46 protein-coding genes and 1 tRNA gene are annotated in these 49,406 nt (G+C 38.7%); 21 read left to right on the top strand and 26 right to left on the bottom strand.

All coding sequences use genetic code 11. From position 1 onward, the window contains the following. Window positions 1–99: 99 nt before the first annotated feature. From secF to IQ247_RS13970, 6 genes are all read right to left on the bottom strand, one after another. Window positions 100–1,053, bottom strand: coding sequence for a protein translocase subunit SecF (gene secF, locus IQ247_RS13995; RefSeq protein ID WP_193920917.1), 954 nt, complete (start codon window positions 1,051–1,053; stop codon window positions 100–102). Continuing rightward, complete coding sequence (secD, locus tag IQ247_RS13990; protein ID WP_193920915.1) at window positions 1,050–2,471, bottom strand: protein translocase subunit SecD; 1,422 nt, start codon at window positions 2,469–2,471, stop codon at window positions 1,050–1,052. The genes secF and secD overlap by 4 nt, the downstream gene beginning before the upstream one ends. A gap of 180 nt (window positions 2,472–2,651) precedes the next feature. Further along, window positions 2,652–3,635 (bottom strand): alpha-ketoacid dehydrogenase subunit beta, encoded by a 984-nt coding sequence (locus tag IQ247_RS13985; protein WP_193920913.1) that lies wholly within the window; start codon window positions 3,633–3,635, stop codon window positions 2,652–2,654. A gap of 383 nt (window positions 3,636–4,018) precedes the next feature. Next, the gene (locus tag IQ247_RS13980; RefSeq protein WP_193920911.1) at window positions 4,019–4,363 is read right to left on the bottom strand and encodes a helix-turn-helix domain-containing protein; all 345 of its coding nucleotides are present in this window, start codon (window positions 4,361–4,363) and stop codon (window positions 4,019–4,021) included. Window positions 4,364–4,784: 421 nt separating this feature from the next. Beyond that, complete coding sequence (gene hemB / locus IQ247_RS13975; RefSeq protein ID WP_193920909.1) at window positions 4,785–5,765, bottom strand: porphobilinogen synthase; 981 nt, start codon at window positions 5,763–5,765, stop codon at window positions 4,785–4,787. Between the two features lie 800 nt (window positions 5,766–6,565). Beyond that, a complete protein-coding gene (locus tag IQ247_RS13970; protein ID WP_193920907.1) occupies window positions 6,566–6,919 on the bottom strand; it encodes a DUF4870 domain-containing protein in 354 nt (117 codons plus the stop codon). A gap of 135 nt (window positions 6,920–7,054) precedes the next feature. Here IQ247_RS13970 and prfC point away from each other — a divergent pair, with 135 nt between their 5' ends. From prfC to IQ247_RS13935, 7 genes are all read left to right on the top strand, one after another. Further along, complete coding sequence (prfC, locus tag IQ247_RS13965) at window positions 7,055–8,677, top strand: peptide chain release factor 3 (RefSeq protein ID WP_193920905.1); 1,623 nt, start codon at window positions 7,055–7,057, stop codon at window positions 8,675–8,677. 268 nt (window positions 8,678–8,945) lie between these two features. Then, window positions 8,946–11,150, top strand: coding sequence for a M48 family metalloprotease (locus tag IQ247_RS13960; protein ID WP_193920903.1), 2,205 nt, complete (start codon window positions 8,946–8,948; stop codon window positions 11,148–11,150). 613 nt (window positions 11,151–11,763) lie between these two features. Further along, entirely contained in the window at window positions 11,764–12,273 is a 510-nt protein-coding gene (locus IQ247_RS13955; protein ID WP_193920901.1) for an RNA recognition motif domain-containing protein, read from the top strand. A 1,400-nt stretch (window positions 12,274–13,673) separates the two neighbouring features. Further along, window positions 13,674–14,942 carry a glycosyltransferase family 4 protein gene (locus IQ247_RS13950; RefSeq protein ID WP_193920899.1) on the top strand — a complete coding sequence of 423 codons (1,269 nt, stop codon included), beginning with the start codon at window positions 13,674–13,676 and terminating at the stop codon, window positions 14,940–14,942. 582 nt (window positions 14,943–15,524) lie between these two features. Next, complete coding sequence (locus IQ247_RS13945; RefSeq protein ID WP_193920897.1) at window positions 15,525–16,265, top strand: choice-of-anchor W domain-containing protein; 741 nt, start codon at window positions 15,525–15,527, stop codon at window positions 16,263–16,265. A 296-nt stretch (window positions 16,266–16,561) separates the two neighbouring features. Next, a complete protein-coding gene (locus tag IQ247_RS13940; RefSeq protein ID WP_193920895.1) occupies window positions 16,562–18,286 on the top strand; it encodes an Rqc2 family fibronectin-binding protein in 1,725 nt (574 codons plus the stop codon). 639 nt (window positions 18,287–18,925) lie between these two features. Then, window positions 18,926–18,998, top strand: a tRNA-Phe gene (locus IQ247_RS13935). Between the two features lie 75 nt (window positions 18,999–19,073). Here the strand turns inward: IQ247_RS13935 and IQ247_RS13930 are convergent. From IQ247_RS13930 to IQ247_RS13905, 6 genes are all read right to left on the bottom strand, one after another. Continuing rightward, window positions 19,074–20,222, bottom strand: a complete 1,149-nt coding sequence (locus tag IQ247_RS13930) for a site-specific integrase (protein WP_193920893.1) — start codon at window positions 20,220–20,222, stop codon at window positions 19,074–19,076. Continuing rightward, window positions 20,209–20,454, bottom strand: a complete 246-nt coding sequence (locus IQ247_RS13925; protein WP_193920891.1) for a hypothetical protein — start codon at window positions 20,452–20,454, stop codon at window positions 20,209–20,211. Before IQ247_RS13925 ends, IQ247_RS13930 begins: the two co-directional genes overlap by 14 nt. Window positions 20,455–20,540: 86 nt before the next feature. Continuing rightward, entirely contained in the window at window positions 20,541–20,831 is a 291-nt protein-coding gene (locus IQ247_RS13920; protein WP_193920888.1) for a hypothetical protein, read from the bottom strand. A gap of 104 nt (window positions 20,832–20,935) precedes the next feature. Continuing rightward, the gene (locus tag IQ247_RS13915; protein ID WP_193920886.1) at window positions 20,936–23,668 is read right to left on the bottom strand and encodes a virulence-associated E family protein; all 2,733 of its coding nucleotides are present in this window, start codon (window positions 23,666–23,668) and stop codon (window positions 20,936–20,938) included. Window positions 23,669–23,724: 56 nt separating this feature from the next. Continuing rightward, the gene (locus IQ247_RS13910) at window positions 23,725–23,961 is read right to left on the bottom strand and encodes a hypothetical protein (RefSeq protein WP_193920884.1); all 237 of its coding nucleotides are present in this window, start codon (window positions 23,959–23,961) and stop codon (window positions 23,725–23,727) included. Between the two features lie 367 nt (window positions 23,962–24,328). After that, complete coding sequence (locus tag IQ247_RS13905; RefSeq protein ID WP_193920882.1) at window positions 24,329–24,688, bottom strand: hypothetical protein; 360 nt, start codon at window positions 24,686–24,688, stop codon at window positions 24,329–24,331. A 194-nt stretch (window positions 24,689–24,882) separates the two neighbouring features. Between IQ247_RS13905 and IQ247_RS13900 the strand changes: the two genes are divergently transcribed. The 6 genes from IQ247_RS13900 (at window position 24,883) to IQ247_RS13875 (ending at window position 28,788) form a co-directional block, all read left to right on the top strand. Then, on the top strand, window positions 24,883–25,137 hold the full coding sequence (locus IQ247_RS13900; protein ID WP_193920881.1) for a helix-turn-helix domain-containing protein: 255 nt from the start codon (window positions 24,883–24,885) through the stop codon (window positions 25,135–25,137). A 252-nt stretch (window positions 25,138–25,389) separates the two neighbouring features. Continuing rightward, on the top strand, window positions 25,390–25,665 hold the full coding sequence (locus IQ247_RS13895) for a hypothetical protein (RefSeq protein ID WP_193920880.1): 276 nt from the start codon (window positions 25,390–25,392) through the stop codon (window positions 25,663–25,665). Next, on the top strand, window positions 25,665–25,940 hold the full coding sequence (locus IQ247_RS13890) for a hypothetical protein (RefSeq protein WP_193920879.1): 276 nt from the start codon (window positions 25,665–25,667) through the stop codon (window positions 25,938–25,940). Before IQ247_RS13895 ends, IQ247_RS13890 begins: the two co-directional genes overlap by 1 nt. Before the next feature lie 50 nt (window positions 25,941–25,990). After that, window positions 25,991–26,506: a hypothetical protein gene (locus tag IQ247_RS13885; RefSeq protein WP_193920878.1), complete on the top strand. Its 516-nt coding sequence runs from the start codon at window positions 25,991–25,993 to the stop codon at window positions 26,504–26,506. Then, on the top strand, window positions 26,499–27,197 hold the full coding sequence (locus IQ247_RS13880) for a hypothetical protein (RefSeq protein ID WP_193920877.1): 699 nt from the start codon (window positions 26,499–26,501) through the stop codon (window positions 27,195–27,197). The genes IQ247_RS13885 and IQ247_RS13880 overlap by 8 nt, the downstream gene beginning before the upstream one ends. A 58-nt stretch (window positions 27,198–27,255) precedes the next feature. Further along, the gene (locus IQ247_RS13875) at window positions 27,256–28,788 is read left to right on the top strand and encodes a hypothetical protein (RefSeq protein ID WP_193920876.1); all 1,533 of its coding nucleotides are present in this window, start codon (window positions 27,256–27,258) and stop codon (window positions 28,786–28,788) included. 483 nt (window positions 28,789–29,271) lie between these two features. Here the strand turns inward: IQ247_RS13875 and IQ247_RS13870 are convergent, their stop codons facing one another. The 12 genes from IQ247_RS13870 to IQ247_RS13815 form a co-directional block, all read right to left on the bottom strand. Continuing rightward, window positions 29,272–29,775, bottom strand: a complete 504-nt coding sequence (locus IQ247_RS13870) for an N-acetylmuramoyl-L-alanine amidase (protein WP_193920875.1) — start codon at window positions 29,773–29,775, stop codon at window positions 29,272–29,274. A 221-nt stretch (window positions 29,776–29,996) separates the two neighbouring features. After that, window positions 29,997–30,164 carry a hypothetical protein gene (locus IQ247_RS13865; protein WP_193920874.1) on the bottom strand — a complete coding sequence of 56 codons (168 nt, stop codon included), beginning with the start codon at window positions 30,162–30,164 and terminating at the stop codon, window positions 29,997–29,999. 4 nt (window positions 30,165–30,168) lie between these two features. Further along, window positions 30,169–30,444 carry a hypothetical protein gene (locus IQ247_RS13860; protein ID WP_193920873.1) on the bottom strand — a complete coding sequence of 92 codons (276 nt, stop codon included), beginning with the start codon at window positions 30,442–30,444 and terminating at the stop codon, window positions 30,169–30,171. A 30-nt stretch (window positions 30,445–30,474) separates the two neighbouring features. Continuing rightward, entirely contained in the window at window positions 30,475–31,182 is a 708-nt protein-coding gene (locus IQ247_RS13855) for a hypothetical protein (protein WP_193920872.1), read from the bottom strand. A 2-nt stretch (window positions 31,183–31,184) separates the two neighbouring features. Beyond that, window positions 31,185–31,664: a hypothetical protein gene (locus tag IQ247_RS13850; RefSeq protein WP_193920871.1), complete on the bottom strand. Its 480-nt coding sequence runs from the start codon at window positions 31,662–31,664 to the stop codon at window positions 31,185–31,187. Further along, complete coding sequence (locus IQ247_RS13845) at window positions 31,665–32,033, bottom strand: hypothetical protein (protein ID WP_193920870.1); 369 nt, start codon at window positions 32,031–32,033, stop codon at window positions 31,665–31,667. It lies immediately after the preceding gene. 12 nt (window positions 32,034–32,045) lie between these two features. Next, window positions 32,046–32,291 (bottom strand): hypothetical protein, encoded by a 246-nt coding sequence (locus tag IQ247_RS13840; RefSeq protein ID WP_193920869.1) that lies wholly within the window; start codon window positions 32,289–32,291, stop codon window positions 32,046–32,048. Between the two features lie 153 nt (window positions 32,292–32,444). Next, window positions 32,445–33,077, bottom strand: a complete 633-nt coding sequence (locus IQ247_RS13835) for a hypothetical protein (RefSeq protein WP_193920868.1) — start codon at window positions 33,075–33,077, stop codon at window positions 32,445–32,447. Between the two features lies 1 nt (window position 33,078). After that, a complete protein-coding gene (locus IQ247_RS13830; protein WP_228059733.1) occupies window positions 33,079–35,169 on the bottom strand; it encodes a collagen-like protein in 2,091 nt (696 codons plus the stop codon). Window positions 35,170–35,171: 2 nt separating this feature from the next. After that, window positions 35,172–35,564, bottom strand: a complete 393-nt coding sequence (locus tag IQ247_RS13825) for a hypothetical protein (RefSeq protein ID WP_193920867.1) — start codon at window positions 35,562–35,564, stop codon at window positions 35,172–35,174. A gap of 17 nt (window positions 35,565–35,581) precedes the next feature. Next, complete coding sequence (locus tag IQ247_RS13820; protein WP_193920866.1) at window positions 35,582–36,022, bottom strand: hypothetical protein; 441 nt, start codon at window positions 36,020–36,022, stop codon at window positions 35,582–35,584. Continuing rightward, window positions 36,022–36,351, bottom strand: a complete 330-nt coding sequence (locus tag IQ247_RS13815) for a hypothetical protein (RefSeq protein WP_193920865.1) — start codon at window positions 36,349–36,351, stop codon at window positions 36,022–36,024. The genes IQ247_RS13820 and IQ247_RS13815 overlap by 1 nt, the downstream gene beginning before the upstream one ends. A 397-nt stretch (window positions 36,352–36,748) precedes the next feature. On the opposite strand from IQ247_RS13815, the gene IQ247_RS33400 reads away from it, so the two are divergent. Next, window positions 36,749–37,918, top strand: a complete 1,170-nt coding sequence (locus IQ247_RS33400; protein ID WP_193920864.1) for an Arm DNA-binding domain-containing protein — start codon at window positions 36,749–36,751, stop codon at window positions 37,916–37,918. A gap of 75 nt (window positions 37,919–37,993) precedes the next feature. On the opposite strand, the gene IQ247_RS13805 is transcribed toward IQ247_RS33400, so the two are convergent. Together IQ247_RS13805 and IQ247_RS13800 are read right to left on the bottom strand one after the other, a co-directional pair. Further along, window positions 37,994–38,221, bottom strand: coding sequence for a hypothetical protein (locus tag IQ247_RS13805; protein WP_193920863.1), 228 nt, complete (start codon window positions 38,219–38,221; stop codon window positions 37,994–37,996). 223 nt (window positions 38,222–38,444) lie between these two features. Then, window positions 38,445–38,708 (bottom strand): hypothetical protein, encoded by a 264-nt coding sequence (locus IQ247_RS13800; protein ID WP_193920862.1) that lies wholly within the window; start codon window positions 38,706–38,708, stop codon window positions 38,445–38,447. Between the two features lie 1,229 nt (window positions 38,709–39,937). Between IQ247_RS13800 and IQ247_RS13795 the strand changes: the two genes are divergently transcribed. The 7 genes from IQ247_RS13795 to IQ247_RS13765 all read left to right on the top strand — a co-directional run bounded on the left by IQ247_RS13795 (window position 39,938) and on the right by IQ247_RS13765 (window position 49,299). After that, window positions 39,938–40,099 (top strand): hypothetical protein, encoded by a 162-nt coding sequence (locus IQ247_RS13795; protein WP_193920861.1) that lies wholly within the window; start codon window positions 39,938–39,940, stop codon window positions 40,097–40,099. Window positions 40,100–40,121: 22 nt separating this feature from the next. Beyond that, window positions 40,122–40,691: a hypothetical protein gene (locus tag IQ247_RS13790; protein WP_193920860.1), complete on the top strand. Its 570-nt coding sequence runs from the start codon at window positions 40,122–40,124 to the stop codon at window positions 40,689–40,691. Between the two features lie 142 nt (window positions 40,692–40,833). Then, window positions 40,834–43,893 carry a hypothetical protein gene (locus IQ247_RS13785; RefSeq protein WP_193920859.1) on the top strand — a complete coding sequence of 1,020 codons (3,060 nt, stop codon included), beginning with the start codon at window positions 40,834–40,836 and terminating at the stop codon, window positions 43,891–43,893. A 1,222-nt stretch (window positions 43,894–45,115) separates the two neighbouring features. After that, a complete protein-coding gene (locus tag IQ247_RS13780; RefSeq protein WP_228059732.1) occupies window positions 45,116–45,595 on the top strand; it encodes a hypothetical protein in 480 nt (159 codons plus the stop codon). A 58-nt stretch (window positions 45,596–45,653) separates the two neighbouring features. Continuing rightward, complete coding sequence (locus tag IQ247_RS13775; protein WP_193920857.1) at window positions 45,654–45,986, top strand: hypothetical protein; 333 nt, start codon at window positions 45,654–45,656, stop codon at window positions 45,984–45,986. Then, window positions 45,983–48,700: a putative type IV secretion/conjugal transfer ATPase gene (locus tag IQ247_RS13770; protein WP_193920856.1), complete on the top strand. Its 2,718-nt coding sequence runs from the start codon at window positions 45,983–45,985 to the stop codon at window positions 48,698–48,700. The genes IQ247_RS13775 and IQ247_RS13770 overlap by 4 nt, the downstream gene beginning before the upstream one ends. Before the next feature lie 23 nt (window positions 48,701–48,723). After that, a complete protein-coding gene (locus IQ247_RS13765) occupies window positions 48,724–49,299 on the top strand; it encodes a hypothetical protein (protein WP_193920855.1) in 576 nt (191 codons plus the stop codon). The last annotated feature ends 107 nt before the right edge of the window (window positions 49,300–49,406 follow it).

Raw genomic sequence — 49,406 nt, 5'->3', positions numbered from 1 at the left:
GGAGATGGGGGGATAACCACCGGAGTTCTTTAACCTTTAACCTTTAACCTCTAACCTCTAACCTTTAACCTTTAACCTTTGACCTTTAACCTTTGACCTTTAACCTTTAACCTCTAACCTTTGACCTTCTTGACGTTCGCGCCACCAAGTTAGAAGTGTACTAGCAATAAAAATACTAGAATATGCTCCGGTGATAAAACCAATAATTAGGGCTAAAGCAAAGTTTTTTAAGGTTTCTCCACCGAATAGAAAGATTGCAACTAATGATAGTAAAGTTGTCAAAGTGGTATTTAGTGACCGTCCTAAAGTTTGATTTACTGCATCGTCTACAACTTCGGTTATGGAACGATCGGGATTTGCTTCGAGAGTTTCGCGGATGCGATCGTAAATTACTACAGTATCGTTAACAGAGAACCCAGTGATGGTAAGTAAAGCAACAATAAATAAACTATCTACTTCCGTACCAAATAGCAATCCAAATATTGAAAAAAGCCCCGCAGTCATTAACAGGTCGTGAAAAGTAGCCACAATGGCAAACACTGCGTAATCCAACTTAAATCGAAAAGACAGGTAAATTACAATACCCAAAAAAGACACTATTAAAGCAGTGACTCCAGTATTAAATAATTGTCTTCCTAAAGTGGGTCCAACAGTATCAATTTGAGTTTTTTGCGGATCAAAAGTACCAATTTTTTCGCTTAAGGCAGTTTGCAACTGAGTGCGTTTTTCGACATCCAGAGTTTTGGTGCGAATTAATACCCCATTTCTTTCACCAGTTTCGCTGTCGGCGATAATTTGAATGCTGCTGTCAGCTAATTCTTGGGATACTACAACTTCTCGGACTTCATTGATATCAACTGGTCGATCGCAGTTATTGGGTAAACTACAATCTCGTTCAAATTGTAACCGTGTACCTCCGATAAAATCCAAACTAGGACGTAAAGGAGCGCCAATCTGTTGCCAAGAAATCACCATCGAGATGATGCCAGCTAAAATGATCGCAACAGAAATACCCCACCACAGAGTTCGCGATTTATTAATACTAAGTTTCATTTCGCTACCTCTGCTTTATTTGAACTTGGTAGATTAGGGCAGAAAAGTTCAGGGTTGCGTCGGATTGAATCATTTCTGATTGCTAAAAACATGAACGTGCGGCTACAAGTTACTGCTGTAAACATACTAACTGCTACACCTACAGCCAAAGTTACGGCAAAGCCTTTGACTAAACCAAATCCCAGCCAAAACAAGGCTGCACAGGCAATCAATGTAGTAACATTGCTATCTAAAATACTAGAAAATGCTCGGTAAAAACCAGATTCGACAGAACGATAAAGGGATTTACCAGCTCGCAATTCTTCCCGCGTGCGCTCAAAAATGAGAACGTTGGCATCAACAGCCATACCAATACTCAGGATAAAACCAGCAATCCCAGGTAAAGTTAAAGTTACGCCTAACAAAGCGAAACAAGCCCAAGTCAGAAGCGCATAAATTACCAGAGACAAATCGGCAATTACTCCTGGTAGTCTGTAATAAACCACCATAAATATTAATACTAAAATCAAACCACCAACACCAGCGTAAATACTGCGTTGGATGCTATCTCTACCCAATGTGGCACCGACTGTACGGTTTTCGACAATTTCTATGGGTACTGGTAGGGAACCACCGCGCAACTGTACTGCTAAGTCTTGAGCTTCCTGAGCTGTAAAATTACCTTCAATGACAGCATTTCCACCAGTAATTCCGGTGTTTGCAAATTGCGGTCCTACAGAAGCAGCACTAATTAATTCATTATCAAGAAAAATACCAATAACCCGCCCGGTACCTGCGAGATTTTTAGTTAAATCGGCAAATAATTTACCACCTTCTTGATTAAACTGAAGTGCTGCACTCCAGCCACTACCACCTTGTTGGGGGTCTAAAGGGTTAGCATTAGTTAGATATTTACCCGTTAGGGGTGGATCTAAACTTTCAAATAATTCAACAATCGCCTTTTGATTTGTTTTTAGTTCTTGTTGATTTTTTTCAATTGCAGCGCTATCGTTACCGGAACGTAATTCTTCCTGTTTGGCTTTGAGTTGTTCATTATTAGCTCGTAAAGCAAAAAGTTGAGTTTCTGTTCCTGGCTTTTGTGTCATAAATTCTAATTGTGCCGTACCACCCAACACCCGTTCGGCTTGTTCTGGGTTGCTAACTCCAGGTAACTGAACCAAAATTTTATCGTTGCCTGCGGTTTGAATTACGGGTTCGGAAACTCCCAATCCATTGACTCGATTTCCGAGAACTGTTTGTACCGCTTCGAGTTCCCGTTCACCTATTTGCTTAATTTCTGGAGTAGTCTTAACCTGAATAGTCAGTTGCGAACCTCCCCGTAAATCTAGCCCCAAAGGCACAGGAATTGTAGCAATCACCGTGACTGCGGCAATTACCAGAAATATAATCAAGGCTAATAGCGATCGCTCTTTTTGCATACCATCCCCGCTTCATCGCGACAAACGCTATAATAGCGCTTCTTTATCATTTATGAGTAAAGAGTTATAAATTTTACTAAAGGTCAAAGGTCTGTATGTCAAAGGTCAAAAAAGAAAGGTTAAAGGTTTAAAATAACTGTCAACTCTCAACTAACTCCTAACTCCTAACTCCTCACTCCTTTAGACTCTTGCCGCAACCATTTTTTCGACTGCTTCGACGATTTGCTCTGGTTGAACAATTGTCAATTTTTCCAAGTTACCGTTATAAGGTGTAGGAATATCTTGAGAAGAAAGTCGCAGTACGGGTGCATCTAATTCATCAAACAAGCGTTCGTTAATTGAAGCAATAATTTCTGCGGCTACTCCCCCGGTTCTCATGCATTCTTCGACAATAATTACTCGGTGGGTTTTGCGTATAGATTCACTAATGGTATCAAAATCTAATGGTTTTAAAGATATTAAATCAATCACTTCTGGGTCAAAGCCCGATTTTTCTAGAGTTTTCACGGCTTGCATTACATGATGACGCATCCGTGAATAAGTCAAGATTGTGACATCTTTCCCGCTACGGACGATTTCTGCTTTATTTAATGGCAGCAGATATTCTTCTTCGGGTAAATTTTCTTTTAAGTTATAAAGTAGTACGTGTTCAAAGAACAATACCGGATTATTATCGCGTATGGCTGATTTTAATAAACCTTTGGCATTATAAGGGGTGGAACAAGCAACAATTTTTAATCCCGGAACAGCTTGAAAATAAGCTTCCAAACGCTGGGAATGTTCTGCACCTAATTGTCTTCCGACACCACCGGGACCGCGAATTACTAGAGGAATTTTAAAATTACCCCCGGAAGTGTAGCGCAACATTCCGGCATTGTTAGATATTTGGTTGAAGGCTAATAGCAAAAAGCCCATATTCATGCCTTCGATAATCGGTCTTAACCCTGTCATTGCGGCACCGATCGCCATTCCTGTAAAACTATTTTCGGCTATCGGTGTATCTAATACTCTCAATTCGCCATATTTTTCGTGTAGGTCTTTGGTAACTTTGTAGGAACCACCATAGTGTCCTACATCTTCACCAAGTATCATCACGGTTTTATCTCGTGCCATTTCTTCATCAATGGCTTGTTGTAAAGCGTTAAAAAATAGTGTTTCTGCCATTAGACCAAAAAGATAGGAATATTGCTTTAGAATATTATCGCGTCTCTGTGAAAAATACGGTAAAAATAATACGAGTTATGCAAAATTCCTAAATTGTTCTGGGATTACCAAGTAAATTTATCTTAAATAAATAATTCATTGGTAGTGTCGGAGTCTCGCTCTTTAGCGACAACCTCGCATAACTAATGAAGCGCAATACTAGTACTGCACCACATAAGTTTTGAGGGGTTGGGGTAGTGCGAGCTTCTAGCTCGCTGGTGGCTTCGAGCGAGCGGGACGTATCCCCCTTCGGGGCAGGCTACGCCAACGCACTACGAACGCGTTACCCCTCAAAATTAATGTGGTGGACTACTAGTTAATCGCCCAAGCCCAAGCTATGAGATTTAACGATTAAAAGAAACTGTTGAATCTTCTACAGAATTTACTTGAGCTATGCTCGTACCAGACTCATTTGTTCCGGAAGCTGCCGGAAACTGATTTTCTGGAAATCTTCTTGGTCTTCCCGGTTTGCGTTTGTGTCTTTGATTAATTGATTTTTCGCTTGCTTGTGCCAGTTCTTCTGGTGTACATTTTAACAAACGCAACGCATCCCAGTATTTTTTCGGTGTCATGGTTGGTTCGGTTCGTCCCGCTTCCCAGTTGCGAACGCTTGTTTCACTGATTGCAAGCCTGAAGGCTACTTCTGCACGGCTGAGTCCAGCACGTTCTCTCAGGACTTGCATATCCATATCTTAATGCTCCCTTTTTAAAACTCATTAATTGTATTTATTAAATCAATTGACGTAAAAATGCCAACTGAAAATTGTTTGTTAACTATAATTATTTTATAGGATATTGCATACCCGTATGACAATCTAACCATACTGCAATGTTCTACTGTCTTTTAACCACTTTTTTCGATTTTTCTCTACTAAATCTATACATAAAGATAGATGTTTTCAATCCAATTGTATAGATATGAGCAAATTTCTCCGGTTCACGTCTATTTATCTTGCGATCGCGATCGGATTTATTTCCCCTAATAGTTCACAAATACTATTGATAATTGATAACTTACTTATTATTTATTAAAGTCTCGACGCAAAATTTTACATCGAGAGAGAGTGATGGTTTGATTGTTCTAAGATGGGTGCCTTTGTTTTTGTCGATTTATTTCAACCATCGGGCTGCATCTTTGGCATGGTAGGTTAAAATCAAATCGGCACCAGCACGTTTAAAGCTGGTTAAAGTTTCAAGTACTACCCGCTCTTCGTCAATCCAGCCATTGAGGGCTGCGGCTTTAATCATGGAGTATTCGCCGGAAACATTGTAAGCTGCAACTGGTAGATTGCAAGCTTGTTTGACCTGCCAAATTACATCCATATAGGACAAAGCAGGCTTGACCATTAACATATCAGCCCCTTCGGCAATATCCAATTCTATTTCCTTGATGGCTTCGCGAGAATTTCCTGGGTCCATTTGATAAGTTCGGCGATCGCCAAATTGCGGTGATGAATCAGCTGCATCGCGGAATGGTCCATAGTAGGAAGAAGCGTATTTGGCAGCGTAGGACATAATTGGTGTATCTTGGAAGCCTGCTTCATCCAAACCTAAACGAATAGCCTGGACAAAACCGTCCATCATTCCGGAAGGAGCAATAATATCGGCACCGGCTTTAGCTTGGGATACAGCTGTTTTTTTGAGCAATTCTAAAGTCGGGTCATTCAAAACTCTACCGCTTAAATCGCCTACTTGTAAATAACCGCAATGACCGTGACTGGTATACTCGCACAAGCAAGTGTCAGCAATCACAATCAAATCTGGAACTGCTTCCTTGATGGCAGTAGCGGCTTTTTGAACGATACCGCAATCATGCCAAGCACCAGTCGCTTCTATATCTTTATCTTCAGGAATCCCAAATAAAATCACAGCTGGAATTCCTAACCCATAAACTTCCTTGGCTTCTTCAACAATTTTGTCAGGAGAAAGTTGAAAAACTCCCGGCATCGATTTGACTTCGTTGGCTATACCTTCACCTGGTACAGCAAACAAGGGATAAATTAAATCGCTTGTATTTAATACGGTTTCGCGTACCATACGGCGCAATTGAGGATGGGTACGCAGACGACGGGGACGATGGGTAGGAAACATAAATTTTATCAGCACTAAGGAAAACTTTTATCAATGGACAATTGATAATTGACAATTGATTAATTTGGTTTAAGACTTCTCCTTTTAAGGAGAAAAAAAGAAAAAGGTTGCCGTCTTCGGTTCAATCCTATTGCTTTTAGAGAGAATTGATTTTTCATTAACCATTGTCAATTGTCAATTTTTTATGGACGCAATTGAAAGCGTCACAAACTGAGAACAAAATTATACTTATCAAGGGCAAACTACAAAGAGCGCTTAACTGTCAAATGCCCTACTGTCTGAGAAGATGTGGGGCAATTTTGTGTTTTACAGCTAGATGTATATATATCTCAAAAAAGGTTACAAAAGCTATTTTGGAAATATTATTTAAAGATTAATTTTTACCATAGACATCTCCGAAAAAGAATTTAGAGAGGTGAAATTTTGCCTCTCTACAAGAATTTCGATTGACGCATATTTAATTTCCGGGTTTAATGGAAAGTAATCATTTTGTAAATAGATTGTAACAACTTGTAATTTTGCCTTCAAATAACTGAGTCTGAAATTAAGACTTAATAATAAAATAATTAATTTTTTGTCTTTGCTCGCAGCCTGCTTTGATGAGTGAGGTAAATGTATCTTTGAAAAATGAAATGAAAAATCAATATTTTGAGCAAATAATCAAGAAGTTAGTTAGTAGGTAAAGCAACTTAATTAGAAAATGAAGTGTGAGGGATGCAAGTGATCAGCTTGTATTGTGACTTTTTTACCTAATTAAAAAATTAGGTTGATTTGTGTGTGTGAATAGTCAAACAGTGTGACTAAAAGACTCTAAATATGAAAGGATAGCGAAAAGGTTGCTCCGAGTCTCCTAAAACGTGAAAAAGCGCCCAAATAGTGAGTCCCCAATGGATGAGAAACCAAAGACTGAACAGAAAACCCAGCAAACCGAAAGTGAGAGTAGCTAGTATAGGAGCTAGTATTGTAATAATCAGTACATACAGCCAAACATTAAAGTGGAAATTGATGGCTTCTTTGGCATTGCTTTTCACAACTGGATCTTCAGTGGTAAAAAGTATAAAAATGGGAATGGCAATAGAAATTAGTGTAGAACTAAAAAAAATTGCTCCGTGAGATATAGCTGATAAAAGCTTTCGCCTATCGATATCGTACATTTTTGTCTCCCTGACATTAAGCTTTTGAATTATATAACGAACCAATAACCTTGATAGTTGTCTTAAGATTAAAAAGAATCGCGCTTAACTACAAAAACTTAACTTTTAGATAGAATACAATCAAACGAATAACTTATGTCAACTGAACTTAAGACAGAAATTTACGAAGAAGTTGAACGCCGTCGTAATTTTGCCATTATTTCTCACCCTGATGCCGGTAAAACCACGCTGACTGAAAAATTACTATTGTACGGAGGTGCAATTCATGAAGCTGGTTCGGTAAAAGCTCGTCGAGCGCAGCGTAAAGCAACTTCTGACTGGATGGCAATGGAACAGCAACGGGGTATTTCGATTACCTCAACAGTGTTGCAATTCGAGTACGAAAATTGCCAAATAAATTTATTAGATACTCCCGGACACCAAGATTTTAGTGAAGATACCTATCGTACTCTCAGCGCTGCCGATAATGCAGTCATGTTGATTGATGTCGCAAAAGGTTTGGAACCCCAGACGCGGAAATTATTTGAAGTTTGCAAAATGCGGGGTATTCCAATTTTCACATTTGTAAATAAACTCGACCGTCCCGGAAGAGAACCATTAGAACTTTTAGACGAAATTGAGCAAGAATTAAACTTACAGACTTATGCGGTAAACTGGCCGATTGGGATGGGAGACCGATTTAAAGGTGTGCTTGACCGTCAACAGCAAAAAATTCACTTGTTTGAAAGAAGCGCTCACGGTAGTAAAGAAGCTGCAAATACGATTGTTGATTTAGGGGATGCCAAAATCGAAGAACTTTTAGAACAAGACCTTTATTATCAACTCAAAAACGATTTGGAATTGTTGGATGGAGTTGGACCTGAGTTGGATATAGATTTAGTACATCAAGGCAAAATGACCCCGGTATTTTTCGGGTCGGCGATGACTAATTTTGGTGTAGAATTATTCCTCAACAATTTTCTGCAATACGCTCTCAAACCAGGTTCTCATGAAAGCAGTCTGGGTGAAGTTCCTCCCACTTACCCAGATTTTTCCGGTTTTGTGTTCAAACTGCAAGCCAACATGGACCCCAAACATCGCGATCGCGTCGCATTTATCCGTGTATGTACTGGTCGGTTTGAAAAAGATATGACAGTCAGTCACGCTCGTACTGGTAAAACGGTACGTTTATCTCGTCCGCAAAAATTGTTTGCTCAAGAACGAGAATCTCTTGATGAAGCTTATCCAGGGGATGTGATTGGTTTAAATAATCCCGGTGTTTTTGCAATTGGCGATACAATTTACACTGGTAAAAAAATAGAATATGAAGGTATTCCCTATTTTTCACCTGAGTTGTTTGCCATTCTCAGAAATCCCAATCCTTCAAAATTCAAGCAATTTCAAAAAGGTATCACGGAATTGCGTGAAGAAGGAGCTGTACAAATTATGTACTCTGTGGATGAATCGAAGCGCGATCCAGTTTTGGCAGCAGTCGGCCAGCTACAGTTTGAAGTGGTACAGTATCGTTTGGAAAACGAGTATGGTGTAGAAACCCTTTTAGAACCTTTGCCTTACAGCGTTGCTCGTTGGGTAGAAGGAGGTTGGGAAGCCTTGGAAAAAGTGGGACGTTTATTCAATACCACCACGATGAAAGATAGTATGGGAAGACCAGTATTACTATTCCGCAATGAATGGAACACCACTCAATTACAACAAGACCATCCGGAATTGAAATTAACTGCCATAGCACCCGTATCTGGGCAAACATCAACTTCTTAATTCTAATTGACCGGGGAACGCCGGTCACCTTTTCACCATTGGGGAGGTAATAAATAATAAGTAATAGGTAATAGGTAAAGTTTATATAAATTAGGAGTGATTATATAAGTAATATTGCGTAATTAATTGTCGTTGATAAGGTTTTGAAGATAATTATCTGTAACATCTGCAAAATTTTGATCGAAACGCGACTTCAATCCAAAAATGTAAGTTTTTTTTTTAATTTTTTAATTTTTTTAAATGTGCTTAGTGAGAGAATAAAATATTTATGTCTTCACATTCTAAATCATCTTTAGAGGCTGGCTTAGCTGCCCTCAAACAAGAAGATTACCGTACAGCAAAAATCATTTTAGAAGACGTTGCCGCTAGAGATAGTGATATTCATCGCAGCTTACAAGCCCAAGTTGCTTTAGTTGTAGCTTATTCTAAAGACGGCGAAATTCAAATGGCGATCGCGGTGTGTGAATCTCTCACTCAAACCAATAATTCCCAAATTAAACAATGGGCAGAAAAGTCTTTAAAACAACTGAAAAAAAAATATCCCCAACAGCAACTCTACTCAACGGGATTTGTTGCTTTTGAATCCTCAAAAGAAGAATCAGAGCGAGTTGAACAAATAGAGGAATTGATATCATCTTCTACTCCTCCACCTCCACCTCCATCATTTTCAAGTTCGCAATTAAAAAAACTTCCCGCACAAATCCAAACAAAACCTGACGGTGAGCAAGTAGCCCATAAGCAAGCAAATATCCATTGGCGTTTGGGAAGAAGAGCAAAAGTATGGCAACCATTACCAAAAAGAAATTTTCTTCGCTTGCGATTGTTGGGGGTTGGAACTTTCATTGCTTTGTTTTGGGTGGTACGAGGGCTGATACAGCTAGTAATGAAATTAATCAATGATATTTTAGTTGCGCTGCCATTTTTAGAACCCATACAATTTTTATACAAAAATCCCACCTTGTTTTTGTTGGGCATATTTACGATATTAACGGCTGTTTCACCGTGGTTAATCGATTGGCTGCTCTGTAGATTTTACGCAAAAAAAACTTTATCAAGAGAAACTTTAAATACTTATTCTCGTGAATCAGTGCGAGTACTACAACGCTATTGTCAACCAAGAGGTTGGAAATTGCCACAACTAGGAATTTTACCGATAGTCGCACCAATCGCATTTACTTTCGGTCATTTACCTCGCACCGCTCACATTGTAGTCAGTCAGGGACTTTTAGAACAATTAGCAGATGATGAAATAGCGGCGATCGTTGGTTGTCAATTGGGACAAATTGCTCGTATAGATTGTACTGTAATGTCTGTAATGGTATTAGTGACAATTCCGGTTTATCAACTATATCAATGGATTTGTCAACAAGCCGATAATATACCCAACCGCATCGGATGCACAGTTCTAGGAATTATTGGTAATGGTGTTTATGGAATTTGGCTGTTACTTACGGGAACTGGTTTGTGGTTATCTCAAAAAAGAATTTACCAAAACGATCGAATTGGTGCGGAAGTCACTGGAAACCCCAACGGATTGATTCGCGGTTTGCTCAAAAGTGCGATTGGGATTGCGAATAATATTGCTAATTCAGAACAAACACCTTGGCAATTAGAAACTTTAAACCTGTTAATACCAGTTGGTTACAAACAAAGTTTATCTTTGGGTAGTATCGCTGCAAACACCACCTTTGAGTCGTTGTTAATGTGGGATTGTCTTAATCCCTACCGGCAATGGTTTTTAATTAATAACAGCCATCCCTTGATGGGGGAACGGTTGCGAGAACTATGTAAAATCGCTGAGTACTGGCACGTTGAACCTGAACTCTACCTGGAAAGTCAGCAGTGTTTAAAATTGAAGCGTGAGTCATTTCTATTACAAATCTCTCCTTTTTTAGGCATTTTATTTGGTGCAGCATCAGCTTTGCTTTTTCGGTTGGCTTGGTACGCAGCATTTGCAGTGCATTTAATTAACCTCAAGTGGATATACGACGACTGGAAATTCGTTACAGGTTTTATGCTGATCGGTTTTAGTCTGGGTAGTTTAATTAGAATAAATTCCTTGTTTGTTGATATTAAATCTGAAGATTTACAAACTTCTGAGTCTTTACCAGAATTATTTACAAATCCAGCTACCTTACCCATAAACAGTACCGCAGTGGAGTTTTCCGGAAAATTATTAGGTCGTCGCGGTAGTCGCAACTATTTAGGACAAGATTTAATTCTCCAAGTAGGTTTGAGTTTGGTCAAATTACATCATGTCTCCTGGTTGGGACAATCTCTCAACGCCCAAGACTTTATCGGTAGAAGAGTTTCAGTCACTGGCTGGTTACGACGAGGTGCAACACCTTGGTTGGATATTCAAACTTTAAAAACCCAAAGTGGCAAAATGGTCAATAGTCCTCATCCCATTTGGTCTACTATTTTGACGGTAGCTACTTTCGCTTGGGGTGCTTACATTATTTTGACCAGCTAATTTATTAGTCCTTCTGATTCAGTGGAAATCTTTTTGTAAATAAAAGTTGCGAAATCTCAAATCAAATGTTACATTTATTAACAATAACCAATGCAACCCAAAACCATTACAAGGCTTTAAGCTGAATTGATGTAAAAGGCTGCTTGCGCTATTATTTTCCCCCTTTTGTCGTTCCAACACAGCAGGAAATAAACCAGCCGCTGGCTGGTTTTTGTTTCTTAAAAGGGGTTTGCTTCACGAAAAAATGTATTGTATGCTACTATGCATTAAATACTGGACTAATTTGTGTGTGCTGAACTAGCTGCGTTTAGAATACCGTGATATTGTAGGAAATGGTGTTTAAATCTTCATAATAAAAGAGCATTGAAAAAGTTTTGTTTTGCCAGAAGTAGAATGCAGAATTTATAATTTTTGGGATTAAAGTGTTTGCGCTTTTGAGCGTGAGCTTTTAGCTTAAAAAATTAGCTTGGGAAAAATTGTATTGTAAAGATTGACAGTTTGCAGTAAAAAGATAGTCTGCGAGAGTGTTATTTAATGACATATGTCTGTCATCTTTAAAACCAAGTTTTTTTAAACCCGCTCATCTTCATCTAAATACATTGGAGGTTATTTCATGTCCATCCGTTTATATATAGGCAACTTGCCTAAAGAAGAAATCGACAAATCAGAATTGCAAGAAGTTTTTGCTGAAGAAGGCAGCAGTATTACTACTAAATTAATCAAAGACCGCAAGACTGGCAAGTGTCGCGGCTTCGGTTTTATGACTGTGAATAACGACGAGCAAGCTGACCAAATTATTGAAAAATATAACGGTCTAATGTTCAAAGATTCTCCGATTAAGTTGGAGAAAGCGTTACCTCGCAGCAAGAGTAGTGAGGAAGGCGAAGAACAGCCACAAATTTCCAAGGCACCTACTCCAACTCCTGTTACTAGTGGCTCTAGCAATCCTGGAACTGGTGGTAGTAGTAAAAAAGCTAAAAAATCTCGTCGCGGCGGTGGTGGCTCTAGAGATACCAGTAGTGCAGGTGTTTCTTCTTCCGATGGTGGAGTCAATCCAGATCCTCGTTGGGCTGCGGAGTTAGAAAAGCTAAAACAAATGCTTGCCGCTCAGACTACCAACTAAGTGATTTAAAGGCTATTCCCTGTGAATTGGGAAGCCTACACTCACCCCTGACGGGGAGTGTAGGTAGTTCACCTTGTTAAGTCTATGCCAATTTTTGGTAAGTTTTTGCAGTGTATTCGTAGCTCTTGTACCATATACAGGAATGTTCAGAAATATTCGTTGTAAATGGCTAACAAGAGCTTATATTATCGACTTTACATATAAAATCTTTAGTTTTATTAGTAATCTTTATATCGTTATATAGTTTTAGAGTGCGATTCAAATTCTGATTTAAAATTGTGATTAATAAAAAAAATATATATATTGTTTCACACCCAAAGAAATTTAATCTATAATGCAATGCGGTTGAGTTATGACAATTGGCATTACTCAATCATTTAGATAAAGTGATGGTGTGGCATTGTTTGAGACCTAGCAATACATCCTCCAGGGCAAGGTTTTCGTATTTATAAGCAAAAAATACTTCGTATTTATAAGTAAAAAATACAAGTAATTAGGCAAGATTAAATATATATTGCGATCGCCCGCATCTGGAGGGTTAAGGCGAGATGCTGCACTAAAATTCCTCGCTGCGGACAAGAATTTAAAGTTTTAAGACGGGTATAAATGTTTTTGCAGTAGTAGCTAATTCATAGCTGAATATGGCTAACGCCAAACAATTAATCGATAAAAGTCTAAAAAATCAATCAACACACAAAAAACAGATCGATCGCAATTGAGGGGACGCTATTATTTTAGGTATTTTAGGTTTTGGATTCGCCCCAAAGATAAATCTGGAAACTACTCCGTTGAAGAACTATTAGAAAATCCTATACTATGCATATTTTTAGATTCATGGATAAGTTCCTATTAATACAATTATGTTACTTAAATCCCACTATGGGAATTTTTAGCAAAAAAGTAGCGTAAGGTACAACTTACTTTCTAATTACATACTATGTATATTAAAATACATATTTATTTTTTTGAAATAATTGCTTTTGTATTTCTATACTCTGAAAATAAAACATTAATTTAGTTTTTAATTCACTTTTTTTTTAAGTGTTAATACACTGAAAAAGCGTGTTATTTAATTCATTATTTTTTTATTTTAAAACACCAGACGACTAAAGTTAGAGTTAAAAATAATACTTATGATGATAAATTATAGCGATAATTTTGCTGATAATTTCGGTATATTTTAGGTAATAAATAATGATTTTATAATATTTACTACATAAAAACCATCAATATTATTACTGAACTAACAAAGGTAAAAGTGATAGCAAAGATGTAAAAATATGTCACATATTAAATTAAAATAAAACTTACATAAACATTTACAAAGATTTTGGTCTTACGGGTTGAAGCGAATCAACGCAGCTACCTGTAGACCAATCACATTTCTTAACCAACAAATTATGAACCTTGCAACAGAACAACGCATCGCCTTAATTTCCGTCCACGGCGATCCAGCGATTGAAATAGGTAAGGAAGAAGCTGGAGGGCAAAACGTTTACGTTCGTCATGTAGGGGAAGCATTAGCTGAACTGGGATGGCAAGTTGATATGTTTACCCGTAAAGTTAATGTAGAGCAGGAAAATATTGTTTGGCATTCTCCTAATTGTCGAACAATTCGTTTGAAAGCTGGTAATGTTGATTTTGTGCCACGAGACAATCTTTTTGGGCATTTACCAGAATTTGTAGACAATTTTCTGAAGTTTCAAGAAGAGAACGGAATTATATATAATTTAATTCATACCAATTACTGGCTTTCTAGTTGGGTTGGTATGCAGTTAAAGCAAAAACAAGGAAGTCAACTTGTACATACATATCACTCCTTGGGAGCAGTTAAGTACAATACCGTAAAAACGATTCCTTTAATTGCCAGTACCCGCTTAGGAGTAGAAAAACAGATATTAGAAACAGCACAAAGAATTGTTGCAACTTCGCCGCAAGAACAAGAACATATGCGTACCCTTGTTTCAGCGAAAGGGAATATTGATGTAATTCCTTGCGGTACAGATATTGAACGCTTTGGTCGTGTTGACCGAAAAGCAGCGAGAACCGAGTTAGGAATTAATCCTCAAACCAAACTTGTAATGTATGTAGGACGTTTTGATCCACGTAAAGGTATTGAAACCTTAGTCCGCGCAGTGCGAGAATCTAAGTTATTTGGCTCGGAAGACTTAAAATTAATGATTTGTGGTGGTAGTCGTCCCGGGCAAAGTGATGGTGATGAATGCAAGCGGATCAAGAAAATTGTCGCAGAATTGGGAATGAGTCATATGACTGAATTTCCGGGTCGTATCAGTCAAGAAGATTTACCATCTTACTATGCAGCAGCTGACGTTTGTGTTGTTCCGAGTCATTATGAACCTTTTGGTTTAGTAGCGATTGAAGCAATGGCAAGCTTTACACCAGTAATTGCAAGTGATGTTGGTGGACTTCAGTTTACTGTTGTCAATGAAGAAACAGGTTTGTTAGCACCACCCCAAGATTTTCAGGCTTTTGCGAATGCGATTGACCGAATTTTATTGGATGCGAATTGGAGTGAACAATTAGGTGAAGCTGCAAGAAAGCGTGTTGAGACTAAATTTAGTTGGGATGGAGTTGCAATGCAATTAAGCGAACTCTATACAAATTTATTACAGCAATCTGTAGAGCAGCCAGCCTTAGCAAGCAGTTAATAGTCATAGCCCATTATTATTTTTGATTGCGATAGGCGAAGCCTATCGCAATTAATCTGAGAATGATAAATCGATCATTGCACCGAATAATTCCCTAAGCACTCTTGGACAACTACACCCGTAAATAAAAGATATTTATACTTAGCAATCAAAATATTCTTAATATTAAATAAATAATTTCTTACGTATTTATATTGATATAAAACTGATAATTTTTAAATTTATCATTACATACAAGTATTCATTTACAACTGAATTTCAGTATTTATTCGCAATCAGGGAAAATACTTAATCCGAAATCAAAGTTTTAGTAAAATTAAGATTTTCTTCTGGACATTACACTTAATAGAGTTTTAACTAGATACATCAGCAACTGAAATTTTCTACAGCCAAGTTCAAATTAATCTTATCTACTTTGACACAAGGAAAATATATAAATCCGGAAATACAAGTAAATAAGTTAGATTAATTTGAATGTCTGTAAAGGCTTTTTAATTAAGTTGCAATCGTGGTTTCAGATAAGATTATGACCGCGAATAATTCATTTTAAAAATTATCAAAACAAGATTAAAAAGGAATAAAATGTTGAGATTTAATCAAACAAATCAATTACAAAATTCTCTTTGTGCTTTAGGTTTAACTGCTCTTGGATTATTTATTGTGCCGGAATCTGCTCAAGCTTTTACTTTAGTTGATAAAACTGGTTTTACCGATATAGATTTTAATCAGCAAATCGCAGATGGAACATTTTCAGAATTATTTGTTGCAGAAGGAAGAATTGGTGATAGAGGAGGTGCTGCAACTTATGAATTAAGTATTAATGATGATGTAGTCAAAGGTGCTAGAGCTGTCACAGAAGAACAGTTTAACTGGGAGAATGGTAAAGAATATGAGTTTAGCTTAGAATACGACGGAAATATGGTTAACTATATTCTTGGTGGTGAAACACTTAGTACCAGCAATTTTAGTAGTCCGATCAATAGTATTTTCTTTCGTACCAGTGCTGGGAAAAATACTGCAACTTCTCTAACAAACCTGATGTTTAATGGTGGTGCAATTGGTAGTTTATCTTCTAGCTTAAATGACAGCAGAGATATTGATTATCTCCAAATCAAAGATATATCTTCCCCATTTATAATTACAGGTAAAGCATCAATGGTTTGGCAGGGAATAGCACCTAAAAACTCTCTGAATGCATTTCAAATTAAAGTAGGTAATTCTCCTAAAGCTAAGGTACCTGAACCCGTTACCATCGGCGCAATATTCGTAACTGGAATGGCTGGTTTAGGTTTGAGTAAAAACAAGAAAAAAAATGAAGATTAAAGCTTGATATTTACTTTTGTTTGTGTTTAATTCAATTACATAAAAAACTGAATAAGCAACCTTTTTATTGCCTAAAAACCGGGTTTATTGCAAATTTCAGGGTCTCAAAACCTTGATTTTTCCTTTAAAAATCCGGTTTTTTTGGTATTGTCGAGAATAATCCAAAATATAACTTAAAAAACTTAAGCAGTTGAACAAATGCACGGTTTAAAGATATCCACATCTTTGATGGGTGCATCTGTTGTTTCAATCGAGCTATACTTACCGAAATAACGCTTTAATCAAAAACAATCGCTGTGCAAACATTTGACTTTACTACTTTGAGCGCAGTTTGCAGCGATATTCGTGCTAACTGGCTGCCATCACGCTTAGAGCAAGTTTATCAGCGCGATCGCTATACGATTGCAATTGCGCTCCGCACTCTCAAAAAACGGGGTTGGCTGGAAATTTCCTGGCATCCCCAAGCTGCTCGTATTCATATAGGTTCTCCACCACCGCGATCGCCAGATACATTTACATTCTCTCAACAATTAGTTCATCAATTGGGTGGCTTGGCTCTGGTGACAATTGAGACAATCGCTCCTTGGGAACGGGCTGTGGATTTACAATTTGCCCGTCGTCCTGGAGAGCAAGCCCTATATCACTTGTATGTAGAAATAATGGGCAAATACAGCAACGTAATTCTTACGGATACTAAAAATATAATTGTTACCGCTGGTCGTCAAGTCAGCGAACAAAAATCCAGCGTTCGTCCTATATTAACCGGAGATGTTTATCAAAAACCACCCAAACTCACTACTGCAATTCCCAGTTTGGATGAATCCCTAGAAAATTGGCAAGAAAGAGTCAGCTTAATACCCGGAGCAATCAAGCGTCAGTTGCCTAAAATTTACCGTGGTGTTGCTCCGGCTTTGGTAGAATCGATGCTTTTAGCAGCAAACCTGAGTACGGAAAGTACAACCGATAACCTGACATCAGAAGAATGGCAATTATTATTTAAGCAATGGCAAGAATGGCTGAAAGCTTTGCAATTCGATCAGTTTCAACCGGGTTGGACTTCTACAGGTTACACCGTACTTGGCTGGGGTACAGTGGAAAAAGCGCAAAATATTCAAGAATTACTCAACCGCTACTATACCGATTGGCTTAATCAACAGATATTTTCTCAATTACGACACCAACTCGTTCAGAAGCTGAGCAATATTTTAGAAAAGTTACGTTCCAAAGCTCAAATCTTTAAAAAACGCTTGCAGCAGTCAGAAAAAGCAGATGAATATCGTACCAAAGCCGATTTATTGATGGCTTATCTCCAAGAGTGGAAACCGGGGATGCAAGAAATTACTTTAGCTGACTTCGAGACGAATGAACCAGTAAAAATTCAATTACAACCAGATAAAAACGCAGTACAAAACGCTCAAAACCTTTATAAACAACATCAAAAGCTGAAACGCGCTCGTATTGCAGTAGAACCTTTACTTGCAGAAGTGAATGCCGAAATCGAATATTTAGAACAAGTTGATGCAGCAATTTCTCAAATTGATAACTACCAAACGGATGAAGATTTACAAGCTTTGGAAGAAATCCGCGAGGAATTGATTACACAAAAATATGTAGAAGATTCGGAATATCGTAGACGTAGTTTTAATGAAGCAACGACAAACTTTTATCGTCACAAAACACCAAGCGGTTTTGAAGTATTGATTGGACGTAACAACCGTCAAAATGACCAATTAACTTTCCGTGTTGCTGGAGATTATGACTTATGGTTTCATGCTCAAGAAATTCCCGGAAGTCATGTATTACTTAGGTTAGAACCTGGTGCAATACCCGAAGATAATGATTTACAGTTTACCGCTAATCTTGCAGCACACTATAGTCGCGCTCGTCAGAGCGAACAAGTACCAGTGATTTACACTCCTACCAAACACGTTTATAAACCCAAAGGAGCTAAACCAGGAATCGCTATTTACAAACAAGAAACCATACTTTGGGGAAAACCACAATCTGTTAAAGAATTTTAGATTTCAGATTTTAGATTTTAGATTTTAGATTTTGGATTAAAATCTTGATTTAAAAGTTGTAAATTCTTTTGTTCCTTTGGTTATTGTCTTGCCTGTGATCCCTTAGGTATATTGATTTATTCTTAAAGATAGAGGCAGAAAATCTATAGAAACATCTTTTTTTAGTAAATTTTCCAAAAAATTCTGTACTACCTGTTACAATATTGTGAAGAAAGATTACTCAAGAGGTTTTGGGAAAGCGAAAACTTGGGTTTAAATTTTATTGAGAAGACAACACAAATAAAAACACCTAGACCAGCTTTGGGAAGCTGGTCTTTTTTGTAATCAGTAGTCTGTACATCCGATTGCTGAGACACTGAACCCACTTAAGCTATCAAGTTCTGTTGATGAAAATTCTTAATTTGATTTTGTGTCGCGATCGCAGTCTGATTTAAAAATAATTTTAGTCACATATATATATGTAATTTTGGTACAAAAAAATCTAGAAACTTGATATTTTTACTATCGGAGAATTTACGGTTTTTTAGCTTGATGCTTGGGTAGGATTGTTGATTAAGCTTTAATAAAGCTATTTTTGGTAAAGTTCTTGCCAAAATAATATAAGTTTGCTATAGTTCTTAATCGTGGGTCAAAAACATTGCCGGGATAGCTCAGTTGGTAGAGCAGAGGACTGAAAATCCTCGTGTCACGAGTTCAAGTCTCGTTCCTGGCATACCTTACAACCCACAAAACCCTACTTTTGAATACACCACTTTACCCCCAAGTAATCTTTTTCTTTAGTCAAAGTTTAGTCAAGAAAAAATTTTACTGGTTTATGTCCCAAAACAACAGGTGGTGTTGGTCGTTCACTTCTCATCATCATTAGTTCAAATGCCCGCTGATGATGTCGTTCCGATATCCAATGGTGGTACAACTCGCTATGCACTTGGTTGGAATGTCCCATTTGTTGGGCTGCTAGGGATATGTCCAAGCCAAACTCCAAAGTACGCACTGCCCAACAATGCCGTAGGTCGTAGGCTTGAAAGGAAATATGTCGCCTAAACCACACAGTTACAACATGACCGATATCGGCATTGGGACGGTCAACGTTACAGTTTGGTAACTTGACGTTTTGTAAGTCAAATTCTTGGAACCATTCCGGGTAGCACGGCCACACCCGACGGGAACCAGTTTTGGAGTTCTCACCAACGTTGACGATGTAATCGCCTTTCGCGATCGCCCCAAGGTCAAGACGGAATACCTCGTGATTGCGGAGTCCGTAGGTTGCCAACATCCCAAACACCCACTGCCAAGCCTCGTCCTTTATCTCGTAGTAGGTTTTGGCAATCAAAAGGTCGTCGGGTAAATCTCTGGGTGTGGCTTTTTTGGGGGAATATTTGCCTTTGTAGGCTCGCAGATTGATGTCAATTCCCGCGAATTTGGCGAGCGCTTGCAGTGCCATACATACGCGCTTTCTCGCTCTGGTGTCCGGTTCAGTGTTGCGAACCACTTGTAAAATCGCTTCTTTGGTTAGTAGTTGGTCTTGAGGTAGCCGCTTGAATACCCGCAAGTATTCCACAGTCCATGTAGTTTGGGTTTTGTGGTTGTGTTGGCGGGTTTCAAAATAGAAGTTTTCATAGTCCGTTATTAGGTCGGCGACGTACCGCACGGGAGGGGAATCGGGAGAATCTTGTAGATAAATCTCCCATTTAAAATCCTTACAAGCCAGTAATCCCGCGAGTTTATATGCTTCCGCTTCCGCTCGCTTGATGCCTTTTTTGTTGGCACGGATGCCAAGCGCTATTCGCTGTTGGGATGGTTTACTTTTATCCGAGTTGGGCTTGGGGGGGAGTGTCGCTCGGAGGTAGAGATTGTTTCCCATTACCTCGACCCTTACCCCCATTAGTGCATCTTTGAGACGGTTGTTTATTTCTGCTAATTGTTCAGCAATATTCATCTCTAGTTAATTGCTTAATATCTTCTCCTAACTCGCTTTCCCATTCGAGAATCATTTCAAGAGAATTAAGTAATCCTCTGTAAATTACTATTTTTTCTTCGGGTCGGTTAGACACGGTCACTGCTTCTATGTCCGCCATAATCTCAAGAGCTAAATTTCTGGCTACCGTGTAAAAGATGCAACGAGATAATTCATCTTGCTGCTCTCCCGTGATTTCAATAAGACGTATCATCTCGGATCTGGTTAGTAAAACCCTGAGCAATCCCGGTCGGGACGACGATGGGGAGATAACCCCCCGGTACGGACTAAGATCGATTTTCATATAGCTTTAACTGCAATTTTTTCTATTCCTTCTTTTTCAATCAAAAATGTCACTGGATCAAAGTTGCAATCATCGTTAGTCCAATAGCAAATAAGGGTATATTCTCCCCTAACTTCTTTATGCAGTACTAGATCCAATGATTTCTCTAATATCTCGTTCAAATACTGCTTAGTTGTGGGTTTTAAATAACGCCTACCTAAGTTATCCCTTAAAGCAAGATATAGGTTTTTATCATTGGCAGCTTCAATAAAATCTTGGATTGTTTCTATTGAAAGCTTGTGAATCACCGGATAGGACTCGCCACAAATCGAACATTGATAATGCGTTACTGTCTCCGGGAGACCAAACCTAGGTTCCAAGCACACCGGGCAGAGAATAAATTTCTTTTCCATCATTCCATCAATTCAAATTCTTCTAGCCCCGCTTTGGGAATCGCCCGACCGCTAGGAGATGCGAACGTAAACATCGTGCTGCTTGGCGGATTGGGCGTAGAAATTAACGTACAGTTATCAACCCACTTCGGCTCTAACTCGTTGATGTCCCGCGACCAAACTTTTACCCGGAAATTGCGATCGCAACACAGTCCTTTTTCTAGCTCCCAAATCGCCGCTTCTACTTTTTCTCGGAATTGCTTGTAAGTTAGCTTGTGAGATTTTTCTATGAACTCGCTTTGACGACCCTCGCGTTTATCGGGTGAAACATATTTTAAATGTATGTGACTTGTTCCGACCCGGTAATTCACATCCCACGTCCCAGTTATCCCTGCAATTTTTAGCGAGTTGGTTTGGTTTTTATCAAAGCTGGGATGCAGTTGAATTTTTTCTTTTTTATTTTGATCATTTTTTTCATCTAGTGGATCGAAACGCCCGAATCCCTTACCCACGCCCGAAAACTTTCGATCCACTGCTCGATCCATTACTCGATCCACTGGATCTACTGGATCAGTCGGTGGATCAAAAACTGTCAGTTGATTTACCCCAGAATCGCAAGTTTCCTTTTTTACTGGATCAGTACGTGGATCAGTTAGTGGATCGAAAGATTCTCTTGATATATCGTTGTTTGGAGTATTACTGTTTTTTAGTGGATCAGTTAATGGATCAGTTAGTGGATCGAAAGATTCTCTTGATATATCGTCGTTTGGAGCATTTCGATCCACTGCCTCATAAAAATTGCTGTTATTTTTTTGATTTACTTTCTTCCATAAATGGGGTCGGCTTCCATCTTTTCCGTACCCTCGTTCTTTGGTTGCTTCCCATCCGAGAATTTTTAAGCAATCTACGATTGTTCTTTGATGCCTCGTTTCTCTTCTGCTTGGTTCGAGTTGGAGACAATCATAAATTTCTCCCATGTAAGTTTCACTCTTACCTGACAAGAATGATTCGATCGTTTCTTGCCACGGATGGACTGCTTTATATTGCTCGTTCTCCTTGTCTTGCAGGTAAGCTTCCCGCGAACGCTCGGCGATATAGTGAATGTCGCCTCGCTGCCAACAGTAGTAAGCGGCCGCCCAAAGTTGGTCGCGAATTGTTTCTAGTTTGGCAACGTCGATCTCTTGATTGACGTTGATAATCCAAAATCTTCGGTTCCGACCCGATGGATCTTGCAGAATTTCTGGGTTGTTAGTTGTCCCGACGAAAACGCAACCGCGTTTATGTTTAGAGATACTCCGCTCGTAGGGCTTGCGGAATGAGTCATTTTTTTGAGCAAGAAATTTTTTGAGTGCCTCAATGTCTTTATGTTTATAGACGGTCGCGAATTCCGACCATTCCAAGCACCAATATTCATGGATGAGCATTTTCTCATCCTTGGCGTTACTGTCGTCGATCGAGTCGCTGAACCAATCATCTCCAAACAGCACATTCCAAAAAGTTGATTTTTTGATTCCTTCAGCACCGTGGAGAATCAGCGCGTTATCCATTTTGGTACCGGGTCGCATCATCCGCGCTACCGACCCGATCAGAAATCGCTTCATATATATGTTGCAAATTTCTGAATCATTCCCGAATAGTTCGGTTGATAAATTGTCAATAATGCTTGTATCTACGTCCTTGTAGCTCTCGGCTACGTCTTGTAGGTATTCTCTTATGGGATGGTATGAGCGTTGTTTGGCTAAGGTGCGGATGGCTGTAACGGAATCGTCCTTATTAACATCCATATCCAGTTCCAAGGCAATCTTAACCCGTAGCTCATCGGCTCCCAGTGGTTCATCTACCAATTCGGGAGATTGAGTAAGTTCATTCCACCGAAGAAAGCTACCCCAAGCTTGTTGGATTGTTTCGACAGCTCGAGCTAATTTTGATTTTTTGCGGTTTTTGATTGCTTCTTGCTTGGCACTCCAACTTAAATCGTTATCTTCCTTCCATTCTTCGATTGTTTGAGCTTGGGTTACAAGTCGATCAAATGCTTCTACGGAATTTTCAACAATGTAATCATCAACTCCTTTAGCGTCCCCTTCCGGCAACGAAATGACCATTACCTTGCTACCAGTTGCCGATAGGTCGCGAGCTAGGTTCTCAAGTGCTAGTTGTACCGGACGTTTTGTTACCACGTCGTTATCGAAGCAGAGGTAAAATAACCGTCCAAACCCACAGAATTGAGAAATTAATTTGTTTAATCGCCCTTTCTTCCTGCAAGTTGAAACACCGGGAATACTAATAGCTGCATATCCGCTTGACAATAAACACGCAGCTTTTTTAGCACCTTCTGTAATAATTACGGGAATCTTTAGGTCTTGTATTATTTTTACCCAGTAATTGTAATCATCAACTTTGAGAAAAAGTGGATACGCCCCATAATCACAAGCTCCAAGATATTTTTGAATACTGCCATTTTTAATATCTGGATTATCTGGTTTTGCTTGTACACCAAGTAGCTGAAGCTCTCCAGTTGTTGGGTCAACACCTCTTACTACCCAAGCTGGAACTAATTTATCGGAGTGTTTCCACTTTCTTCTATTGTTGCGATTAAGGACTTCATCAAGCTGCCTTGCGTCTAACTCAGTATAAATATTAGCCGCTATTATTGATGGCTTGACCCCTGAATTTACCCATTCTTGCCAGTGATTTGTAGCAATGTATTCTGGCTTACAAACTACATTTTCTGTTCTATCTTGTGTTATAATCATATTAATAAAAAACGTTATTTAAATTACGTTTGAGTGTCACCTGGCGCTCAATTTTTTTATGTAGTAACATCGATTTCCAAGTCATCAATTAACTCCCGAATATCTTTTTTGTACTTGTTGCTAGTTTCAAGTTGATGTTGCATTGACTGAACTAGTACCCCCACCACTAGCGTTGCTCGTATGCGATTGGTATTGAATTTTTCTTCTATGTAGTCAACAAGCTTGACTAGTTCTGTACCTGTCAAATACGATGCTTCTGCTAGTTTTTTGTTGTAGGCGTGGTTGTTCGTCATTATTAAAAGGGGATTTGGTCGTCAAAAATTTCTAGTGGTAATTTGTGGGTCCTACAAAAATCACCTTCCGCTGTTCCGGGAATGAAGCAATAAAGGTATGGCTTAGACAAGCGTATTTCCACCAAAAATAATTCGCCACTATAAGGGGAATAGTTTATAGTTGTGCGAATTATTTTGGTGAAGGATATCTCAAAGTATTTAAAGTCTTTGTGGTGAACTGCTGACCACATCCACAAATGTAGGTGTAAAAGGAATTTAGCGCCTATCCCGCTCCAAGTCCCAAAGCGCTTTTTCAAGTACCCACTTATCCGGTTTACCGGGATTGCAGTTTCTGGCATATGCAACAAGTCGATCTGCTGTTGCTTGGTCATAACGTACAAGCTCCAACAATTTGCGGTATTCCCTGGAATTCCGATAAGCTGAACGTTTGGAAGGTTTGGAGCGCTTGACCCGATATGGTTTTATCTTCCTGTGATAGCTCCACGGAATTTTTATGCGAATATTCGATAAGTCCCAAAGCAAGAATGTTGGTATCCCGTAAGCCTCTTGGAATGCGAGAAACAGCATCCAAGCCGCTAGTGCCATTCCCATCAGCGATACGACTAAAATTAAATTGTTCATTAGAGTAATTAGGTAGATTATCTCTAATGTCTGAGAGCCTCCCGGTTACTGTAATCGGGGGGTTTTCGTATTTTTTGGCTTGCTGTTGTCTCGGTAATATTGTCATTCTTTATACTTTTTTCGGTTTAATTACGGATTTTGTCGCATCACTGTATTTCTACCCTTCATAATGAGCGCTCAAATTGAGATATTAAGAAAGCGGGAGTGGTGACTCATGCCCGCTTATTGTTCACTTAGTGAAGCCACTCAATAAAGAGCGCTTTTAAAAGAGCGCTTGATTATGAGCGCTTATATGATATTATGACTAAAAGAGACATAACGCAACAGGAGAAACCTTCCGCTTTGAAGCAACTACGCGAAGACGCTGGTTTAACTCAGGAGCAAGTGGCTTACCGTCTTAAGAAAGCGGTTTCGACTATTAGACGTTGGGAGAAAGGAGATGAGCCCTCGCTAACCCGACGCGAATGGTCAGAACTTTGCTTATTAATTGGGAAGAAATTTGATGAGTTGCCGGAAGTTATGAGTACTCCGCTCGTTGAGAACGAAATAGATTAATGCTTATAGCGAACACCCACAAGTGACCGAGTAACGGCTATTTCGCAGTGTAAGCGGTAGCCCGTCCTTCTGAGGTTAGTACCTAAAAAATGGGGGAGTACTCGCAACTCCCCAAAACCCAGATGAATTTGTAATCATAGCCATCCAGTTATAACCCGTAAATCGTCGCGTCGTGGGGTAAGGCTAAAAAAAATAGGACTGTCAACAGTCCTTCAACTTCAATTAGTTAATCTATCTACTCACATTTTACCAATGAACAAACCAATCAGGTACTATACCAATCTTGATCGCGGAGAAAGTGGATTACTTGACGGAATGGTGGACAAGTACGGACAGCGCTTAGAGGAAATTTCATTAAAAGAAAAACTATTTCTTGTCTCCAATATCGCTAAAGACCTTGGAGAGCTTGCACCTGGAATAATTCGGGATGAAATATATGTTTTGGCAATACACGTATCCGGCTCGCTCAAGTCTCACGATCAAGAGGGTTTGCTGGAAGCCTTAATCGCTCAAATCAGGAGTATGTAGTGGGTCAATCCCGAATAACTTTATCTCCCGAAGTCCAAGCTTTGGCTGATGATTTGTGCAAAGTTACGGGATGCTGCAACCTTGCTAGTCTTTTTGGCTTAATGTTGACTCGCTACGGTACCCACTTGAGGCATTCGTGGCAAGTTGCCGCATTTGAACCGCCAAAACGGCTTGAACAGTTCAACATTCCAACCATTAATCATCCAGAAAAGCCAAATCATGTAGAAGATGACCCCGTAATACGCCGTATTGCCGGAATCATCGACACTTTCTGAAAAACGCAACCGCTAAGCTCACGAAAGCGGTTGCACCTACAGCAATTTATATGGAATCACAATATAGGCGACTTCGCAATTTATTGCTTGAGGTCGGAATCAAACCCACAAATCTTATGTTTGGTGGATTAATTGCAGCAGCTCTAGCGTTGAGCATTCCCTCGCTGCAAAAACACCAAGCCAGAATTGATCTGATACGTTCTGAAATCAAACAACGGGAAGACGTAGCAGAAAAGTTAGAGCGTCAACTCAGTTACGAACAACGCCAAGCATCGGTAGCGAATAAAAGATACGAGTCATGTCTTCCCGTCGTTGGTAATCAGTACCAAAATGGCACCCACTATTTTACCGGAATCAAGGAAGGGGATAAACCCAAGGATAAAATCAGTGGCGAACATCTCCCCACAGGCACCATTATTTGTGATGCCCACGGGAATACAGGTGTTATTGCTCGCGATGGTTCGATCGCTTATTTGGCATTTACGGGCGATCGCGATTTAATCCAATCGCGTTTATCGCGGTTTCGCGGCTCGCAGTACACCCAACCAGTGATTAGCAATGACTGAGAAATATAGAGACGCAGCGCCTCGCGGTCAAAATTTTTATCGTGAGGCGAAACAAAAAGCACCGTTGGCATTAAATATCCTGATTTGGGTAATCACAGGAATTATCCTCTCAATCATCTTAACCAACGTCAAACCTTATGAAATCATAGCCTCACGCTATTTGTCGGGCGTTAGTTATTCGGAGATTACCGAATTTATTTTAGGTATCTGGGTAATAGGTGCAATCTTTGGTTTTCTTCTAAGGTTCGTGAATTTTGGGCTTGGTTTCTTGCTTTGGGCGTTTATCCAAATATTGGAAATAATCCCTATGGAATTACTAAGTCACGAACGATTCCTAGATAAGAACATTCAAAAAGCAGGTAAGAGTCCTTATACAGACTCAGAACGCGATTCGTGGGAAGTCAAACTTGCTAAAAAAATACGCAATAGTCTCAGTACTGAAGTCTTGCGGTTCCTAATTGTCTTAGGAGTATGCGTTTACGTCATAGACTTTTTCGCTTGCTTGACGGTATTCCCTCCCGTTCAAGGTGGTGGTGATGTTTGGAAGTTGCTTGAGGTAATTCAATATCAGCAGTTTTCACAAATCGATTGGGGAAATATTCTGCGAGCTGTAACAACCGTTGGCGCGGTTCAATTCCTCTTAAAGTTACGCAGGATAATTGTGCAAATTATTCGCGATTTAAACGACTAAAAAGACGGGTTGGGTGTGACTCAACCCGCTTCTAGAGACTTTTAACTACACAACAATCATGACAAACTTTGATCCGGAAGGCGACTTCCGGGATATTTCAACATGGGAATTAATTGCAGAATCCAAAGCATCGAATACGGGTATGAGTGCAAAGATTATTGCTGGAGTACTATTTGGTGGTGCTGGTGTAGCTTTTGGTGTGGAAATATTGGGGGGTGTAATCGCCGCATGGTGTCTAAAATCGGCTTGGGATGCATCGAAAAATATTGGTAAAAGGTTACGATTAGTTCGCGACTGTGGATGCAATGCATTCGTACTAGACGAAGATCAATTTAGGACTTACGTTAAACAGTTTGGCGAAAAACCAGTAATTGAGGAATTAGTTTTCGCCCAAAGCGCGGGAGTTGAGTTATCCCCATTTGCTGAAAACTGGCTAAGGACTTGTAACAAGCGACTTGCACCACAGAAAGAACAAGCAGTTTTGACTCAATCTGAGGAGCGCGAGAAAACTCCCGCCGGAATTATTGACGCATCTAAACCTATTCCCCAAACTACTCAAATCGAAAAATGGGAGGAACGTGATCGAGATTTTGATATTGAGCAGATTATTCGTGATCGAATCCCCAATCTTTTTATTATTGGCTTGGGTCGTAGCGGGAAAGGAATGTTATTGTCCAACCTATTGCGTTCGTTGCAGCGTCACCGACGGGATAAAAAAGTATTTTTGATCAACGGGAAAGATGACCCCAAAGAATACGGTTACTTTAAAGATGTGGTAGCAGTCGAGTGGAAACTAGATTGTGATGCAGCGAGCGCTTCCGCTGTCGCTGAGTTTATTGAAGCCGCGCTGAATGATTACGATTCATTTGTCGCTGAGCATCTTGGAGCGCTACTAGTTGTTGATGAAGGGACAATTATTGGGGCAAAACTGAAAACCGCCAAGGTCTCGAATTTACTCAATGACCGTGTTGTGGGTATTACTTCAAGTGGAGATAGTACGGGGAAAAATATTTGGTTCTGCGCCCAATCTCCTTACGCTGGTGGCAATGGAACCGACCTTACAGCGCTGTCTCAACTAACAAAAATCGCGTTAGTACATCAAAGTAATTTAGGTGTGATAGCCGATTGGAAGCAAGCGCGAATATTCAAGAGTTTTGATATTGAAAAAATAACCGAGTTAATTAATCAGTCAGAAGTAAATAGAGCTATTTACTTCGGTGGAACTACTCAATGGTACGCAATGACTAAACTTCAGAATTATTCGGATTTTGACCGGGATAGTAACCAGTTTATTGGAGATAAAACCACGGATAACGTGAAACAATATACAGCTATTCAACCTGATAATTTGGGCGTTGAGTTGTCAGAAAAAGCTGAAAAAATTCTAACCTGGTTAGTAAAAAGAAATAGCCGTGACTGGTTTTATTACAAAACTTCGGGAGAGAACAAGCGTGATAATTCTTTTACTATGATGCTTAGTAGGCTAGGTTTATTAAATGACGAACGAGAGTTAAACGACACTTATACAGAATTATTGGAAATCGCAAAAATAGAGATATCTGAGGATGATTTAGGAATACGGCTTCTGTAACAGAGTTTGTAACTGTAACTGTAACAAGACGCTGTAACCCCTGTAACACCGTGCTGTTACAACCAATTGGAACACAATTCTCTTGTTACGTTACGACGTTACGACTTTGAGTAATTAACATTAATTGGAGATAGCCCCCATGCTAGAAAATCAAAAGTTAGAGCTATGTGACAAGTGTAATGTGTTATTGGACTTCTGCCCAGATTTTGGATTTTATAGTTGCTCAGAGTGTGGTGAAGTTTGGGCATACGATGAAGATGACCCAGATTATCTTGAATTAGCAACAGCGCTTTGTCCTTTTCACGATCAAGGTAGCTGCACTAACAGTATGCCTACCTATCCAAAATGTATTGATTGCCCAAGTAAAAACTTAAACTAAAACGCGATCACCTTTAAAGGAAATCGCGAGAAGCAAATGGTGTTGATACTCATAATAGCCGTTGATTTACTTAGTGGCTATTGTAATAATTTGTCTTAAATATGCTAAACAAGTCCAGCGACAATTGCAGCAGCCATCTTATCGGCGTTAAATAGCTGCATATCTTTCGCGCTATCGCAAAAACAGCATTCGACTAAAATCGCAGGCATTGATGTATTTTTCACTACATACAGCCTACCACCATCCTTTACACCCCGGTTGTAATGCCCAAGAGCAGCAATTTGAGTAACGACGCGCTTGGCGATTGCTTTCCCAGTAGCACTGACTGCAAAGACTTCGGTACCGTAAGCTTTTCGGTTAAAAGCGTTGAAGTGTATACTGCAAAAGACATCTGCTCTAGAAGCGTTCGCTGCTGCAACTCTTCGTCTAAGAGAATCACCGACAGAAGTTGCATGACTTGGTTTACATTCCACAACATCATGCCCGGATTTTCGCAGTCGGTAAATGACATTCTCTCCAACAGCCATAATTAAAGAATTTTCAGTTCTGATGCCAACAGCACCACCGTCACATGAGACGTTATGACCGAGGTCAATTGCAAATTTCATAGGTTATCCTTTTGTTGTTGAATTAATTTGTTAAATGAGAAAACTGATTAAAAAACTCGAAGATTATGAAAACTGGTTAAGGCAATTACTCGAATATTTATTTCAAAGGATGATCACCTTAATAGATATGTATGACGACATTTTTGGTTATCCGTGGGGAGGAGTGATGCTTTCCAGTATTGTTTGGCTCGCGGTCTTGTTCTGCTTACTCCAATGGGTGCTTACTGTCGCGGGTTGAGTTGCCCAAAGTATCCGCCCAAGCCAAAAGAAACTATCTCACCAAATTTCGGACGGAAGTTCTTATCAATTACAGCTAACCCGACTCCGCCCAAAACCAAAGACAAAACAACCAAACTTCTAACACTTAACTTCTGAAGTTCTGGGAACATATTATTAGTCCTCTTTTTTAAACTTGGCTTTGATATTAAGGGTTGATTTTATCTCTAAGATGTCTCTTTCCGTGACATCAAACCTATGGTCTATTTCTGAAAGAATTGTATTCAGGGAATGTTGTATCTGGTCGTAATTACGCTTTAAATGGCTAAAGTCTCTTTCTAATCCATACCTACGTTTTTCGGTATTTGCATACCAAAAAGCGATTGCAGCTAGAGTACTAGCTAAAGTCAGTACCAGGCTACCAACTGCAATCAAGTCTTTTATGTTGTTCATTTCAAATTATTAACAGTTGATTTTAAACAACTATTTAGCAGAAAACTCAGTAAAGCTAATATTGGTTTCTTCTGAAGCTATAGCCCAAACTTCTCCTTGATAAATACCTACATTGCTTTGAGGTAATTCACTGTTGTAGTTAGCCGGAATTTTTTCTAAAGTAACAACAGGCTGAAGAGTTTCGTTAAAAGCAGTTGCCAGTATTACCGCTTGTCCAGTAGTCCTTACAACTAACTTCTGTCTTCCAATATTTGCGCTTAAAAGCTTTACTGGCTTATCTTTTAAAAGTTTTACTTCCCCAGAGATAGGGACTAATGAACCGCTGTATAAACGTGGGTATAAAGCCATAATTATTCCTTCTAAATTTATATTGCCAAAACGAGATTGTATATAGTTGAGATAATCGTCCTGTGCGTTCTCGCTGTAGAAAAATTCTACTTCAATACGCCAAGTTACCCTTGATTCATCCAAACGCTTAAAAGCCAAGCTATGCTCGCCTAAACCAACAGGAAAATAGAACTGAAATATTTCTGAATCGTCGCGATACCCAAACCTTTTGTTATCAAAAGTCGTAATACCAAAGCTATCTTTAAAGGCTTGTGCTATTGCTCCTTTTAAATAGTATTTATTTGATTGAAGTATCTTAAAATGTTTGATTCTAAAAAGCTCAGCTTCAACTGGTTTAGTTAAAGTCCAATTGTTTGTTATATAAAAAATTCCTAGCTTTTCCCAAGGCATTTTTAACGCCCGTATTCAGAAATATCATCAACTTTCTTTTCAAGTCTTGCTAAGTCTGCAATAACTTTTTGTAAGTCAACATCAACAGCATCTGTTAAGTCTCCAGTGTATTTCCAGACCTGCAATTTAATGTCTCTATGCCACTTAGCAAAAGTAAATTCAAGTGCATAAGTTTCAGCTTGATATTTACGGAAATCCAATAACACCGGACGGGATAAACCAATCTTCCATTCTCCAACTGAAGTTAATTGCCTATTAACAAAAGCCCCGCTGTAAAAATAAGCTTGGCACCATCCAGCTAACCACCAATTGTAGTTAGCTGTCCGGTTTTCAATCAAAGCTACACATACTGGAGTATTAAGCCTAAAAGCTACAGGATTAATTGGCTGAAACTTATTACTATTGCCTGGAAATTTTCGAGCTTTGAGCGTTGATGTTTTGATCGATGCCCAATTCCTAGGACTAAGTTTAAGCCTTGTCATCTATTTTCCAGCAACTGGGTAGCTAACTCCATCTTGAGTAACAAAAGACTCCGGCTTGTTTTTTGAGGCAGTTTTTAGAAAGGCTCCTATTTTTGATATCGTCATGCCTGCGGGCATAGGCATTTGATAGTATTTAGTTACACCTTTTTTACCCTTCAATTGTGTCGGAACTTTGATATGCCCTTGTCCTATTGCACCACGAACAGGAGCGGTTCTTCCTCCCTTCCCTTTTCTGGTGACAATCGTATTTTGCACGCCTGGGAACTTAAAATAATCAGCGTGCTTTTTGAGCATATAAGAATAAATAGCTATACCTTTGCTATCCTTTCCTACAGCTACAGTTACTCTTGGTCCTAGTTTTTCTGCCATTCTTTTTAATTATTAGGGAATGTAATCAGTTGCTGTTACTACGGGTTTCCCATTTGCGTCCAAAGTAAAAGTAACAGGTAAGGTTGCTGTTACTGAAGCAACGTTGGTCTCCGCATCAAAAGATACTGTTACGTTATTTGGTCTGGTTTCTTCGGGAACAGTTAGCTCCGCTTGCTGCAATAACATTGCAATTTGCAATAAACCAGCAGCAACGTTAGTTGCTTGAATGTCAGAGCCAGCTGATAACGGTGCAGGCATACTTAAACCCTTCTTTGGTAAGACTATAAACAGTTATGTATATAAATTATTGCATTGAAGATTATCAAGTCTTGAGAGAATATACTTAGAGATTGCCTGATTTTATACGCGAATATATATATTCGCGTACTTGGTCATTGATTTGTAAAAAAATCAAAAATAGTGCCTCCACAAGGGTTGAGCGCCCCCTTCTTTTCCGTTTGGATAAAAATCGGCTCTTGTTGGTTCCATGTCTTCAGCTTTTACTTTACGTTTAGTCGCTTGAAAATTATTGGTATGATATTTTCGTTCGACATATTTTAATAAATTATTTTTTATATATCTTTCTGCCACTTCATAGGAACTAGCGTGAATAGTAATTTTTGAATTATCTTTTAAAACCAAAGTACATCCATAAAGACCTTTTTTGTATTCAGCTATAGCAGGACTTCTAGTGCCATTGTAATGAGGAATATAAACGGGATAATTCCCTCCACCTTTTTTGTTTTTTACTCTAAAAATTATTGCAAGTTGAGGAATATCATCACCGGGCTTAATTACCCAAGAATTAGGGATAGTGGCAATAGCATCACTTTTTGTTAATTTTTCTAAATTCCCATTACTTACCCAAAAGAACAAGAATTTAAGTAATATTAATTGCGCGGTATCCGTTTGCTTAATAAGTAATTCTTTGTAGATATTTTTTTTTGAAGGTTTTAGTTCTTTCTTCGCAATTTCTCGATTAACCTGTATGTTGTGGTACTTACTAATTACTCTTTGAAGACGCGAAAAATCATATTTACTCATGTTACGCTACATCAGTATCATTGACGGTAGGAAGCTTTAAGCTAGAGCGTTCTTTGTCTTCTTTTTTAGTTTCCGATTCACTAAGTTCTTTTATTCCTTTTTTAATTTCTTGAGTATTTTTAATTAGCTCCTTAGCGTTATCACTAACTTCAAGAACTTCACTACTAACTTGCTCAATAGCATCAGCGGCTTCTGTTATATTAGTTATCCTAGTAATAATAGGATTGCTAAAATTATTATCTTCATTCATCCATCCAAAAGCTTTTTCCGATAAAACTCCAAACCATCTTAAAGCATTACCAATCCGGCTAACTCTATCACCTATTACGTCAAAAGCGCCGTACACGCTATTAAACATACTGGTAATGTTGTTTAAAGCATTTTGCATTGATTGATAAATTCGGTTGTATTTGTTAAAAGTAGCTTTTGTGTTTTCCCATTGTTTAACACCAAATAATTTTTTAGCCATGTTATCAAAGAAGGTACTTACAGCTTTACCTGTATCGATATCAACCCCATCAATATCTTTAAAAAATATATTCGCTACATTATCAATAGTTGAGAATAAAGTACTTCCTAAGTTAGTACTTAACATCATCGCGTTGTGAGTCGTGTTAACCCAGACGAGGATATTCATAACGCGGTCAATTTTTAGCCATTCGGCAAATTTATTAATTCGTTCTAAATTTTTACCTACAGCAGCGGATAAGCCACCTGTAACTTGAGCGCCCATCTTTAAGTCAATCTTTTGAAGTAACGCGAGTTGTGCAGCATTAGCACCCGCGTTAAATTTATCGAGCAAATTCTTGCCCCAGTTGTTTGTATTTTGGTTAATTGTATTCGCAGCACTCCCCAGTGCATTGCTCATACATCCCCCCGGTGCAGTACTGCGACATACTCCAGCGTTTGCAGCTGCTTCTATCTGTTGCCCCGTCAAAGGCTTGGGCATTTGCTGTACCGTCTGTGATGGTACTCGTGCAATTAATGGGGGAATTGCAGTTATTTTGGCAATTATTGCGTTGTATTGATCTTGATTCATATCTTTTGCGTCCTTACCGTCCTTACCATCCCTTCCGGGTAGTCCGTCTTTACCTGGAGCGCCCGCAAGACCCGGTTTACCATCCCTTCCTGGCAATCCGTCTTTACCTGGAGCGCCCGCAAGACCCGGTTTACCATCCCTTCCTGGCAATCCGTCTTTACCTGGAGCGCCCGCAAGACCCGGTTTACCATCCCTTCCTGGCAATCCGTCTTTACCTGGAGCGCCCGCAGGACCAGGCTTAGCTTTAGTTGTAGCGGCATTTCTTGCAAGTTCGTAAGCTCTATCAAGAATTCCTCTACTTTGACGTACCTCGTACAAAGCGTCATTCCCCAATTTTCTGGCTTCTTCTGTTCTCTTTATAAGCTCGGAATTTTGAGAAGCCACGTTGTTCGTAAGTGAAGTTACGCTATTAAAAAGCCCGTTTATTTCTCCGGCAAGTTTTTGTCTGCCGGCGCGAGTTTCGTATAGTGCATCATTTGATTGTTTTTTCGCAGCTTCAGCTAGCTCTCTTGCTTTGGTCGCTGATGCTTGAGATGCCCCAGCTTCGGCAAATAATTTATCCTTTTGATCTTTGAACTGTTTGACAAAATTATCAAAATCAGCCCTTAATCTTCTGATTTTAAAAACATTCTCTATGCCTCTCTGAAAAGCGTCTCCAACATCTTTTTGTATGAACCTATCTTTTTTAAATTCGACTTCCTGTAGCGTACCTATTTGATTAATTGTCAGAAGAGACAAACCAACGGAAGCAAGACTTAAGCCAATACTAATTGCATTAGCCATGTTGCCGTTGACTTTTTTGAACTCTCCTTTTTTTAGGTTATCTGTAACGTTTTTAGCGTCATTCGCTGCTTTTTTTGCGGCTTCAATCGCTTTTTGTTTCGCTATTACTTTTTTTTCGGTTGCAAGGCTTCTAACTCGGTTCAAGTTACTCACCTTAGTTACATTAGTTAAGCCATTGCTAAAAGAGCGATAAAAGTTTTTTTGAATGTTCAACAACTCGCTAAAGTTGTTGGGCATTTGCGTATAAGAGGGAATGGGAGGAATAGCCATAGTTATTTAAAAACAGAAAATATTTTAAAAAAGCTTTTGAGAACATTATTAATTTGCTTTCCAGCATTATCAAGGGCATTAATATAGCGCTCAATTGCAGATACTTGCTGCTTCAATTGCTGTAACTGTTGTTTAGTTTGATTATCATTGCTTCGGTTTCGGTCATTTCCAGAAGCAGAAAATATCTCTTTCTCAATCTTACCTATTCTATTCTCGTGATTGTTAACACGAGGAATGATGTTTTTAATATCTTGGTCTAAGGCACTAACTTTATTACTAATACTCCCTATTTGATTTTTCAGCTGGTTAATTTGTTGCTGCAACTTTTCGCAACAATCACATTTATTGGCACAGTTTAAAGCTTGTTGTAAATTGCTAATTGTTCCAGATGCCATTTATATATAAACCTTTTTTATTTGCAATTTATTTGTTTTAATTTATTTGCAAGGTCTTGTATTTTCTGCCACTCATTTTTACTTAGACACTTGCCTGAACATCCCTCCCCACAAGCCACTTCACATTCATCTAATCCGTTGTAAATTCCCGGTGTATTGTACACTTCGGCTTTAATGCAGGCACCGTTAATACAGTCGTATTTTTGCGTAGTTTCATCAATTTCGCAGGGTGATAATTGATTTACCTTAAAATCAAGTAATACAAACCCATTCCAGCCATCCCCTAAAAAAGTCTCACCCTTGGAATGGGTTAAATAAAGGTCGTCTCCTCCATTTTTGAAAATATGTCCATAAGGAGGGCTAAAACAGCCGTTTACTTGGTAAGTTAAGTTGTAAGTTGTCTCGTCGCCGTCTTCAAAGCGCCAAGGTGCATCTACAGAGATAGTCCATCCAGACATTAATAATCATCCGGGCTTAAAATGCCAGCTGTATCAACCTTGGCAAGGCTGACTGTCATCGAATCAGTACGGTAGGTTGTATTGTCAACACCCCGACTTAAGAAACTGGATAAACCAGATTCAATCAAAACGCTTTGATCAATATTCGTATCAAAGTTAGTTTGATTTAAATAGCTTCTTGCTTTTAAAAGAAGCCCAACAAGTAGGCTTTCTGCTGTATTGTTTGCTGTCGCTGTTAAACCAGTAAGATCGGCTTTTGTAATTGTCAAAGTAAATTCATCTTGAATAGCGTTTGCGCCAAATACGTCCTGGAGTGTTGGTTCTGCCATGTTAGAAAGCACTAATTTATACAACTGACTGTTATAGCAAAAAAACGTCAAAATCGGTTTTTGACGCGTGCGTTAGTCAAGAGTTAGGCAAATTTTTAGTAAATCTTGATAGCAATCCAGTGATACGAGGAGTTACACGTCCTCGCATCTCGTGACTGAAAATCCTCGTGTCACGAGTTCAAGTCTCGTTCCTGGCATACAATACAAAACCCCTAGCAGCTAACGCTTCTGGGGGTTTTTTAATACCACAAAAACCCCGTTTCAGCCATTTACGGAGGTGTAAAGGTGGTGTAAAAAATAGCCACGTTGGACATATTTGGACATGGTTGGCTAAATTTTGGGGGTAAATTGGGGGTAAATAATCGCGTGCAATTTCACGCTATTTTAGGAGTTCCCCGTGCCAAGCGAATCTTCCAAACGCAAATCGTCTAAAGGTACTGTTCAAATTAAAATCTCAAACGAACGTCTACAGCTTGTCTTCCGTTACGCCGGACAACGTTATTATCTATCAACTGGGTTTTCAGATACGGTAGCTAACCGCAAGCTCGCAGAAATGAAAGCGAGGCAAATTGAGTTAGATATTTTATCGGAGAATTTCGATCAAACTTTAGGCAAGTACAAGCCAGAATCTTTAAAGCCTTTAGTTAAAGCATCTACACCACCTCCACAACCAACAGAAGTAGCTGCATCCTTGGTTGAGTTGTGGGAAAGTTATATTGATTTCAAACGTAGTAGTTTGTCACCCAGTACGTTAGCTAAAGACGTTAAAAGAGTTCGGATCTGCATCAATGTCCATCTACCTTTCAAAACCCTTGATAAAGCAGTAGCAATTCGAGATTGGTTAGTTGCTAATAAAACTCCAAATTCTTGCAAACGGATGTTAACCCAAATTTCAGCTTGCTGCGATTGGGCACTTAAGTCTGGGCTGATTGAAGAAAACCCCTTTGGGGATATGGCAAGCGATATTAAGATTCCCAAAGCTTCAAAGGAAGATGCTGACATTAATGCATTTACTCAAGAAGAGCGCGACAGGATTATCCAAGCATTTAAAGATAGCCGCTATTACAAGCATTATGCGCCTTTGATTGAATTTCTGTTTCTTACAGGTTGCAGACCATCAGAAGCTGCTGGTTTAGAGTGGAAGCACGTTGCTAACGACTTTAGTTTTATTCGTTTTGAACAAGCCGTGGTGGTTTCTGAATCGGGATTAACCTGTAAAAAAGGTTTGAAAACTCAGAAGAAGCGAGTCTTCCCTATCAACAATCGTCTAGCAACTTTGCTCAAATCAATTAAAGCTGCTTGTGATGATGCAAAAGTGTTTCCTTCTTTAGAAGGAAGATGGATTGATATTCATAACTTTACGGCGAGAGGTTGGAAAGCAACTCTAAGAGAGCTAGATGGTATTGAATATCGCAAGCTTTACCAAACTCGACATACCTTTATTACCTTGGCATTGAAGAATGGAATGGATGTTAAGGATGTGGCAACTTTAGTGGGTAATTCGCCAGAGATAATTTACCGGCACTACGTAGGGCAAAGTCGAGAGATTGTAGTGCCAGATTTTTGAGTTGGGGAAAATACGATAACCACTATTTAGAATGGCTACTAATATCTTATGCTGTTTTAAATTTACCCAGGTAAATTACGTCTTTTCGTGCTGCTCTGCAACTTCATCAAATGTCCTGTAATGACCCCAACCCATGAAATCATATCGCTTTTGTTGAGCTTCATTCCAGGAGGAAGCTTCAATAATACAAACCAATTTAGCATCGGCAGCTAAACTGTTTCTGGCGCTATTATTGTCAGCATTGAAAAAAGTGTCTGAGCCTTCAGTTGCAGACGACCAAAGTTCGTATTTTTTATTTTCCATTCGTCATCTTCATGAACTGCCGAGAAACAGCTATGCCCAATCCAAAGATAAATATTATTGCACTGTAACGCAATAGGGTAAATAATTATGGAAAGTAGGAGATTCTAACCAATTTTTACCGGAACTGTTAAATCCCACATTTAAAGGATACTTTGAAGCAGATTGATAATGCAGTTGGTACTTTTGAAAATCCTTGATTATTACTAAACAACACGAGAAACTATTAATTCTTAGCGCGATTGTTACGTTTGTAATTGCTTGGCAAACTTGCATGATACGTATCAATCGCCCGATGATGAGCGATTGGATCGTGACGATTATGTAACCAATCTTGGATTAATTCAAGATTATAAAGAATACAGCGACTATTAACTCTTACCCAGTGACTTCCCTCAATCCACGTTCCATCCAATCGATATTTTTTGAGCGTAGCGCAACTTAAACTTAGCTTCTCTGAAGCTAAATGTTTATTAGCAAACTGAAACATCGTGTTTTGTTCCTAAATACAATAACTATGTAGGCACCAAGCGAGTATTGAATTTCTGATTTTACAATTAATTACTTGTGAGTAAAACTTGCACTCACGCTCATTATTAAAGTCTCAAATTTTAGTTTCAACACCACAAAAACGAAAAAATATTGACTTCAAATAAGATTCACGGCTCTTTAATTATCCGAATCGAGCAACTAAATAACACACCATCATTTCCTCTGAATTATTTATATCTCCGTTGGCTTTTTTTGGCAATTTTTTCGTGATGAAATAATTTCCAGCAAAAATCAAGCTGTATCTTATTGTGACTATTTATTGTAATTTTATACGTAGCCATCATAGACATTGATATTCATCATAAATACTCAAATCAAGGGATACATTGATAGTAGATAATTAGACACTCAATAATAAAAGTGCCTAATCATATAGCTAATAACCGAATACTGAACTTGATCTAGATTTTTAAGACCATTTCTCTAAAATTTCCCAAATTCTTAATATCAATAGCTTATATCGGTTTATTCTACTGATTCTGATTGAAATATTTAAAAAATATAAAATGAATTAGCTAAGTTTATGTGTAATATTTTTTACGGTGGATATTTATAGAAAATCGTCCATCATAATTTTATTTTCTTGCTGATTTGAATAGGTATTTATCAAAAAATATAAATGGATAATTATGAAACTAGCAAGCAGATTCATACTTTTATTTCTAATTCAAGTAAGACAAAAATGAAAACAACATAGCATATAAAAACAGAAGATTCTCGTTTACGTAGTTATATCTAAAATCTACTAACAAGTATTTGTATCAAATATCGTAAAGATGAGAATACCGAATACATTTCATGTATTTATCTAATAGGCATTAGTAAATAAAGAATGATTTTTTATTCCTTTTGGATGATTTGTTTTTAGCTCAATACATTCAATATTTGGTTGGGAGTATTAAGCGCAACTGATAAAATTACTTAAAACTCTTCTGTTTTGTTTGAATAAGCGGGTGCATATTTTGTATTCAAGCACAACAACTATTCGGGTGCGAGTTTCACGCTCAGTCTGAACATAAAAACGATAAGAAATCTTGCTCAAATTAGCTCGGACGTTCTTTGTAATTCTGGGATTAACTTGAAATGTACGCAATGCCTGCTTTACTGCGGGAGCAAGGCAGTATTGCGAATTGTTTATAGCGTTAAACTATTCTAGGTAATGCACAAGTGAATAATCTTATAAAGCAAGAAATACTGGCTCAACTGGAGTCAGAAGAACAGTTTCCTGTGGATTTCGATATTTATTGGCAATGGTTGGAATTCAGTACAAAGGGTAATGCAAAACGGGCATTTGAAAAAGCTGGATTTACTATGGGGGCAAGACTTTGACCATATTATCCGAAATGATAATATGGTTAAACGCTCTCAGGGAGGAGGCGTTCAGTTAGAAAAACTGATGCTGACAATTGACTGTGCTAAGTCATTTGCAATGATGGCACGAACAGAAAAAGGTCGGGAAGTAAGAAAGTGGTATTTGCAATTAGAAAAAGAATGGCGTTCCCAAAAACAGAAAATACCGCAATTTGGCTTAGAGATGAACCAGCAATTATCCAAGGTATTAGAAATTCAATGTCAAATAGAATGTCAACAACGTATACTTTTACTTTTGGCTAAAACTGAACATTTAACTGAGTCCTTTGAAGCACACGATAAATGGTTACAAGGTATAGATGCAGAACTTGACCGTATCGAATCGCCCAAAGGTCATTATTTCACAGTTGTTGGTTACGCAAATCTTAATAAAATCAAACTTGGTAAAGCACAGGCAAATAGTCTTGGAAGAAAAGCATCTGCTTACTGTCGCAAAAATGGAATGCGAAAAGAAGAGGTTTTTGATTCAATGTTTGGAACTGTTGGTAACTATCCTCAAGAAGCATTGGAATTTATTTTTCAGTCAGAAGGGCTGCTGAATAATCAATAGTTGATAGCGATAGCGTATGCGTAAGCGCAAATCCACGTAATGTCCCCGAAGGGGAAAGCGAGTAAGGCAAGCAGATCGCTCTTTTCAGATCGGATTATCGAAAACAACAGCAAAATCCACTCCCAAGTAAGAATCAAATTCCATGTCGAGAAATCATAAAAAGGGCAGATATTCAAATAAGCAGCAGCCTTGTCCAGTTTGCGGTAACAGGTCTGGTAGTTGTAAACTAAATGACGACGGTAGCATTTATTGCTACCACTCCACACCAAATTCCATACCATCTAGTTATGTCCATATTCGAGAATTATCAGATGGTATGGGACATTCTTTCATCTCTTCTTACGTAGTTGATGAATTATTAAGGGCAACGGCATTACTTCAAAGTCAGGGAAAAAAAGCAACCTACAAGAGAATAGCTGATTTAACAGGGCGACCTTCTTCATGGGCATTCGCAGTTCAAAAAGCTTATCCTTCACAATTTCCTTTGGGGAATGGATTGAAAAATAATTATTGTACTACGCTCCCTAAAACCAAGAAGCAAAACAATCAACCTCCTCCAACGGATAAGAACGATTTTTCAGTGCCGTCAGTTCTAAGTGAGGAGGAACGAGATAAGCAATATCGTTCGGTATTAAACCAACTTCAATTAAATGAAACTCACCGCAATCACTTAACAGATGTACGTGGATTGGGAGAGTTTATTGACTTTATTGGTTTTCGTTCGTGGTCGAAACAACTTGTAAAAAATGTCAGCGCCGATTTACCTGGTGTAGTTACAATAGATGGCAATTTATATTTATGCGGACAATCTGGGCTATTTCTCCCAATTAATAACGAATTAGGACAAATCATCGCTTTTCAAATCCGCCCAGAGGATACAAGTAATGGTAAATATAAATGGGGTTCTTCTGCACAAAAAGGTGGGAATGGTCCTCGCTTGGATAATCAGGAAATGCCACTTGCATTCTGCCGTCCGGAATCGGTTCAAATATCCTCAATTGGTTTAGCAGAGGGAGTTTTGAAGGCTTGGTCGGTTGCTTGCAATCTTCAACAAGTAATTATCGGAGCGTCTGGAGCAGCATGGGATTGTAGCCCTAAGTTGCTAAAACGTTATTTAGAAAAAACTGCAAGTGAACAAAATACTTCATTATCAAACTTAGTTATCGATTTATACGTTGATGCGGGAATGCTCTTGAATCAACACATCATGCTCCGTTACCACGAAACAATCAAATTATTGCAGGAATGGGAATGTTTTATTCGTATTGCTTGGTGGGGACAATTTGGTAAAGATGACCCGGATATTGACGACCTGATTATTCAAGGGAATCGTCATACTATTACTTACATTTCAATTGACGAATGGATGAAACTCTGGTCTGATGACATCCGAAATTATTTACTATATAACTCAGCACAGTTTAATACCCAAGATTGGTCATCACCAGTGCAACATCCATATCGGTCAGAGTTAGGTTATTGGAAGAAAGTGAATACAGAATGGAAATGGATTCCTAAAGCAGGTTTTAGTTTCGTTGTTGAGCGAGAATTAATAGGAACTAATGATAACTATGGTGGATTAGTTTTACAAGTAAAACGTACTTATGACCCGCCCAACGAACAGCATCGGGTAGTGGTTCCTGCCGAAGCACTGAACAAAATCACGGATTTTATCAATTGCTTATCTCGTGCAACTGGTAAAGTCTATTTCGTTAACAAATTAAAACCAGAGGAACTTCACCAGTATTTGCACAAAGAATTATCCGCATACCGTGAGCGTGGAGGCAAGCCGTATAAATTATCTGAACGTCTTGGTCGGCAATCGGATGGAACTTGGGTGTTCCACGACTGCCAAATTTCTAAAAATGGAGACTTAGTTACTGAAGAAGAATCAGGTTGGGTTCTCAATGAAAGATTAATTGCCTCCGAAAAGATTCCGGTTCCTAAAATCAATACGCAACCAGAGCCAAACGTATTGCCACGTTTGGTTAATTCCATGCGTAACTTCTTGGGAGCATCCGGCTTTATGCCAGCTTTGTTTACGGCAGCATTCTCTGTAGCTGGCTTGTTTTACGATAAAATCCAACATGAAGAAGGATTTTTCCCCGTTTTAGGACTTTACGGAGATGCGGGGACGGGAAAAACACTCGCAGCAGTTACTGCACTTTCTCTGTTAGGTTTTGACCATAGAGCCAAGATTAATAAAGCATCTGAAAGTGCTTACCACGAACGATTTAAGCTTATGGGTGGGTTAACTCAGTTCCTTGATGACCCAGACATTGCTCAAATTTCTTGGGTTTGTCAACAAATCAAAACTCAATTCGGTGGGGGTTCTCGTTCTGTACGAGAAAATAATCAAGACCCTCACAGTGCGTTAATTGTCGCTTCCAATTATTCGATTGGTGATGATGACCCAATAATTCTGTCACGGTTAATTCGATTGGAGTTTGCAGGAACCCCAAATCCTGCCGCTTTCCCAGAATTGCGAGCAATGTCCCGTATCTGCTCCTGTACTTTACCTAGTTTAATAAAACTTGGTTACGATCAAAAAGGGATTAAAGATTTAGAATTGCAGCTAATCGCGAAGTTACCCACAGCACACGCAAGGTTAGCGTCAAGTTTGGCATTGATTGGTTATTACGCTTTGAAATTAGCTCAATTAAGTGGTGTTATTAGCGAAGAAGAGGTTTGGGCTTATTTGAGCTTATTATGCGGTGAAGCTAATGAGGATGAATCTAAGAAACCCTCGTTGGATGATTTTGTAGATAAATTATTAGTGCTGCGATCGCAAACTGAAGTGGGTGAGTGGAACTGTCGTTTAATTACCGAGGATGGCAACCCAGAAAACGGAAATTACAAATCTTTGGCTGTTTACCTACATGGGGTTTGGTCGTTGATGTCTCGCTATTTTAAAAATAACCTGCCCTACAGTCAAAAAATGATTCGGCAGCAAATAGAGAAATTAGGAGGCAAGACTTATAGTAAGCAGAAATTCCATTGCGATCGCGATTCTTCGATAACCTACCAACGGCTGAAAGTTAATGTTAGGGCTGATGTGGATGGGGAGATTATTTTACCGAAAGCGCCAGAGATGGTAACTCGTAGTTGTGTAGAAATTCCCATTGAGTTACTCCAAGAGCGATTATCTGGCTTTGAATCAGATTTTGAGCGATGGGATGTTACGAGAAGGCAATCTCGATAAAAAACAATTTACTATTTCTTCCCACTGCCAACTCAACTGCCCTCTGCTTTTCTTTGATAAATGCCAGTTACTATAAGAGCCAAACAAGTAATATGCCTTCATGCCCAAAGAGTAGTAACTACCTACAATCATTACAGGATAAGTATTTTAACCAATTATCAAGCTTTAGTTACTACAGTTGATAAATAATCATCGCAAAATATCGAGATATCAAAAACGGCATGAAAAAACAAACTTCCGTTTAAAAAACTCTTTCATTGCCTAAAATATAAATAAATCCCCCATTTTATAAAAAACTGATAATTAAAGAAACAAGAACTTTATTCTCAATTGTTTAATTGTTAATTCAGGCATTCTTGCCCTCCGCAGTTGCTTCAAGCGGGGGAACCCCGCCAACGCACTGCTCTCTTAATTTATTTATGGAGATAAATTTAAACAGTCGCGGAGTTCAAGCCCCTGGATTTATCCGTGGGGCAATAATTGCGTTGGCGTAGCCTCTCCCTATGGAAGAAATTGCGTTGCTTGCTTCTCGCGATAGCGAGTATTGATAATTGCGAATTGTGTTGACTCCTGGCTCCTCAATTCTTATAAAGGTAAGATACCGCTTTCATGCGAACAGATAAAGTTATATCCTTGTGAATCAATATGATTCACATTTTTTTGCTATCAAGGAATAATTTTACGATTTTTGTATTTATTTACTATTTAAACAGTAATTACAGTAACGGTCGTAAAATAAACTCTGAAACTCCCTAATCATCAAGATTTTATTAGTTACTATTACATATTTTTTTTAATAAATTAGAGTAACTGTAATCAAAACTACCAATGCATAAAATATCATTGTTTTCTCTGTGTACTACAGAAGTCAACTTGTAACTTATAATCTCTAATTTAGACAGAAATACGTTAAAAAATGAAATAAAATATACATTTAATTCAATTTTTAGTCATCTATACATAGAATAAAAGTCATTTATTTAACTAAAAATCAAATTATTTAATTAGAGAAAAAAACAAGTTGAATATCTGACAATTGGATGATGTAAATACAATTGAGTAAGAGTTATCAAGTAAATAGAAAACTTTGTAATTCCATGAATTTATGCTTTTTAAAGCGTCTAAATTTTCTGAGTCATGCCAAGGAAACTATTGCATAAAACATTTGATTAGTATGCCCTTGGGGTACGCTACGCGAACGCCATTTATAATACGAACTGGTTTGTTTGTTGTATTGCTAGATTCAATTATCAGTCCGAGTTTGATTAGTTTTACTACGGCAGTATTTTTGATATCTGGAGCAGTCGCAATCGCTTGGCAACAGCAATTAGAAGCGTTATTTAAAGGCATTACAAAGTTTTCTCACCGATATAAGATAACTTCGTCTGTACTAACAGTTTTAGGAACATTCTTACTGTTAGATGCTTTCTCAACTCCGGTACAAGCGCAATTTTTTCAAAACGCAGAAACTTGGATGAGTGGGCAGTTTGCAGGTGCAGATGAAGCTATTGTTTTATCATTTAACGTACTGCGAGGATTGTTCATACTTTACTTAGGAATCTCTCTGGTAAAGGTGATTCAAGCTGCCCGCAACGATGAAGATTGGCAAAATTTAGCCAGAACACCAATGATTATTTTGATTGCAGTAACGGTTGGAGATATTCTAACCAACCTAATTATTGGAGGAGGAGGAGGGGGATAATTCGTAATTCGTAATTCGTAATTAAGTTTAATACAATACCTAGTAAAACAGGTGAATAATGGAGGGTAAGAAATATCGTAAAGTAAATGTGACTTTAGGCAAACAACCATCAATCGGACCTTTTCCCGCAGACCAATTAATTCCTTGGGCAATCATTAGCGCTATTTCCTATTACCTTGCTCACCGTTTATTAAGACTAAATTGGGTTTGGACTTGTTCTATAGCAGCTTGGGGAATAGCAACATGGTGGATTCTTACAGCCAATGGCGCTTGGCGAATTTTATCTAAATTTGTTGCAACTCCTAACTGGACAAGAGTGCGTTGTTTATACAAATCAATAATGAACTCAAAACAAGTAAAAAAATCAAAAAATAGTAAGTTCCACAGGTGAATTCCAAATCAAAAATTGGTAAAAGAATTGTTGAGAATGGAGAACAAAAAGTTCGATTAACACCTCTTGAAGATGCTTTTGCGCTAGTTACGATGTTGCAAATAAATCTACAGGGAAGGTCAGTAGGGGCTTATCTTCTACGCAAGGGAATTGACAACTATATAATTCAATTTGGATTTGAATGTACGGGTATTCATTCCACATTAAGAACAGAACAAATTGATCCGGTTTTTAATGCAATTGAATCGGGATTGAAAGATTTACCATCTGGGGAACGTTTAACTATCCGTCTGAGTTCATTTACCAACGACACCACGCGACAGCAGCAACTAAAAAATTTAAGCGACACCGCACCGAATATTGAACTGCAATTTCTCTTAATGGGAGAACGATGCAGAATACAACAACTAACAGAAAAAGGAGTTCGCAAACCAAAAACACTACGCCTTTATTGCACCTACACCATCGAAACGAACAGCACGGGTACAACTGATGCAATTGAAAAAATTCTCTCAAAAGTAGAGCGTTCTTGGAAATCATTTACCGGAGAAATCAACCAACTTCAATTCATCGCTATCGAACGACTAATACACACATCATTCACCGACGGGTTTCAACTATGGGAACAACTAATATCGAACAAAATGGGGCTAGATATCCGCCCGTTAGATGCCGAACAACTTTGGTTAGAACTTTGGCAGCGATTTAACAACACACCACACCGTCCGATTCCACAACTTTTAATTCTCGACGAAAACGGACTCCGAGAGGAAATTTACTCGGATATAGCTCCTACATCTTTCCTCATGGAGTCTTCTTCCTCAATTCCCATCGCAGATAGACGTTGGGTGCATCTCAAAGATAAATATATTGCAGCCCTTACCTTCGCGGATAAACCCGGTGGTTGGATTGATAAACAACAACAACTTCGTTATTTATGGGAGGTTTTATCAAGGGAAAGAGTTTACGACACCGAGATTTATTGTCAGCTGATGCGGGCTAATGAAACACTTGTTAAAACCAATATGCAGCGCTTGACTAAACAATCAAACACCTCTGCTGCATTAGCTCAAGACAAAAACTCGGTTGACGTAAAGTCTCTGCTGAACATCAAAAAATCCATTGCCGCACAAGAAGAACTCTATGAAGGTTCCGTTCCCATCCACGTCGCAACAGTGTTTTTGGTGTACCGTCAAACTCGCGAACAATTAGATGAAGCTTGTCGTTATCTCCAATCGTGCTTCCTACGTCCGGCTTGGGTTGTAAGAGAAACCGAATACCCTTGGCGAATCTGGTTACAAACTTTACCTATCGTTTGGGAACGCTTAATGACCGCACCTTTCAATAGAAGATTAGTTTACTTAAGCGGCGAAGTGCCGGGATTAATGCCGCTAGTAAGAACCAAAGCTGGTGATGATAGTGGTTTTGAGTTAATTGCAGAAGAAGGAGGAACACCTGTTGAATTAGACTTATACAATCAGCATAAGAACCTGGGACTATTTGCTACAACTCGCGCAGGTAAAAGTGTTTTAGCTTCTGGAATCCTTACTCAAGCCTTGGCATATGGAATGCCAGTAGTTGCGATGGATTATCCAAAACCAGATGGAACAAGCACCTTTACAGATTACACCCGATTTATGGATAAGGATGGGGCATATTTTGATATTGGGAAGGAATCAAGTAATTTATTTGAGTTACCAAACTTACGCTCTCTTCCTTCTAAATTGCAGCAAGAACGGTTTGAGGACTACAAAGATTTCCTCGCTACTGCAATTATGGCAATGATTGTAGGTAATCCTCGGGGTTCAGGTAGTACAGAACAAACTGTGCATACAGATTCTGTGCGTTCAATTATTGCTTTAGCTTTGAAGGCGTTTTTTGGTGATGATTTAATTCGGGACCGTTACGCGGCTGCTTATACCAATGGCTTTGGTTCAGATGAATGGTTTGCAATGCCCACACTGCATGACTTTTTAAGTTTCTGTTCTCATGAACGGTTGCAGCTATCTGATAATAGTGGCGATCGCACTTCGGCTTTAGAAACAATAAAGCTGCGTTTGCGATTCTGGTTATCATCGCGGGTTGGACAAGCTTTAGCACAACCTTCAACCTTCCGTAGTGATGCTCGACTTTTAATTTTTGCATTACGAAACTTATCCAATGACGAAGATGCGGCTGTTTTAAGCTTAAGTGCTTATAGTGCAGCGTTACGTCGAGCATTAGCAGCTCCTGCGAGCATCTTTTTCATTGATGAAAGTCCGATTCTATTTGAATATGACTCAATTGCGGCTTTGGTAGGCAGATTGTGCGCTAATGGTGCGAAAGCGGGGATTAGAGTAATTTTATCTGCTCAAGACCCAGATACGATTGCAAAATCTCCATCTGGCTCAAAGATTTTTCAAAATTTAACTACTCGGTTAATTGGGCGAATTCAACCCACTGCCGTTGATAGTTTTACAACGATTTTGAAATATCCTCAAGAAATTATTGCTCGTAATGCTACAGAAAGCTTTTTTCCTAAAAAGGAGGATTTGTACTCGCAATGGTTGCTCGATGATAACGGAATATTTATTTTTTGTCGTTATTATCCATCCCCTATTTTATTAGCAGTGGTAGCAAATAATCCCCAAGAACAAGAGCAAAGAACGCTTTACCTATCGAAGTATCCCTCGAAGTTTGTTGCGCTAAGTGAGCTTTCTAAACAATTAGTTTAAAACAAATAAATAGAGTGAATTTTATGAAATTCAAAAGGAGAATAGTAATATTTGTCGGAGCTTTTACAATTGCAACAATTGGTATTAGCAGTAGTGCTTATGCTTTAGAAATAAGTAATCCCTTAGTCGCATTAGTTGAGCAATGGCAAGAGCAAACCCGCTCTGTTGATAAATATATTTCCTCAATTATCTCTCGGAAATTAGATAATTTATCGGAGTCTTTGCAAGCGGATTTGCAAGCAGTAGTCGAAGAAGCTACTGGTGTATTAGGTTTACCAGATGCATCTGAAGTTAGAGAAGAAGTAGAAGTTAGGGCATCTGATAGTGATAATGCTGTAAATGGTGTTGATAAAGCAACCAATGAAGTAGACCGTCAAATAACCCGTGCCGATTCCAATACTACCTTGAGTAAAGAAGGTCAGGAAAATATGAAAGCACAAGTTGAAAAAACCCAAACATCAATTGAGACAGTTTCCGCTTTTTCTGATGCTGCTCAGAATGATGTAGTAACGCAAAATGTCATGAAACGTATTGCCCAACAAAATACTCAAATTACAGGTATTTTGGGTGCAATGCGAAGTGCGGCTCGTTCTAACTAGGAGCCTTCCTAAACAGAAGGGGTATAAGTTAGGTATAACTGATTAAAAGGTTATATAACTGTTTCTCGGATGTGGGTGATAGGCGTAAGCCGAGGCGAAGCCTTGAG

The sequence above is a fragment of the Plectonema cf. radiosum LEGE 06105 genome, assembly GCF_015207665.1.
Classification (GTDB): Bacteria; Cyanobacteriota; Cyanobacteriia; order Cyanobacteriales; family Nostocaceae; genus Rivularia; species Rivularia radiosa_A.
This window is presented reverse-complemented; position numbering and strand designations above follow the sequence as displayed.

Bases quoted from the DNA above. Each gene is read 5' to 3' on its own strand.
- secF (WP_193920917.1), bottom strand. From the start codon at position 1,053: ATGAAACTTAGTATTAATAAATCGCGAACTCTGTGGTGGGGTATTTCT.
- secD (WP_193920915.1), bottom strand. From the start codon at position 2,471: ATGCAAAAAGAGCGATCGCTATTAGCCTTGATTATATTTCTGGTAATT.
- IQ247_RS13985 (WP_193920913.1), bottom strand. From the start codon at position 3,635: ATGGCAGAAACACTATTTTTTAACGCTTTACAACAAGCCATTGATGAA.
- IQ247_RS13980 (WP_193920911.1), bottom strand. From the start codon at position 4,363: ATGGATATGCAAGTCCTGAGAGAACGTGCTGGACTCAGCCGTGCAGAA.
- hemB (WP_193920909.1), bottom strand. From the start codon at position 5,765: ATGTTTCCTACCCATCGTCCCCGTCGTCTGCGTACCCATCCTCAATTG.
- IQ247_RS13970 (WP_193920907.1), bottom strand. From the start codon at position 6,919: ATGTACGATATCGATAGGCGAAAGCTTTTATCAGCTATATCTCACGGA.
- prfC (WP_193920905.1), top strand. From the start codon at position 7,055: ATGTCAACTGAACTTAAGACAGAAATTTACGAAGAAGTTGAACGCCGT.
- IQ247_RS13960 (WP_193920903.1), top strand. From the start codon at position 8,946: ATGTCTTCACATTCTAAATCATCTTTAGAGGCTGGCTTAGCTGCCCTC.
- IQ247_RS13955 (WP_193920901.1), top strand. From the start codon at position 11,764: ATGTCCATCCGTTTATATATAGGCAACTTGCCTAAAGAAGAAATCGAC.
- IQ247_RS13950 (WP_193920899.1), top strand. From the start codon at position 13,674: ATGAACCTTGCAACAGAACAACGCATCGCCTTAATTTCCGTCCACGGC.
- IQ247_RS13945 (WP_193920897.1), top strand. From the start codon at position 15,525: ATGTTGAGATTTAATCAAACAAATCAATTACAAAATTCTCTTTGTGCT.
- IQ247_RS13930 (WP_193920893.1), bottom strand. From the start codon at position 20,222: ATGAATATTGCTGAACAATTAGCAGAAATAAACAACCGTCTCAAAGAT.
- IQ247_RS13925 (WP_193920891.1), bottom strand. From the start codon at position 20,454: ATGATACGTCTTATTGAAATCACGGGAGAGCAGCAAGATGAATTATCT.
- IQ247_RS13915 (WP_193920886.1), bottom strand. From the start codon at position 23,668: ATGATTATAACACAAGATAGAACAGAAAATGTAGTTTGTAAGCCAGAA.
- IQ247_RS13910 (WP_193920884.1), bottom strand. From the start codon at position 23,961: ATGACGAACAACCACGCCTACAACAAAAAACTAGCAGAAGCATCGTAT.
- IQ247_RS13905 (WP_193920882.1), bottom strand. From the start codon at position 24,688: ATGACAATATTACCGAGACAACAGCAAGCCAAAAAATACGAAAACCCC.
- IQ247_RS13900 (WP_193920881.1), top strand. From the start codon at position 24,883: ATGACTAAAAGAGACATAACGCAACAGGAGAAACCTTCCGCTTTGAAG.
- IQ247_RS13895 (WP_193920880.1), top strand. From the start codon at position 25,390: ATGAACAAACCAATCAGGTACTATACCAATCTTGATCGCGGAGAAAGT.
- IQ247_RS13885 (WP_193920878.1), top strand. From the start codon at position 25,991: ATGGAATCACAATATAGGCGACTTCGCAATTTATTGCTTGAGGTCGGA.
- IQ247_RS13880 (WP_193920877.1), top strand. From the start codon at position 26,499: ATGACTGAGAAATATAGAGACGCAGCGCCTCGCGGTCAAAATTTTTAT.
- IQ247_RS13875 (WP_193920876.1), top strand. From the start codon at position 27,256: ATGACAAACTTTGATCCGGAAGGCGACTTCCGGGATATTTCAACATGG.
- IQ247_RS13870 (WP_193920875.1), bottom strand. From the start codon at position 29,775: ATGAAATTTGCAATTGACCTCGGTCATAACGTCTCATGTGACGGTGGT.
- IQ247_RS13865 (WP_193920874.1), bottom strand. From the start codon at position 30,164: ATGTTCCCAGAACTTCAGAAGTTAAGTGTTAGAAGTTTGGTTGTTTTG.
- IQ247_RS13860 (WP_193920873.1), bottom strand. From the start codon at position 30,444: ATGAACAACATAAAAGACTTGATTGCAGTTGGTAGCCTGGTACTGACT.
- IQ247_RS13855 (WP_193920872.1), bottom strand. From the start codon at position 31,182: ATGCCTTGGGAAAAGCTAGGAATTTTTTATATAACAAACAATTGGACT.
- IQ247_RS13850 (WP_193920871.1), bottom strand. From the start codon at position 31,664: ATGACAAGGCTTAAACTTAGTCCTAGGAATTGGGCATCGATCAAAACA.
- IQ247_RS13845 (WP_193920870.1), bottom strand. From the start codon at position 32,033: ATGGCAGAAAAACTAGGACCAAGAGTAACTGTAGCTGTAGGAAAGGAT.
- IQ247_RS13840 (WP_193920869.1), bottom strand. From the start codon at position 32,291: ATGCCTGCACCGTTATCAGCTGGCTCTGACATTCAAGCAACTAACGTT.
- IQ247_RS13835 (WP_193920868.1), bottom strand. From the start codon at position 33,077: ATGAGTAAATATGATTTTTCGCGTCTTCAAAGAGTAATTAGTAAGTAC.
- IQ247_RS13830 (WP_228059733.1), bottom strand. From the start codon at position 35,169: ATGGCTATTCCTCCCATTCCCTCTTATACGCAAATGCCCAACAACTTT.
- IQ247_RS13825 (WP_193920867.1), bottom strand. From the start codon at position 35,564: ATGGCATCTGGAACAATTAGCAATTTACAACAAGCTTTAAACTGTGCC.
- IQ247_RS13820 (WP_193920866.1), bottom strand. From the start codon at position 36,022: ATGTCTGGATGGACTATCTCTGTAGATGCACCTTGGCGCTTTGAAGAC.
- IQ247_RS13815 (WP_193920865.1), bottom strand. From the start codon at position 36,351: ATGGCAGAACCAACACTCCAGGACGTATTTGGCGCAAACGCTATTCAA.
- IQ247_RS13805 (WP_193920863.1), bottom strand. From the start codon at position 38,221: ATGGAAAATAAAAAATACGAACTTTGGTCGTCTGCAACTGAAGGCTCA.
- IQ247_RS13800 (WP_193920862.1), bottom strand. From the start codon at position 38,708: ATGTTTCAGTTTGCTAATAAACATTTAGCTTCAGAGAAGCTAAGTTTA.
- IQ247_RS13790 (WP_193920860.1), top strand. From the start codon at position 40,122: ATGGTTAAACGCTCTCAGGGAGGAGGCGTTCAGTTAGAAAAACTGATG.
- IQ247_RS13785 (WP_193920859.1), top strand. From the start codon at position 40,834: ATGTCGAGAAATCATAAAAAGGGCAGATATTCAAATAAGCAGCAGCCT.
- IQ247_RS13775 (WP_193920857.1), top strand. From the start codon at position 45,654: ATGGAGGGTAAGAAATATCGTAAAGTAAATGTGACTTTAGGCAAACAA.
- IQ247_RS13765 (WP_193920855.1), top strand. From the start codon at position 48,724: ATGAAATTCAAAAGGAGAATAGTAATATTTGTCGGAGCTTTTACAATT.